The organism is Vibrio sp. ES.051, from assembly GCF_002563795.1.
Taxonomy (GTDB): Bacteria; Pseudomonadota; Gammaproteobacteria; order Enterobacterales; family Vibrionaceae; genus Vibrio.
This window is the reverse complement of the sequence record NZ_PDJL01000004.1, coordinates 461,372-519,042: the sequence shown is the minus strand read 5'-3', so window position 1 is coordinate 519,042 and position 57,671 is coordinate 461,372. Positions and strand designations below refer to the sequence as shown.

Below are 57,671 nucleotides of genomic sequence, written 5' to 3'. Positions count from 1 at the left end.
CAGTAAATCTTCTTGAGTTCCTAGCGGGAAGCCACCGAGCCCTTTATGGCGAGACAGTACTTGGTTTAGCGTGTCGTTCGTGACTTCAACGTTGATGGTTACATCAGGGTTACGCAGCTTAACGCTCGCGCTCTCAATCGCTTGGTTCAAACCACCGCCAACGTAACGCTCTAGTTCGATAGAGGTAAAGTCGTGCTTACCACGACGCTTAGCGCGCACGACGAAGGTTTTGTTCTCAAGGGAGGCACGGTTTAGCTCTAGCACTTGCTCGAAGATATCGTGCAAATCTGTAAATTCTGTCTGCTTAACTTCGAGGGCATGATGAATACCTGGCGTGTGTGTCAGGATCTCTAAAACTTCAGCGTGGTACTTATCACTCTCAGCGGTCACTTCAATGTGGTCACGACGGTTAAAGACCGCGACCGACTCGGTACGGTTTTTAACGATGTTACGAATGTTGCACTCTAAAATCTTTGTGAAGCGCTTACGCACAGATTCACTTTTAACAAAAATTTCTGGATGGGGCTTTACAATAAATTTCATAGTCTAATTCGCAGGTTAGTTTCGCAATCAACAGTGAGTGAACTCACGTACCCTTTACTCAAATAATAGTTACTCAAATCGAAAAACGCTGAAGGCATGCGCTTATTCAAGACGATGTGATGAGCTCACTTTTAGGGCGCGAGATTATACACCTAAGCGGATTGGAAAAACAAAAAAAGCGAGCAATCTTCTTAATACTGATCCGTTAAACTCAAAAGTGAACGAGTGTCTAAGACGCTATGGTACTGAACTCATCACCCGTTCCGCTTCGACGAAAACAAAAAAGGTGGGCATGTAGCCCACCCAAAAATACTATCTAAAATTCAAACTGATACACGGTCTGATGCTGATAGCAATCCCCAGAACTCAACATTCCATTGTTGCGTCCCCATTCTGGTTTGTTTGGTCCATCAGGAAAATATTGGGTTTCTAGGGCAAGGCCATCGTAAAGCTCATACGTTTTACTTGCGCCCGGTGTGCCTGCTAAAAAGTTTCCTGAATAGAATTGGATGGCGGGTTTGGTGGTTTTAACCTTCATCACCACATCTTCTTTCGGCGCAATCAGAACGGCGGCGACAGACACCCCATCGCTCACTTCCGGCTTAAACACGAAGGTGTGGTCGTAACCCCCCGCAGTTTTTTGATCCTGATCGGTAAGAAATGCTCGACCAACCCATTTTGGCTCGGTGAAATCAAAACCACTGCCACACACAGGCTGTTGTTCACCGGTAGGAATTAGCCCCGCATCCGTTGGTAAGTAATGCTCTGCGTTAAGTTGCAAGGTATGATCCAAACTTTTCGCGCTGCTCGCCTCGCCAGCCAAGTTAAAGTAAGCGTGGTTGGTTAAGTTCACCGGAGATGTCTGGTCAGTATTCGCTTTGTAGGCAATAAGCAATTCATTCTCATCGGTGAGTGTGTATGTGACTGTAACCTCAAGGTTTCCCGGATAACCTTGGTCACCGTCCGGTGAGTGAAGCGTCAACATGACTTGCTGAGCGCTTTGCTCGACAATTTTCCAGCGGCGTTTATCAAAGCCTTCCACACCACCGTGCAGCGAGTCTTCACCGTTATTGATGTCGAGCTGATAAACCTTTCCATCGACCTCGAACCGACCTTTTGCAATACGGTTAGCAAAACGACCGACAATGGCGCCAAAGTACACATCTTGCTGCATGTGCTCTGCCATGTTTGGCGAACGCAATAATACTTCGCGGTGTTCACCATTTACCGGCAGCGTGCAACTCAACCAAGTCGCACCAATATCCATAAATGATGCCGTCATGCCATTCGCGTTAATAAGATGGATGAGCTTTGCGGTTTGGCCATCAAACGACGGCGTTTGCGCCATCGCTTGATCTAACTGTTCAAAATACGCTTTCATCTCTCGCCCTTACAACGCTTCAACCAGACCCGCGCCATCATGAGCTTGGCAAACATAAATCGACTCTTTTAAGCCGGTCAGCGCATGATATTTGGCTTCTACCGCCGCCTTCACCTCGTCAACCAACGCTGGTGGAAAGAGCGCCACAATACAGCCACCAAAGCCGCCACCTGTCATACGTACGCCGCCTTGGTCACCAATCACTTCTTTGACCATTTCCACTAACACATCGATCTCTTTGACCGTGATTTCGAAATCATCACGCATGGATACATGCGACTGAGCCATTAGCTCCCCCATGCGCTTCATATCATGCGTCCGTAACGCTTGCGCTGCCTCAACCGTACGGTCGTTTTCGGTGATCACGTGACGCGCACGCTTTGCTACCATTTCATCCAGCTCAGAGACTTTTTCGTTGAACTGCTCAATGGTGACATCGCGCAGCGCTTTAACACCAAAGATACGCGCCGCTTCTTCACACTGCTGACGGCGGGTGTTGTATTCGCTGTCCACCAAGCCGCGCTTTTTGTTGGAATTGATGATCACCACGGCCATGTCTTCAGGCATCGACACCGCTTCCGTTGCTAGGCTACGGCAGTCCAATAACATCGCGTGGTTTTCTCGACCTTCCGCCGAGATCATTTGATCCATAATGCCGCAATTACAGCCAACAAATTCATTTTCAGCTTGCTGACCGTTCAACGCGATTTCAGCTTGGCTGATTTCTAGATTGAACAGCACTTTGAAGGTTTGACCGATCACCACTTCAAGTGCCGCCGACGAGCTTAAACCTGCGCCTTGAGGTACGTTGCCGCTCACCGAAATATCCGCACCAGTGAATTGGTAACCGCGTGCCAACAAGCACTTCACCACTCCACGAATGTAATTCGCCCACATTTTGTCTTGTTGGAAGGTGATCTCTTGCGTGATATCGAACTCATCAACCGCATTGCCATAATCAACCGATACCACGCGAACTAGGTTGTCTTCACGCTTGGCTGCCGCCACAACGGTTTGGTAATTAATCGCACACGGTAGGACAAAGCCGTCATTGTAATCGGTGTGCTCACCAATCAAGTTCACACGACCAGGCGCTTGGATGATATGGCTAGGCGCGTAGCCCAACACTTGCTCAAAAGACGCTTTCACGTTTTGGATTAGATCAGACATAGTAAATTCTCAAACTGTTTAATTCTTTAATAGCAGCTCGAACCTCAAGCCACGATTATTACGCCTCTTAAATAGTTGGAGTTGCAGCTAGGCGACAAACGAATTCAACCTTATGCGCATAGATTCTCTATGTGATTAGGCAGAGTTTGTGCAGTCAACAACGCTGCAGCTTCAAATATGACAGAGGTTATTGTTCTTTGTAGTGCACGTCGCTTAAATCACGCAGACGCTGCGCCGCTTGCTCTGCGGTGAGATCGCGTTGGCTTTCTGCCAGCATTTCATAACCCACCATGAACTTACGAACCGTCGCGCTCCGCAATAGTGGCGGATAAAATAAGGCGTGCAGCTGCCAATGGTCGATATCAGTCCCCTCTTCAAAGAATGGCGCATAATGCCAACCCATTGAATAAGGGAATGAACATTGGAATAGGTTGTCGTAACGACTCGTGAGTTTTTTGAGCGCGACGGCTAAATCGTCACGTTGCGCATCACTCAACTCGCTCATACGACGGATATGTGTTTTTGGCAACAGCATGGTTTCGAATGGCCACGCGGCCCAATAAGGCACAACCGCAGCCCAGTGCTCGGTTTCAACTACGATACGAGAGCCATCTTTTACTTCAGCCTGAACATAATCCACCAGCAAGTTGCTGCCGTGTTCTTGGTAGTAAGCTTTTAGATTATGCTCTTTGCGTTCAATTTCATTAGGTAAAAAACTGTTTGCCCAGATCTGACCATGTGGATGAGGCTGAGAACAGCCCATGGTTTCGCCTTTATTTTCGAAGGCTTGAACCCAAACATAGTCCTTCCCGAGCTCTTCGATTTGCTCGTTCCACGCATCAATCACGCCGCGGATTTTGTCGACGGGTAACTCCGGTAATGTTTTGCTGTGATCAGGCGAGAAGCAAATCACTCGGCTCAAACCGCGCACACCTTGCGTTTTGAATAACGGACTGTCTGATTCTGGCGCATTAGGTGAGTCCACCATTAATGCGGCAAAGTCGTTATTAAATACATACGTTCCTTGATAATCAGGGTTGACATCACCAGAAATACGTTCGTTGCTCGGGCATAGGAAACATTTTTCGTCATAGCTTGGCAGCTCGTCCACCGCAGGCTTTTCATCGGCCCCACTCCAAGGACGTTTTGCACGGTGCGGTGAAACTAAAATCCATTGACCCGTGAGTGGGTTATAACGACGGTGTGGATGATCCACTGGGTTAAATTCAACTTTCGACATCTTACTTACTCAACTCTTAAAAAATTCTTCAATCTTCAAATACGCGCCGAAAAAAACGATAGGCGTAGTGAACAACACGGCAACTTCAATTACGCAGCGGAATAACCTTTAGGGTTCTTTGACTGCCACTTCCAGGTATCCGCGGTCATTTCTGCCACACTGCGTGTTGCCTTCCAGCCTAGATCTCGCTCTGCTTTTTCCGTGCTTGCCCAACATTCGGCAATATCGCCAGGACGGCGAGGGCATAATTCGTAAGGCACAGGTTTACCGCAAGCCGCGCTAAATGCAGCTATCATTTCTAGAACACTTGAACCTTTACCTGTTCCTAGGTTGTAGATATGTAAGCCTGCTTTCTCACCCACCGTGTTTAGCGCAGCAATATGACCATCAGCTAAGTCCATTACATGTATATAATCACGTACACCGGTGCCATCTGGCGTTGGGTAGTCGCCACCAAAGACCGACAGTTTCTCGCGCTGGCCGACCGCCACTTGCGCGATGAATGGCATTAAGTTGTTAGGAATGCCTTGTGGATCTTCGCCCATGGTGCCCGATGGATGAGCACCGACTGGATTGAAGTAGCGCAACAAAGTGATGCTCCAGTCATTTTCGGCCTGGAATAGGTCACTCAAACACCCTTCCACTATATATTTACTGCGACCGTAAGGGTTCGTCGTTGCGCCTGTTGGCGACTCTTCTGTGATTGGGACAATCTCTGGATCACCGTAAACCGTTGCTGATGAGCTAAATACGATGCTCTTCACACCTGCTTTACGCATGCTGCGTGCTAACACCAATGACCCGTTGACGTTGTTGTCGTAATATTCCAACGGTTTGGCGACTGACTCGCCAACGGCTTTTAAACCCGCAAAGTGGATCACCGCTTGGATATCATGTTTGGCGAATACTGAATCCAAGAAGGCTTCATCACGAATATCGCCTTCATAGAAGGTCGGGCGCTTTCCAGTTAGCGCTTCTATTCGGCTTAGCACTTCCATTTTGGCATTACATAAGTTGTCGACGATGACTGGTTCCATGCCCGCTTCCATCATCTGAACACATGTGTGACTACCGATGTAACCCATACCGCCTGTGATAAGAACTTTCACTTTTGCTTCTCCACTATTACTGCTTCATGCTCGATATCGTGTCTCGGATTCGGTTGAGCCTGTTTAACCAATGCCAAGTCGATACGCCATTTCTTAACTGGTTAAAAGTCTAACAATGAATCCCTACCCAGTTCCGTGATCAATTTCAAAGAGTGTAAACGTTTCCACAAAATCATACAAACACACAACTTACACTAGAGTGTAGTTAAATGAAGCAATGGGAGGATTGAGCCGATCGTACTCATTTGCTTAATATCGGCTTCTCATCTGAAGGGTGCACTGTTTTACTAAAAGTTTGTCTATACCTAAGCAGCTGTTTACAATGGCAGAATGACTGAGTTCTCACTCGGACTGTGAGTAATGCCAACAGGACGTGTTACATGGCCACATTAAAAGATATCGCCACAGAAGCGAGCGTCTCACTTGCAACCGTATCACGGGTATTAAATGACGATCCGACGTTGAGCGTTAAGCAAGAGACCAAACGCCGTATTTTCGAGATTGCAGAAAAGCTAGAGTACCGCACCAGCAGCGCCAAAAAAGCCACCAAAGAAACGAAGCAAAAACATCACTTTTTGGCCTTGTATAACTACAAGCCAGAAGCAGAAGTGAATGACCCGTACTACTTGTCGATTCGTCATGGGATAGAAACCCAGTGCGACAAACTGGGCATTACTTTAACCAATTGCTACAACAGCGAACTTGATGTTGAAACGCAAAAGATCACCGGTGTTCTTTTAGTCGGAAAAGTCAACCAAACGGTGGTCAATACATTACCTAAGCGTTTAGCCGAACGCATGTGCTACATCGATTTTTCTGATCCAACCAGCCGTTGCGATTGTGTTGATATCGATCTAGTTAAGATCAGCAAACAAACCATTGATTTCTTTGTAAAGCAAGGCTATGAACGTGTCGGTTTTATTGGTGGTCAAGACGAACTAAATACTGCAGACATTCGTGAAAATGCGTTTGTGGAATACGGTAGCCTAAAAGGGGTCGTCTCTGAAGAGGACATTTACCGTGGCGATTTTTCAAGCTTATCCGGTTACGACTTAGCCAAAGAAATGTTGGCTAAAGGTGATTTTCCTAAAGCAATGTTTATCGCCTCTGACTCAATCGCAATCGGCGTGTTACGGGCGATCCATGAGTTTGGTTTAAACATCCCCGATGATATTGCTCTGATCAGTGTGAATGATATCCCCACTGCGCGTTTTACCTTCCCCCCTCTCTCCACCGTTCGCATTCATTCTGAAATGATGGGGATCCAAGCCGTTAACTTATTAGTTGAGAAGTATCGTGACGGGCGCACCCTTCCTTTACAGGTGTATGTACCAAGCAAACTCAAGCTACGCGGTACGACTCGATAATCTTCCAACTACGTCAAGGTAAAACGTTTTCACTATTTTGTATCAGTTAAATTTTTACTCGTATCTTTCTCAGATTATTCATAAGCATTTTTCACAATACATCGGCGGCAGTTCTGTGATTTATGTTACGCAAGCGGCGAAAACAGCTCGTACTCCAACATAAGTACATTGCTCCGAAAGGAAATGAAAACTTAACCATTGGGAAAACTTCCTTCACCTCCGTCTAAACTCAATCAATTCGAGCATGCTTGAGAAGCCACACCCGCTTTTCAAACAATATCATTCGCTCTCAACGACGGATACATTTGGGCACCGTACGGTGCTCTTTTTACATTTGGGAGGTGATCGTTCTGGCGACTAACTCTCGCAACCAAATACCTTTGTCTTCGTTATTTCGGCTAGTATGCCACAGCATGGCAATATCAAAATCCGCCACGGATATCGGTGGCTTAACCGTGACAAGCTCGTCAAAGAAGCCTTCTGCTAAGGCCATTTTCTCCGGCACAATGGCAATCAAGTTACGATGTTTGAGTAGATGTCGAATAGTAAGAAAGTTGCGCGAGGCAACGGTCACCTGACGACTCAAACCATGCTCTGCAAGCTTTTGGTCTACTTGTGTCTTTAAACTTCCATCAGGACTAACCAAGGCTTGTTCTATGTTGGCGAACGCTTGCAGTGATAACTGCGCTTCCCCTTTCAATACTCGTTTATCACACAAGCACACGTGCTTTTCCGTGTACAAATACAAGTTGGCAAAATTGTCATCCAATACGGACATACTACCAATGACGACATCCAGTTTTTCGTGCTCGGTTAACGCCACATAGTTACTACGATTGACGTTGATAAAACTGATTTGTGCTTCTGGGGCGTGTTTACGTATTTCGTCATAGAGTCGTGGAGCAAAAATAAACTCGGCATAATCTGTCAGCCCAATGCGACACACACCTGAGTAGTTTTCTGACTGAAAAACAGATTGGGTAAACAGATCCTTAGCCATAGAATCGAGCAAGTGATGCACAGTTGGTGCAATGTGGTGAGCGTGCTCGGTAGGAGCCATCTTGTGCCCTTTGCGCTCAAAAAGTGTGTCATCAAATAACAATCTCAAACGAGACAAGCTATGACTCATGGCTGATTGGCTGACATGGCTTTTTTCCGCTGCCAAGCTGACACTTCGATAGCGGTATAAATAGGAGAACGTCACCAATAAGTTCAAATCAATATTACGCCACTGAATGTCCTCTTTCACGGCCACCCCTTATCCCAGTTTATTCATAGATGAAATGAAAATTATCAATTTGAATCATTTTAGAGCATTAAATAAATTAGCCACAATGCTTTTAGATAAACAGGCTCAACATGTTTACCATCTTCAACACTTTTTTCTGGCTGGGTTGGTTCAGCTTTGGCGGCCCAGCAGCTCATATTGGCTATTTCCGTCAAACCTTCGTAGAAAAACTCAAATGGATTGATGACCCGTCATTCCGCAGCCAATTTCAGAATTAAAATAATGTGATCCAGTGATCGTTTACAACTGTTAGTGCGACAGACATCTTGACCGCGATCCCCAGTTTTGATCTATTACTGTTATTTAACGGTCACTTATTATGTCTGCTGCTCAACCTGTCATTAAACGCCTAGACCACTTAGGGTTAATCGCTGCTTTCTGTCATGAAGTCGGTTTACCAGGCATTATTGATCGCATCATTCCCAAATACTCGGATCACAACGTCTCACACGGCGATGCAGTCTTAGCAATGATTCTTAATGGTCTTGGCTTTCACAGTAGAACGCTGCATATGTTCTCTGACTTCTTCGAGACGAAGCCTGTTGCCAAGTTGCTCGCTAAAGACATTGAAGCGCACCATTTAACTGACGATGTACTCGGACGTACGTTAGATGCTTTATATGAAGCAGATGTGTCCGCACTTTATCAAGCGATTGCAGAGCATGTCGTTGATAAGCTTGGGCTTAAAGCAGACTCTGTCCACCTTGATATCACGAGTTTTCATGTCGACGGTGAATACATCCAAGACGAAGATCTTAATGCCATCAAACTGGTAAAAGGCTACAGCCGAGACCACCGTCCAGAGCTAAATCAAGTGGTCCTTGAGTTGATTTGTGAAAACCAAGCCGGCCTACCTGTTTACATGCAAGCGCTCAGTGGCAACACCAATGATGCTAAGGCATTTTCAGAGGTCACTAAACGGCATATTCATTGCCTAAAGGCAGCTCAAAACAGTCGCTACTTCATCGCCGATGCCGCTCTATACACCGAGGAAAGCATTCGTTCACTGGATGAGCAACAACAGAAGTTTATTACGCGTGTTCCAATGACCATTAAGTCAGCCAAAGAAGCCTTAATGAACCTTGAGCCAGAGCAGTTGAGCCGTATCGGCAATGGTTACTCGGGTTGCTGGGTTGATGCTGACTATGGCTCGGTATCTCAGAAGTGGCTATTGGTTCATAGTGAACAAGCAACCAAGCGAGAAGAAGCAACGTTCTATAAGAACTTAGACAAAAATATCACCAAAGAGCTGAAAGCACTGGGACAACTAATGAAAAAGAAGTTTGCTTGCGCAGTGGATGCCGAGCAAGCAATGAGCGACTTCGCTAGCCAGTGTTATTTGCTTGGCTTTGCACAACCAACCATTGTTAAAGAGCCAATCTATTCAGGTCGCGGTCGGCCGAAGAAAGACGCAGAGCCAACGGGATACCACTATTTGATAGATGCTACGCCTTATACCGATCTAGAAAAAGTGAAGATGGCCAAGCTTAAAGTAGGTATGTTTATTCTCGCCACCAACGATACTGACTACGCCGATCTAACAATGGCTGCGTTACTTGAGCATTACAAGTCTCAGCAAAAGGTAGAGCGCGGATTTCGCTTCTTGAAGAGCCCTGAGTTCCTAACATCATCAATTTTCCTGAAGAAACCTCAGCGAATCGAGGCATTGCTGATGATCATGACGCTTAGCCTACTCGTTTACGCAAGCTTAGAGCACAAAATCCGAGAGAGTCTCACTAAGACCGAGGAATTCTTTCCTAGCATGGTAAAGAACAAGACGACAACCAAACCGACGGCACGTTGGGTATTCTTAAAATTCGAAGGTATCGACACACTCGAATTTGGCGGTCAAAGCTTCATCACGGGTGTTCAGGAGCATCAGACTCGGCTGCTTAAGCTTCTTGGCGTACTGTATGAAGCGGTTTATTCCTAAATTGGCTGCGGAATCTCGGATGACAACGAGTACGCTCAAATTGTCGCATTGAGTCAGTTTTTGCCGGGGCCGGGGTCTAGCCAAGTCGGCTTTGCTTTGGGCTACAAACGTGGGGGGTTAGGTGGCGCATGCGCGGCTTTTATCGGCTTCACGCTTCCTTCTGTGCTGATCATGTTGACTCTAGCAATGGCGAGCAGCCAAATTACCGAGACAGATCTATTTCAAAGTATCGTTCACGGCTTAAAGCTGCTCGCCGTCGTCGTGGTGGCGGATGCCACTTGGGGAATGTACAAAAATTTTTGCCAAAGCAAACTAACCGCTGGCTTGTGTGTGGCGACGGCCACGGCTCTCTTAGTTGTCCCAAGCATCATGACGCAAATGCTGGTACTGGTCGTGGCAGGTTTCATTGGAGCGCAATACCTAAAGAAAGAATTCGTACCTGAAAAACCGTTTAAACCATTTATCGCACCATTGGCACTATTTGCATTGCTTTTGCTCGGCTTACCTTTAGTGGCTCACACTTTACCTCTGCTCGGCTTGTTCAGTGATTTCTTCCAAGCAGGCAGTTTAGTGTTTGGGGGCGGTCACGTAGTGCTGCCGCTGCTGCAAAACATCGTGGGCGACCAGCTCAGCCAAGACGCATTTTTAACTGGTTACGCTGCCGCGCAAGCAGTACCGGGCCCAATGTTTACCTTTGCCACCTTTATTGGTTATGAGCTTTCGGACACGCCGATTCTGGGCGCAATTGTGGCAACGCTTGGGGTATTTTTGCCCGGTTTTCTATTATTACTGGGGGTGCTGAAAAACTGGCAAGCGCTGGCTGGAAAACCTGCAATATCAGGTGCCATCAACGGTGTCAACGCATCGGTGGTTGGTTTGCTACTTGCGGCACTTTATCAGCCTGTATTCACTAGCGCAGTGGTTGCGCCAATCGATATAGCGGTGGTGACCGCTGGTCTTTATCTACACAAAAAGCTTAACCTTTCCGTATTATGGATGATTGTATTTTTTGTTGCTGCGGGTCTTATCACTGGCGCAATGTAAGCGCCAAAAATAAATAAACGCTTAACGGGCGTTTGAATACAAGTGCCCGTTTTCTTAGATAAGTTTAGCAATATTGGAGTATATCCCCCGACTAAGAGAGCATCACGAAGAGAAGATAGTACCACTCCATATTTGCGACGTATCCTGACATATACATAGATAGCCACACAGCCTCAATACACTTGATTCAAGAGCGTATACCATGGTTTAACTATTCAGCTTCTTCCTGTTAAACCATTGTTCATGCGCACTAACTTAACTGCATCATGACGAGAGTGTACATCGAGTTTTTTATACAATTTATATATATGGCTTTTAACTGTACTTTCAGATAAAAAAAGTCGCGAAGCAATTTGTTGATTTGAAATGCCGTACACAAGTAGCTCTAGAATCTGCTTTTCTCTGCACGTTAATTCATCATGCTGCTGCTCTTCGGATAAAATTGCATGCCTATAATTGAGAACTAACTTTTCTAGGTACATCCTTGGCAACCACAAGCCGCCTTTCAATACGTATTCCGCTCCATCACATATGTGTGTCACCGATGCGCTTCGGAGCAAGATTCCTTTTAACAACTTCCAATGCAGCAAGTCCGTTTGTACTTTTTCACATGGGACGTTATGGAGCATAAAAGACCACCCAAATAAGTCAAAATCTGGCAGCTTTCCTTGCATTTCAAGTTGACGCATAAAATCGTAATCAATAAACATCAAGTCAATCTTGAGTGAATGGCTTTTGAAAACCAATTCATTAGGTTCCATTGTCTTAACTTCAACATCATGAATAGAAGATAATTGCTTTTCTATTAAATTACTTTGTAAACTCCTCTCAGCTAGCAATAGCAAGTGCTTCTTTTCCATAATCCCACCACATTAACTTATCTGTGTTTCGCTACACCCTGTTTGTGATTGCAAGGAATAGCAAAAAGAATTTATTTTCATTTTAAGTAGAAAATATAGCACTTCAGAATGAAGTCGCATTGGTTTCTGATGCCGAAAAAGGCTTAAAAAGTACGACCACACTACAAACTTCATCCATAATTTTCAGTCATTAACCACATAAATACATGATTTATAATACTAAATAAAAGAACCGATAATTTAGCTAAAATGTCCCATAAACTGAGTGTGACTGATCAGCTCTGTTTCATAAAACTTATTACTTCTTTATATTGGCTTCATTTCATACTTGATGGGTACTTAAAATAAACTTAAAAAATAAACTTATGATTATATTTGTTTTTTCTACAACCTCTTAAAGCATTCCATTCAAATATTACCTTTCTACAGATAACATTCTCAATAATGAGAACAGCTTTTACTGATCCTTTCTTATAATTTCATCGCTTCCACCACAAAACTGAAGGAAGCAGGGATGAGAAGTTAAGTGCAGTCATTTTTAATTAAAAATAACAGGACATGGAGTAATCTTTATGACTCTAAACAAAACAGGGCTTGCTATCGCAATGTCAGCAATTTTATGCAGCGGTTCTCTTATCGCGAATGAAATCGATGATGGTGATGACAACATGCAATGGACTGACAGTGCAAATACCTCTATTGGTTTGTCTGACAGCTTAAATGACAATAGTGATAACAGCGCTTCGCTAGGTGTAGGTGATAGCTTTAACGACAACAGTGATAACAGCGCTTCACTAGGTGTAGGTGATAGCTTTAACGACAATAGTAACACTAACAGTGACAGCTCAAATTCAAGCATGAACACGGCTCAAAGCCACAACGACAACAGTACATCTAATGCTAATGACAACAGTACTAGCGCTTCACTAGGTGTAGGCGATAGCTTTAACGACAACAGTGATAACTCAAATTCGAGCATGAACACGGCTCAAAGCCACAACGACAACAGTTCATCTAATGCTAATGACAACAGTACTAGCGCTGACCTTGATGTGAGCCTAACTAGTGATAGTAGTGATTCCAGTACTAACACTAACAGAAGCCACAACGACAACAGCGACTCTAGTACTACTGTAAGACGTAGCAACAACGACAACAGTGACTCTAGCATCAACAGTAGCTTTAACGATAACAGCGATAATCGTAATCAAAGCGACAACCGTAATCAGAGTGACAACCGTAGCTACGCTGATTCAAGCACAACAAACTCGAACAGCTTTAATGACAACAGCAACTATCAAAGCGACTCGAGCTCAACAAATGTTGATAGCTTCAATCAAGTCCATATGGATACAGACATGGTTGTTGCTAGCTCAAGCCTAATGGGTGGTGTTACAGGTGCATCTGTTATTTATTCAACTAACGCAGATGATACTCGAGTTCGAGTTGAAAACATGAACAGACTTGGTGGTCTTGGTGGCGCTGCTGGTATTACTACTGTTGGTCAAAATGCCGGCTCAAATTCACTTGTGCAGCAATCTGTTACAACTAATGCAAGTGTGTTTACTGGAGGTGAATAACCGACTAGTGGGAGAAAGCGATGCGTTTGGCAATCTGTACTTTGAGTATGATAGTTGCCTGCACTGCACTCGCTGATGACATTGCATTATCTGGCGGAGAAGTTAGCTTGGATATCATGAATGAATCAAGAGGTGGACAAAATGTTGAACTCGACTTGGTTTATGCAGAATCAGATATCAATGGTATTTCGTCAGATAATGTCGCGTCAAACACTGTGAGTGGTAACAATATACTATCAAGTGGAGCGTTCGCAGACAGTTCGGGTATATCAAACGTAATCCAGAACAGCGGAAGTAACGTTTTAATCCAGAACTCTACCGTCGTTAACCTGACACTCAAGTAAATAATATGAAAATATTACGTAACTTAACTTGGCTGATGCTCGTGTTCTCAGTATCAGCCAATTCATTAGAACTGCTACCTCATCGAGCACATTACTCAGTACCTGTAAAAAGTTATAAAGAGATAGTGTTTGGAGATGTATTTCGTCAGCAATATGACTTTAGTTGTGGCTCTGCTGCACTGGCGTCACTACTAACCTTTCATTATGCAACAAAATCATCTGAACAAGATATTTTTAAAAGCATGTTTGAGAAAGGTGATAAGAAAAAAATCAAAGAAAAAGGTTTTTCTTTGTTGGATATGAAAATTTATTTGGATTCTATAGGTTTAAGTTCAGATGGGTTTCAAGTGGGATTGAAAAAAATTCGAGAAGTTGGCGTTCCTGGAATTACTCTTGTTAATTTTGATGGGTATATGCACTTTGTTGTAATCAGAGGAATAAATAACCATTCGGTGATTATCGGTGATCCTTCAAGAGGAACCATGACTATGAAACTTGATGAGTTTGAAAAATATTATCAAGGTATTGTGTTACTGGTCCGTAACGAAGCAGAAATGGGACGTTCTGGCTTTATTACTGATGACAAGTTTACGGTATATCAAAAATCACCCTTAGAAACAGGGGTATCTAGAGACTCTTTAGGTGTATTTAGTATTACATTACCTATCTCCGGCGAAAATTAGTATTTGTGATGGGAAAACATTACGTGAAAGGCCAACATTATGAACGGTAATAATTTATTGTTAGTGCTTTGTATACTAATAATTAGTTTTAATGTAAGTGCTAAAAAACTCAGTCTTCAAGAACTTTCCCCTTTACCAGATTCATCTCTGGAAGAATATCGAGGCGGTTTTCAAGTGACGGACGACTATATTATCAATATTGGGTTAAGTATTACTACCACTATAAATGGTGATGATATATTGAACACAAACATTGCCAACCTAGTCATTGAAAATGGTAATTTAAAAAATATCAGCGCAAATAATGACAGTCAAAATGGAGATGTTTTAAACCAAGGTATTGTTAACATCATACAATTCGGTGAAGGGAATATTATTGGAGATGATTCTATAGGTTCACCAAAAATGCCGTCACCTCAAAAACCAAGTATAATAAGTTCAGAGTTTATAAATTCAAGTATTATAAATATTATTCAAAATACGAAAGATAACAGTGTTATTGGCCTAAGTACACTCGTTGACATTGATGCTCAAGTAAATGGCGTAATACAGGAGATAAAAGCAAATCAACAACTAGAAGATGCCTTGTTAAATCACCTTCAATGAGCACATTTCGTTTTCTATTGGAAATAAATAAAATAGTTACAAGTAAGTAGCACAAGCAATTATCAATATCTATAAACTCCTGATAAAATAAATTTCATAATACCAATCGGTGAGTATATTCCAGAGAATAAATACCTATTTTAATGTAATCAGGTCACTTCATAATACTAATATCAGATATTTAAAGATGAATTAGGCTCAAAAATAAAGGACCTAATATCCACGTTACAAATTAAAAGGGACTCGCACCGTTAATTGAAAGTCGGGCGTATCTTCAGTAAGCCCTGCTTGAGCACTGATATTGATAGATGAGCGTTGACTAAAGGCGTAGTTTATCCCAAAAGTCATCGCATCTAATTGAAGTAACTTTGCATCATCTGCCGATCTACCATTCACTTTACTTTTTAAAATTGTTTTATGGCTAAGCCCCAAAGAAAATGAAAGATCAGGATTCACCGCGAACCCCATCCCCCCAGAAAGAGAAATAGTGTCACCAAGTTCAACATCAGCTTTTGTATCGCCAACTGTAACAGTATCCTCTAAGTTATAAATGTAACTTAAACTAGCGAACAAAACTGCAGGGTCAACAGGGTGAATAAGAGATAAATTAGGCTCAAAACTCCAAAAACCCGAGCCAGTAGGGACATCACTAAATGAGTTACTTCCGTCTTCAATAGAAACATCATAAGGCGATCGACCTGTATCTGATTTTATTCTCAGGCCACCTACCCAATATGGCGCAGACTCAAAGTTAAACTGATGCCTCAATGCGAACTCTAAATCACCAAGCCCTCCCCCATCCACTGTGGTGTTTACTACTTCACTGTCTGAACCATCTTGAATAGGGCGTGTGGAAACTTGATCATTTCGATACACGTATGGTACTCGAACCTCTAACTCTGTGGCATTTGTTAAACCATATCTTGCGGTTAAGCCAACGGTTACCGTTGTTCTATCCGAATCACTCACTTCAATTCGCCCGACAATCAAAGTTGGTAGCACGGTATAACCAACAACAGATACTTTATTCGAAGAGTTCTGCGTATAACTTAAAGATGAATCAAATGACCATTTTCCCTTAGGTGTGAGAACCCCAGGACGATCAATGACATCACCAACCGTTTGGGCGCGTTGAGGAATATCATCTCCTTCAGCACCATGTACATTTCCTGCAATAAATAAACTACAAAGATAGGTACCCAGTAAAGTCTTCCGTAACATCACATCTTTCCTTTTTCTGATGATCGTACCCAAGTAATCTCAGGCAGTAGCTTGAGGTGAAGCCCCCAACTTTTCAAAGTAACATCCGTATAGTTACTTCAACACCACTACATAAATTCAGGTTTCTCGCTTTGAAGACATTAGGAGACATTTATACTTATCTTCAACACTAAGCCACTAGTCTATAAACAATTAGAATAGATTCTAAGTTTTCGCAATATTATTAATAAAATAAATTGCTTACCTGTGCTCTTCGTATGAATTTGATATGACAGAGCAACTAAAAACCGTCTTCTCTTGTGTGTAACATCAATCACATTGTTGTTTAGATAGAAGCGCTTCGACTTCAATCATAACTAACGCTATCTTTCCCACATATTTCATCAAAATCCATTCCCGAGTCGTGATTTAACATGCTAGAGTTAACAATGCGTTAACAAGTATAAATACAACGAGAAGACATGGAGTCACATAAAATGAATCAGCCGAACCTAAATAGCGCTGCTGATTGCGCTCTCCCACCACCAAATGAAATGATTCTCAAATGGGCTAAAGAACGCCCAAATGAGGTCTATCTAAAACAAATTATTAACCGACAGTTTGTGGAATACACTTATGCAGAAGTTGCCGATCAAGCACTAAAGCTGGTCAGTGCTCTACGCAGTCTAGGGGTGCAACCTGGTGATAAAGTTGCTCTAGTCTCAAAGAATTGTGCTGAATGGTTCATCTGTGATTTGGCGATGATGCTCGGTGATTACGTCAGCGTGCCGATCTTTCCAACTGCCGTTGCGGAGACCATTGAATACTGTGTTACCCACAGTGAAAGCAAAGCGATGATTGCGGGTAAGTTAGATGACCCAACCGCAACTCAGCAGGTTATTAATGCCATGCCAGAGCTGATTAGTATCGCTTTACCTTACGATACCGCCCCACAATGCCAGTACAACTTCAAAGCCCTACTCGAAGATGCAGTGCCAAGTAAAGAGCGTCCACAACACCACGATGATAAGTTAATGTCTTTGGTATACACCTCGGGAACATCCGGACTGCCTAAAGGTGCCATGCTCACTTATGGTGCATTCAGTTGGTCCGTTCAACAGCTCATTAACCATATTGGTATTCAAGAGAATGATCGCCTGTTTTCTTACCTGCCTCTGGCCCACATTACCGAGCGGGTTTACATTTTCGGCTCGTCGATCATGGCCGGCGTAACCACCGCATTTCCTGAATCTCTCGATACTTTTATTGAAGATGTCAAAATGCATCGGCCAACGCTGTTTGTCTCTGTGCCACGGTTATGGACATTATTCCAACAACGCATTCAAGATAAGCTGCCACAGAAAAAACTCAACTTCTTGCTGAAAATACCGTTCGTAAATTCATTAATTAAGAAAAAGCTAGCCGATGGATTAGGCTTGGATCAGGCTCGCGTATTAGGCTGTGGCTCTGCGCCCGTCTCACCAGCTCTATTGCAATGGTATCACTCGATCGGTCTGAATATCACTGAGGCGTGGGGGATGACAGAGTCCTTCGCGTATAGCACGCTCAACTACCCATTTAGAGCGGACAAAATTGGGAGCGTAGGTAATGCAGGCCCTGGCATTGAGCTAAAAATCGCGGAGGATGATGAAATCATGGTTCGCGGAAAAGGGCTATTTTCTGGTTACTATAAAAATGACATTGCGACCCAAGAATCTTTTGACTCAGACGGTTGGTTACATACTGGTGATATCGGCGCCATTGATACAGAAGGTTATCTAACCATTCAAGGCCGTAAAAAAGATACCTTTAAAACCGCCAAAGGCAAGTTTGTTGCTCCAGTACCTATCGAGAACAAACTGTTTGAGTACAGTCGTGTAGAAATGATGTGCTTAATAGGATTAGGGTTGCCAGCACCAATTCTTTTGGTTGTGCCACATGATTTCCCAAACTTCAATAGAGAACGTTACGCTCGCACGACACGAAAAGTCATCGCGAGAATGAATCAAGAACTGGCTTCTCACGAGCAAATCAAAGGCGTATTGATGATTAAGGACCCTTGGAGTATCGAGAATGGTGTGCTTACTCCAACCTTAAAAATTAAACGTCATGTACTGGAACAAAAGTATCATGAAATTGGCCATAATTGGCCGAAGGGTGAATTAGTCGTGTGGGAAGAAGATTTATAATTTTAGTTGCACTTCTCAACTGGCATTGAGGAGTGCTAATTTCCTATATTCAGGCCAATTCTCCAAAATGTTTTCGTATTTCTTCGCTACTAATATATGCGCGATTAGAGCCGTTGAATTCAAGTTATCGATAATAAAAAGCCCCGCTCTAGGCGGGGCTTTAAAGTCATAGAGTTAACGTAAAGAATTACTTCTTAGCGTTACGCTCTTTAACGTCAGCAATTACTTGCTCAGCAACGTTTGCTGGACATGGTGCGTAGTGTGAGAACTCCATAGAGAACTGACCACGACCAGAAGTCATTGTACGTAGAGTACCGATGTAACCAAACATTTCTGATAGAGGTACATCACCCTTGATACGTACACCAGTAGATGCAGCTTGTTGGTCTTTGATCATACCACGACGACGGTTAAGGTCACCGATTACGTCACCAACGTGATCTTCTGGCGTGAACACGTCAACTTTCATGATTGGCTCAAGAAGTTGCGCACCAGCTTTAGGCATCGATTGACGGAATGCGCCTTTCGCCGCGATTTCGTATGCGATTGCTGAAGAGTCAACTGCGTGGAAACCACCGTCGAATAGTTCAACTTCTACGTCTAGAGTAGGGAAACCAGCTAGAACACCAGTATCCATCATGCTAGCGAAGCCTTTTTCTACTGCAGGCCAGAATTCTTTCGGTACGTTACCACCAACAACAGATGACTTGAACGAGAAGCCTGAGTTTGGCTCACCTGGTTTGATACGGTAGTCGATTTTCGCGAACTGACCTGAACCACCAGACTGCTTCTTGTGCGTGTAGCTGTCTTCGATTGCTTGAGTGATTGTTTCACGGTAAGCAACCTGAGGAGCACCCACTTCTAGCTCAACGCCGTAAGTACGTTTTAGGATATCAACTTTGATATCTAGGTGAAGTTCGCCCATACCTTTAAGGATGGTTTCACCTGAATCTTCGTCAGTCTCAACTTGGAAAGATGGATCTTCTGCAACCATTTTACCGATCGCGATACCCATTTTCTCGCTGCCGCCTTTGTCTTTAGGCTTCACTGCGATAGAGATTACTGGATCTGGGAAGATCATTGGCTCAAGAGTACATTCATGTTTAGGATCACATAGCGTGTGACCAGTTTGAACGTTCTTCATACCAACAACAGCGATGATATCACCAGCTTGTGCTGAATCAATCTCGTTACGCTCGTCTGCGTGCATCTCAACCATACGGCCGATACGCTCTGTTTTACGAGTTGCAGCGTTAAGTATTGTGTCACCTTTCTTCATCTTACCTGAGTAAACACGGATAAAGGTTAGCGCACCAAAACGGTCGTCCATGATCTTAAATGCAAGCGCACGTAATGGCTCGTCTGCAGATACTGTTGCAACTTCACCAGTCTGCTCACCAGTATCTGGGTCAGTTAGAGGCTGTGGATCAACTTCTGTTGGTGATGGTAGGTAATCAATTACCGCGTCAAGAATAAGCTGCATACCTTTGTTCTTGTACGCAGAACCACAGTAAGTTGGGAAGAATGCTAGGTCACGTGTACCTTTACGGATACAACGCTTGATGTCTTCTAGAGACGGCTCTGCGCCTTCTTCTAGGTAAGCCATCATTAGATCTTCGTCTTGCTCTAGAGCAGTTTCGATCAGCATTTCACGGTATTCAGCAGCTTTGTCTGCCATGTCTGCTGGAACGTCTTGAACTTCGTAGTTTTCTGGAAGACCTGTGTCATCCCATACGTATGCTTTTTGGCTTAATACGTCTACAACACCGACGAAATCTTCTTCGATACCGATAGGTAGAGTCATAACGAGAGGAGTTGCACCTAGAACGTTTTGTACTTGATCTACAACTTTGTAGAAATCTGCGCCCATACGGTCTAGTTTGTTAACGAAGATCAGACGAGATACTTTTGATTCGTCAGCGTAACGCCAGTTGGTTTCTGACTGAGGCTCAACACCACCAGAACCACAGAACACACCGATACCACCGTCAAGTACTTTTAGAGAACGGTAAACTTCGATTGTGAAGTCAACGTGTCCTGGAGTATCGATGATGTTTAGACGGTGATCTTTCCAGAAACAAGTTGTTGCTGCAGACTGGATCGTGATACCACGCTCAGCTTCCTGCTCCATGAAGTCGGTAGTAGTTGTACCATCGTGGCTGTCGCCCATTTTATGGATTTTACCAGTTAGCTTTAGGATACGCTCTGTAGAGGTAGTTTTACCCGCGTCTACGTGAGCAAAAATACCAATGTTTCTGTATTTTGATAAATCAGTCATTGTCTTACTCTGTTAATAAGGTATAAAGTGCGCGCAGAGTATATCATATTCTGTCAATACTGATACCCTTGCGTGCGGATGGAAGAAAAAAAATTTAACGTGAAATTTCCGTCCTCAAAGCATAGCCAAACATCATGATTAATGTGTTTTATTCGCGAACGTTTGAAGACAAATTCAACATTTTGTGGGACTTTTATTTAAGGGCGTTACAGCTCATCAAATGCTTCAATTGCTTCTGATAATTTCTTAACACCGTGGATCTGCATTCCAGGAATACCTCCTTTCGGCATATTCGCTGCAGGAACAATAGCTTTCTTAAAGCCATGTTTAAACGCTTCATTCAAACGCTCTTGCCCACTTGGCACTGGACGGATTTCACCAGCAAGCCCCACTTCCCCAAATACGACCACATCTTTTGGTAATGGGCGGTCACGAAAGCTCGATAATAGTGCCATCACGAGCGCAAGATCTGCGCTCGTTTCCGTTACCTTAACACCACCAACAACGTTAACAAAAACATCTTGGTCTGCCATTTGTAGGCCACCATGCTTGTGTAACACGGCAAGTAGTAAAGAAAGACGGTTCTGCTCCAAACCTACCGCTACGCGGCGAGGATTAGCCAGTTGCGAGTAATCCACCAGCGCTTGGATCTCTACTAATAGAGGACGTGTACCTTCCCAAACAACCATTACTGAAGAGCCCGATGTTGCTTCTTCACCACGAGAAAGGAATATAGCGGATGGATTACTGACCTCTTTTAACCCTTGCCCTGTCATGGCAAATACGCCAAGTTCATTCACCGCACCAAAGCGGTTTTTATGACTGCGTAAAGTGCGGAATCGACTGTCCGTACCACCATCAAGCAGTACTGAACAATCAATGATATGTTCAAGCACTTTGGGGCCCGCAAGAGTACCATCTTTTGTTACGTGACCAACAATAAATACCGCAACATTATTCTGTTTTGCGTAACGAGTCAGCGCCGTCGCCGATTCACGTACCTGTGCAACACTGCCAGGTGAAGATTGAACATCGGAGACGTGCATTACCTGGATTGAGTCAATCACCATAATACGAGGCTGCTCTTTTTCAGCAACTTGACAGACCTTGTCAACATTAGTTTCAGACAGCATTTTCAAATGCTCTTTTGGCAACCCCAAACGAGAAGCACGCATTGCTACCTGCTGTAAAGATTCCTCGCCTGTAACGTACAACGTTGGCATTTTCGCTGACAAACTGCACATCGTTTGTAAAAGCAGTGTTGACTTACCAGCTCCCGGGCTGCCACCAATCAAAATCGCCGCCCCAGGCACTACACCACCACCTAATACACGATCAAGCTCTTTATAGCCACTGGTGAAACGCGGGACTTCTTGCAAGTCAATTTCTGATAGGGTTTGCACTGCCACTTCGGTTGCAGAGCCTGCATAACCTGTCAAACGTTCGTTGCGAGCAACGGTTGGCGATGCAGCGATACGAACTTCCGTAATCGTATTCCACGCGCCACACGCATTACATTGCCCTTGCCAACGTGGAAAGTCTGCCCCGCAATCATTACAAACATAAGCTCGTTTTGCTTTCGCCATGATGCCTCGATTTTTTCAACAAATGTGACTAAGCACAGTCAAGTCAGACTTAATCTGAAGTGAACTATTGATATACTTAAGTTTTACTTCGCTTAGTCGATATAATTTAAAATAACGCCATACTCTAACAGAAATAATGCAGCAATCTGAAATTCTCTCGCTCGCAGAACGACTCATTCCCGTTTATGGATCGAACGACGTTGATTTTGTCCTTGGTCAATTAACCGAGGAAGAGCCGCCTTCGACCAAAATCTTAGTCAAAATGGAACTAAACCGTTTAATGGCACCGTGCAAAAAAAGCATCGACTTGCGTGGCCGCGTTCAAGGCGAATGCCGAGAGTATATTTTGGATAGTATTCCGCACTGGTTGGACGATGTAGCTTTCAACGCTTACCACAAAAACATCAAAAAGTTTGGTCGCTATACCGAAGGCATGTGGGAAGCCTTAGTTAATACACGGAACAATTTCCGAGTAATGAATATACGCCCCACTCAAGAAAAAGCGCAATCGTTAACGGATCCCAAAAGCCCTTTTTTGGCAGAGCCTGTTCACCTAGGGAATGACTTGAAGCGCCAAGAAAAACGGCTAAAAGTACAATCTCAGGTAAAAATATGCCGTTCGAAAGGTCAACTCCTCCATGGACTGAGTATCGACCTATCCTGCTCTGGGGCAAAATTCAAAGTGCCGAGTGCGTTTAAGTACAACCTTGGCGAAATCATCCAAGTCACCTTTACAGAATTCGCTAATCAATCTCAAGTCGCCGGAATCGAAAAGCCGCTAAGCTACCGTGTACTTGCCGTCGATGACTGTTACGAGAATGACGCGATTCGATACCTTAGGGCTATCCGCTTAACCGAGACCGACGTCATCACCCACGTTATCGATGAAGCTCTTAACAGCGCCGCCAAGCGTACGCGCCACGACAATCAAGATAAAATCATTCGAGCTCGAACTCGTGGTTATGAACACATCGCCTTAAAGCACACTAGCAGCTTGCCTTTGTTCTTTGATGGTCGCGAGCTTAAGTTAGCCATGCTGACCCCGAATAATCAAAAACTATGGCAGTATTGGCACGATGAAAGAAACCAACAAGTGTTCGGCTCTTTATTTAATGAACAACGGGTCACCTCGCTCATCAAGCCCGGTGTAAAGGGAACAACGAATATTCTGTATTCATTTACCCACGAGCACGAAAACCGAACGTACTTTTATTCAATGCTCCGGCCGGAAGCGAGTCGAGAGCAGCGCCAGCTGTTTTGGCATCTAGGAGCTAAACGAGAAAGCTGGCGTGTCTTTAGGATCTCTATATTTCAACTCTCAGAAGAGGAAAAAAGAGACCTAACCACTTTCTCTCCTGAATTGGCCGATACCTCTCGGTCACTGACTCATATTGGTTTTTTGCAGGAAGTCGCGGATGAGAAATCAGCTCAAGACTACCTCTTAACGGAAAAACCTCGCATACCTTCAAATACGTTAAATTCATTCCGCCACACAAGAAAAATTACAGGGCACACGAAAGGCATTTATTTTGATGCAAAATCTCGTCGTAAAGAGCTACGGTATCGTTTTAAAACGCCATTAGAGTTGCATACAGGACAATTCAACACGGTCGGATGTACCGTCGATCTTTCGAAACGCGGACTCGGGATCTGGCTTGATGAGCCAATACGGTTACATTCAGGCCAAGAAGTTCAGATCAACTTTCGTGAGTTACAACTCTACGATAAAAACCTGCCTCTCACTTCAGTACCGTATCGAGTAATTCGAGTCAGCCCTGACGGTTATAGTGTTCAGTTGATGATAGATGAGAACAGTCAAACGATGAAAGTGATTGCATTTTTCAACAGTATTATCGAACACAACCAAAACAAACTCATCCCGCAAAAAGAAAGGTTGCCTAGCAATGCTCTACTTGAAAGACTGCACAGCATGTTGCTTTCAAGAACCGTAAGCACGCCTGTTTTTATTAGCAAGAATGCTTCCTCTTCAATCAAAACTCCCGTTATTGGTGTTAACGTGCCTTTACCGAAACACATTGAGTTGTTTGCCCGCCTTGGTCATGACCAATTGTTGTCTCTTGAACCGATTTTCAAAGGCCGGACAAGTACATTAATAGCAGAGCCGATAAAGCGTGTTGAAGGGGCACAAATGGGACATCAAGATCTCTATATCAGCGCACCCAAAGTAGGTAACCAGATTACAGCGATTGAGTCCAAGCTACATCAAGAGTTCAATAACGTAACAGAGCGCATTCAATTTATAAAGAAAGCGCGCATGATGGGAGAGTTCTACGTAATTCGCTTATCAACCGCGCCAATTTTCGACCCGATGACATCCTTATTACAGCAAGACTTAAGTGACTTAACAAAATTTGGAGTACATCAAGCCAGCAAGCTAGAAAAAGAGCTGACCGCATTAGTTGGCTATAGTGAGTTTGAAGACATTACCGACGAAGTGGTTACTCGGCTAGAGTTGACAGAGTAATCTCAACCAGAGTTGAACCTAAAAAAATACCGTCAATCTTGGCGGTATTTTTATGATGAAAGATTATGGTTTTGCCTTCCAACTGACTTTGTGTTGTTTCACTAGTGCGCCAGACAAAATACAAAGCACCCCCCCTAAGCCAGCAAAACGAATGGCTGCTTGCGCTTGTGCTTCGACTTTCGGTTTGGCATGGTAAGCGATACCCAATCCGGCGACAGACATCATCAGGAGGTCGTTTGCACCATCACCTACCGAGACCGTGTTATGTTGTTCGATTTCGTATTCATCCGCTAATTCCACCAGAATATCAGACTTCATCTGAGCCGTAACAACATCACCGATCACTTTTCCGGTTAGTTTTCCATTGATAACTTCTAACTGGTTTGATTGAGCAAAATCCAAATCGACCTTGTTTTTGATGTGATCGGAGAAGTAAGTAAACCCACCAGAAGCGATCGCTGTTTTCCAACCTAACGCTTTAAGAGTCGCGATTAATGCTTCAAAATCCGGCATAAATGATAACCGGGACCGCACTTGTTCAAGGATAGCTTCATCGGCACCTTTCAATTTACCAACGCGTTGGCGCAGGCTCTGCTCAAAATCTAACTCCCCTAGCATCGCACGCTCAGTCACTTCTGCCACCTCTTGCCCTACTCCAGCCAGTTTTGCAATTTCATCAATGCATTCGATTTGAATCGCGGTTGAGTCCATATCAAACACAATCAAACCAGTGGTTGATAAGTCGGGTACTTCATTGAGGGAGGCATAATCCAAATTCAGGCTTTGTAAAATGGTTTCATGCTGAGGGGTAAGGTCTCCCGCCATTAAAGCCACTTCGTATTGACCCACTTTCCATGTTTCTAAAATCGGGTTATAAAAACCAGTGAAAAAATCGATGTCTTCAAAGTGACGTGGAGAAAGGTACTCAGCAAAAACAACCCAGTTGGCTTTCGCTTTATCCAGCTGAGAGGCGAATAAAGTCTCGGGTAGTCGTTTTAAAAGTGTCGTATGTTTTCTGATAGGCAAGCTTTTTGACGCGTCCATGTATATAATCCCTTATGACTTTGCTAAAACGTTACCTCAACAAACTAAAAAGGCAAGTCTTTGTTTTGTTTTAAATGGATGAGTAAAGAGCATGAGTGAATCTTTGTTCTCAGTAAGGAATGCCCTAAGAACTCTGGCACTAATCCTACTGTGTGTGATGTTGTTTATCACGATAAAAAACAGTGTTGTGATCAGTAAGGGCAACGAAAAAATCCAAGCACAACAGCTTGAAACACTCACCAAGGTTCTGATTTCACAGGCGTCTCTTTCTGCCAGTGAAATGATTCTGACCAAAGACCAAGAACGATTGCTAAAACTGACCAATCAATTGGCTCAAGATCGCTTGGTGTTTGATGCAACGATATATGATGCGCAAGGTGTGCGTTTGGCGTCCAGTGAAGGTGCATTATCAGTACGGGAAGTTTTGGGGTTAGACACTCCACTGGCTACCGCTTCAATTGGTCGCCAGCAATTGGTTGAGCCTGTGTTTGCTGATGATGCCATTATTGGCTTCGTACGTGTCACGTTTGAGACAGGGCGTGTTACCGCGATTTCTGATCATCATTATCGTAAGAGTGACCGTTACATGTATATGATGGTGCTAATAAGCTTTGTGTGTGGCATGCTATTTATTATGATTTTACACCGACAACCTATTCGCCGTAAGAAAGGTGAAAACCTACTGCTTACCAAATGATTCGGTCTCGAACTGAATACCTAAAAAAACAGCCCGCTGGTGCGGGCTGTTTTTATGTGTGTTAACCAACCATTATGCTTCGTCACCCAGTATTACCGAATCTAACGCAATCAGCATCATGTCATTAAATGTGGTTTGACGCTCATCCGAAGTCGTTTGTTCACCGGTCTTAATGTGGTCTGATACAGTACAGATCGTCAGTGCTTTTGCGCCATATTCTGCACATACGCCGTAGATACCCGCCGCTTCCATCTCAACACCAACGATGCCGTACTTGTCCATCACGTCGAACATTTCTGGATCTGGCGTGTAGAAAAGCTCCGCTGAGAATAAGTTACCGACTTTCACATCAATGCCACGTGCTTTTGCTGCGTCTTCTGCCGCGCGAACCATTTTGTAGTCTGCGATAGCTGCAAAGTCATGACCTTTAAAACGGATACGGTTAACTTTAGAATCCGTACACGCGCCCATGCCGATCACAACATCACGTACTTTGATGTCTTCGTTTACTGCGCCACAACTACCTACACGGATGATTTTCTTCACGCCGAAGTCTTTAATTAGCTCCGTCGCGTAAATCGAGCACGATGGGATACCCATGCCGTGCCCCATCACAGAGATTTTTCGTCCTTTGTACGTACCGGTGTAACCGAACATATTACGCACGTCACACACTTGAACAACGTCTTCAAGGAAGGTTTCTGCGATGTATTTTGCACGTAGTGGGTCACCTGGCATCAGTACTACGTCTGCGAATGCACCCATTTCAGCATTGATATGTGGAGTTGCCATTTTCTTTTCCTTAACCTTTCTCTAGCGCTCCGCGCTTAAGGCGATGTAAGCCAGAGTATTCTCATTTCCGACAAGCAGTACTTGCATACTGCAAACATAAAACTAGGAGCATTCAGCTCCCAGTTTTTGAATTTCCTATGAATTATAGAAAGTTCTTACCGTAACCCATTGGAGAAGTACCGAAGTAGCTCGCCAATGTTTGTCCGATATCTGCGAATGTTTCGCGGCGGCCAAGCGAGCCTGCTGGCACTTTTTGACCGTAAACCAATACTGGGATGTGCTCACGAGTATGGTCGGTTCCTGGCCATGTAGGGTCACAGCCGTGGTCAGCCGTTAGGATAAGCACATCATCTTCCTCCATTAGCTCTAATACTTCGTTAATTCGACCATCAAAGTACTCAAGCGCCGCTGCGTAACCTGCCACATCGCGGCGGTGGCCGTAAGCTGAGTCGAAGTCGACAAAGTTAGTGAATACGATGGTGTTGTCACCCGCTTCTTTAATCGCTTCTTTCGTTGCTTCAAATAGTGCTGGAATGCCTGTTGCTTTGGTTTTCTTAGTGATCCCGCAACCTGCATAAATATCTGAGATCTTACCGATGGAATGAACCTGACCGCCCTTCTCATCAACCAGCTTTTGTAAGATAGTCGCTGATGGTGGTTCAACAGACAAATCGCGACGGTTACCCGTACGCTCAAATTGACCTTTACCCGGGCCAATGAATGGGCGCGCGATTACACGACCGATGTTGTAATCTTCTAGTTCTTCACGCGCAATTTGGCAAAGCTCTAGTAGACGATCTAGACCGAAGGTCTCTTCGTGACAGGCGATTTGGAATACAGAGTCCGCAGAGGTGTAGAAGATTGGCTGCCCAGTCTTCATGTGCTCCTCACCAAGATCGTCAAGAACGTGAGTGCCAGACGCGTGACAGTTACCTAGGAAACCATCTAGATCTGCGCGCGCTAAGATACGGTCGGTTAACTCTTTAGGGAAGCTGTTTGCTTGGTCTGTAAAATAGCCCCACTCAAACAGTACCGGTACACCTGCAATTTCCCAGTGACCCGACGGCGTGTCTTTACCAGAAGATAACTCAGCCGCGTGGCCATAAGCACCGATGATTTCTGCGTCTGCGTCTAGGCCAGGTGCAAAGCGTCCTGTTGATTCTTTGTGCGCCATCGCCAGACCTAATTTAGATAGGTTTGGAAGGCGAAGGGCACCTTGACGTTGTTCGTTGTCGGCTAAGCCCTTTTCGCACTGGTCCGCGATGTGACCTAGTGTGTCAGAACCGACATCACCAAATTTATCAGCGTCAGCGCTTGCACCAATACCGAATGAGTCTAGTACTAAAATAAATGCTCTTTTCATTGCTCGTTCCTTAGGCCCACTCGGCGAATTATTATTGTTGAGTAGGTCTTAATATAATTACTTAATCTATTAAATGTCTTCTGCACGAATTTGACGGTAAACCTCTGGCGTTGGTGTGTACTCACCACCCACTTGGATTGCACTGCGCAGGGCTTTTGCCGCTTCTTCCCATTGCTCTTCAGTGCGAGCATGGATAACCGCCAGAGGTTTATCGCTATCTGCAACTTCACCCAAGCGGATGAACTCGTCGAAACCTACGCCATAGTCGATTTCATCAGTAGCAACACGGCGACCGCCACCCATAGCAACGACCGCCATACCAATAGCACGCGTATCCATCGCAGAAACAATGCCTGTTTGTGTCGCGTATACTGGCTTAATGATGTCCGCTTTCTCTAGGTAGTTATCGTAGTTTTCGACGAAGTCTGTTGGGCCGCCAAGACCAGCAACCATCTTGCCAAAGCATGCTGCTGCTTTGCCGTTGTCTAATGCTTCCATCAATTTCGCACGTGCGTCTTCTGTATTCTCAGCCAGTTTGCCAAGTACCAGCATTTCTGCACAAGAAGCCATGGTGACTTCAAGTAGGCGTGGGTTACGGTATTCACCAGTTAGGAAACGAACCGCTTCACGAACTTCCACCGCATTACCTGCCGAAGAAGCCAATACTTGGTTCATGTCTGTCAGGATTGCGGTTGTCTTAGTACCCGCACCGTTTGCTACTGCAACGATGGATTTCGCTAGCTCTTCAGACGCTTCGTAAGTTGGCATGAATGCACCAGAGCCGACTTTTACATCCATCACTAGAGATTCCAGACCCGCCGCCAATTTTTTGGAAAGAATCGATGCCGTAATAAGCGAGATGTTGTCTACTGTTGCGGTAATATCGCGAGTCGCGTACACACGCTTATCGGCTGGCGCTAGATCACCCGTTTGACCGATGATCGCCACACCGGCATCTTTGGTTACTTGACCAAAAATGTCGTTAGTTGGTGTGATGTTATAGCCTGGAATAGACTCCAACTTGTCGAGCGTGCCACCGGTGTGACCAAGGCCACGGCCAGAGATCATAGGTACGAAACCGCCACATGCTGCCACCATAGGGCCAAGCATCAAAGACGTTACGTCACCCACACCGCCTGTAGAGTGTTTATCGACAATTGGGCCACCAAAGTTCATGTGACTCCAGTCGATAACCATGCCAGAGTCGCGCATTGCACACGTCAGCGCGATACGCTCATCCATGGTCATTTCATTAAAGAAAATAGTCATAGCAAACGCCGCGATCTGACCTTCAGATACCGTGTTATTTGCTACGCCTTGAATAAAGAAGTTGATTTCGTCTGCGGTAAGTTCTTCGCCGTCACGTTTTTTACGAATGATTTCTTGTGGTAAATACATTAGTGCCTCCCACGCCTTAGCAAGCGATGGTTTAAGTAGGATAGAAAAGGTGGGTAGCACCCACTTAGGTGCTACCGCTCAGACGTATAGTTGGAATTAGTACGCTGCTGGATCAGCAGTTTCGTCTGTCACTTCTAATGTATTTAGCAGGTTTGTTAGCAGGCTAGACGCACCAAAGCGGTAATGACGAGCATCAACCCAGTTGTCACCGAGAATTTCGTCAGCCATGGCAAGGTATGCTGCCGCATCTTCAGCAGTACGCACACCACCAGCAGGTTTGAAACCAACCGTTTCAGCAACACCCATGTCACGAATCACTTCAAGCATCATGCGTGCGTATTCTGGCGTGGCGTTGACTGGCACTTTACCAGTTGAAGTTTTGATGAAGTCAGCACCTGCTTCAATACAGATTTGAGATGCTTTCTTAATTAGTGCTTCTTCTTTTAGCTCACCAGTTTCAATGATGACTTTCAGAAGAATATCACCACAAGCCTCTTTACATTGCTTAACCAGTTCGAAGCCGACTTTCTCATCACCCGCCATTAGCGCGCGGTATGGGAACACGACGTCAACTTCGTCCGCACCGTAAGCAATCGCCGCTTTTGTTTCAGCAACAGCGATTTCGATGTCGTCGTTACCGTGTGGGAAGTTGGTAACGGTTGCAATGCGAACCTCTGGCGTTCCTTGCTCACGAAGTGTCTTCTTAGCAATAGGAATAAAGCGAGGGTAAATACAGATTGCAGCGGTGTTGCCTACTGCGGTTTTCGCGTCATGACAGAGTGAGATCACTTTTGCGTCAGTGTCGTCATCATTCAGCGTGGTTAGATCCATAAGTTTAAGTGCACGTAGTGCTGCTGCTTTTAAATCGCTCATTTCTATCTCCGATCAATATTCAAAAAATTCACTATTCAGCCTTACATCACGTCTCTAACTATAATCCACCAGTCGAGACAATGTGAGTAAAGGGCTAAACAGTCTATTAATGAACGGACTTGGTTCCCTGAAGACTCGGCATATACAGCGAAAATATCATATGCCAATTGCTATCCTTGTCACCGCACAGTACCTGTTTGGCTTATGGCACTACAATCTATGATTGCGGTGTCTTACATATCACATCACACAGCAAAACGCTTACTAGATCTGATATTGATGGGCAATTCATTCGCCCATCGATTATGTAATATTCATTGCGTGATTAAGCATCAGCCTTAACCACTATTCTGTGATTACTACATTATAGAGTTTCACCGCAAAACTGCAGCACTATATGGAGCGCAAACGGTTTGTATCTCAAAATTTCCAAGCCTCTTTTATATCGACTGATTGAACCCCATTTATCGGGCTCAATTACCGAAAAAATTTAGCTTTAAAAACAAAAAATGCCCCGCAGCAATTTCTTGCTACAGGGCATGATGTAAACGGCGTCTATATATTAAGAACCGATTCTAATTAAAATGCTGCAAGGCTTAGGCAGAAGCCTGCAATTGTCGCTGCCATTAAGTTAGACAACGTACCTGCAAGAACGGCTTTAATGCCCATACGAGCAATGTCACTACGACGGTTAGGTGCAAGGCTACCTAGACCACCAAGTAGGATCGCGATAGAAGAAAGGTTCGCGAAGCCACATAGTGCAAATGAGATGATAGCGGTCGTCTTCTCAGACATTACTTCACCAGTTGCCGCAACGACTTGAGCATTCTCACCTAAGTATGGTACGAAGTTCAGGTAAGCAACGAACTCGTTTACTACGATTTTCTGACCGATAAATGAACCCGCGGTTACCGCTTCAGCCCATGGAACACCGATTAGGAATGCGAGTGGAGAGAATGCGTAACCTAGGATGAGTTCTAGTGTTAGTTCTGGCATACCGAACCAACCACCGATGCCACCTAGCATACCGTTGATCAATGCGATTAGACCAACGAACGCGATTAGCATTGCACCAACGTTTAGCGCAAGTTGCAGACCAGAAGCCGCTCCTCCCGCTGCTGCGTCAATGACGTTAACCGGTTTGTCGTCGCCACCGTCCATCGCTTCTTCGATGTTTTCATGAGGCTGATCAGTCTCAGGATGAAGAATTTTAGCGAACAGTAGACCACCAGGTGCTGCCATGAATGACGCGGCAACTAGGTACTCGAGAGGTACCCCCATTGATGCGTAACCAGCCAATACACCACCAGCAACAGAAGCCAGACCACCACACATTACCGCAAACAGCTCTGATTGAGTCATTTTTGGAACGAACGGACGAACCACCAGAGGTGCTTCAGTTTGACCGACGAAAATGTTAGCGGCAGCTGACATTGATTCTGCACGAGAAGTGCCCAACGCTTTTTGTAGTGCACCACCAAGAATCTTGATAACCCACTGCATCGCGCCGATATAGTACAGAACTGAAATCAGTGCAGAGAAGAAGATCAGTGTAGGAAGAACACGGAATGCGAAGATGAAGCCACCGCCACCGAATACTTCGAACATCTTGTCAGAAACAAGACCACCGAACAGGAATGATGAACCATCGTTACCATAGTTGATAACGTTAGAAACACCAGAAGAGAAACCGTTTAGTAGATCACGGCCCCAAGGTACATAAAGAACAAATGCACCTAATGCGAATTGGATAGCGAATGCGCCAGCCACGGTTCTTAGATTGATAGCTTTTCGGTTATTAGAAAATGCAAATGCAATAGCAATAAGCACTACCATACCGACTAGGCTCATAAACAGGCTCATAGTTTATGACTTCCTTATAAGTTATTTATTGGCGTGTTACAAAATGGAGCTATAAAGCAGGAGCAATTATACTCATGCGGAATCAATTAAAATAATGCTAGCCTCACATTTTCCTATAAGATCTATCATTGATTCAATCGTCTTTGTGAGTCACATCACAACAAGCAAGTAAACGTTTTTAATTTCAAACAGGATTTTTAGATTTTATTAACATATAGAGAATGCAACGTTACTATTTTCCCACAGCTGGCAAGCAATCGACTGTCTTTCTCCACTATGCAACTCTACGAGCTCATTAAAAACGTGAACGAGTTGTGCCGGGTGATTCGCCTCCCCTTGATGCCCAAGTATAGGCATATCTGGTGCATCGGTTTCGATTACCATGTGTTCGAGTGGTAATTTTTGAATTGCGTCGCGTGTTTTCTTCGCTCTCGGGTAGGTGATGGTTCCTCCTACACCGATAAAAAAACCTAATTTGACCCACTCCATTGCTTGCTGATAACTCCCAGAGAAAGCATGTAGCACACCGCCTCGAGGGAGCTTCGCCGCTTTAACCATTTGGATAAGGCGATTGTGCGCTTTTCGGCTATGTAAAATAACAGGGAGTTCGAAGCGTCTAGCCAACTCAAATTGAACTTCAAGTGCCTTTTCTTGCAACTGTGGGTCAACATCAATGCCAAAGTCTAGTCCACACTCTCCTATTGCCACGCACTGGGAAGCATTTTGTTTTAGATAATGTTCCAATTCAGCAAAGTGCTGTTCAACGTTATCTTCAAGAAAATACGGATGAAACCCAAGAGCGTAATACAAATTGGCGTGTTGCTCTGCCAAGGTTTGAATGCGAGCCCAGTTTTGAGGTCCCACTGAAGGAATCAGAATTCTTACCACGCCTTGCGTTTGAGCTATCTGAAGCTGATGCGTAAAGTCACCTTGGAACACATCAAAGTCAAAGTGACAATGGGTATCAAAGAGCTTCATCTTGAGGCTTTTTATCTGTACTGGCAGGCTGAGAATCAGAAGATGGCAGGGCTTCACTGTTCTCTTCATTTTGATGGGCAGGGTCTTTTCGATACGGAACGCAGCTGCGTTTTTGATCGGGGGTTAGCCCCATCTCCTTGCACCAGTCGTCGTAACGCTTCAATCCTCGTTTAAACCAGTTCATATCTCATCCTCATATAAAAACGCCCTTGGCTAAGTTTATAGCCAAGGGCGTTTTAAAATCTAGTTTGCGTTAAAGCTTACCCAAACCACTTTTTGATTAGTGCTCACGCGTCGCACGGAAATCAATATCAGGGAAACGCTCTTTCGCCAAGTTTAAGTTAACCATTGTTGGTGCAATATACGTTAGGTTATCGCCCCCATCTAACGCTAGGTTAGCTTGATTTTTACGCTGGAAATCATCCAATTTCTTCGCATCATCACATTCTACCCAGCGAGCAGTAGCCACGTTTACACTTTCGTAAACGCCTTCTACATTGTATTCAGACTTCAGACGCGCAACAACGACATCAAACTGAAGCACACCAACCGCACCAACGATCAGCTCGTTGTTTTGTAGTGGACGGAATACTTGTACCGCACCTTCTTCAGATAGCTGAACCAGACCTTTCAGTAGCTGCTTCTGCTTCAATGGATCTTTCAGACGAATACGACGGAACAATTCCGGTGCGAAATTGGGAATGCCAGAGAACTTCAGTGACTCACCTTGCGTGAAGGTATCACCAATCTGGATAGTGCCGTGGTTATGTAAACCGATGATGTCACCTGCATAAGCATGTTCTGCACGTGAACGGTCACCCGCCATAAAGGTGACTGCATCAGAAATACTCACTTGCTTGCCAAGACGAACGTGGTTCATCTTCATGCCTTGCGTGTAGGTCCCCGAGACAATCCGCATGAATGCGATACGGTCACGGTGTTTCGGATCCATATTCGCTTGGATCTTGAAAACAAAACCAGAGAACTTTTCTTCTGTCGCTTCGACTTCACGCTCAACCGCTTGACGCGTTTTCGGCGCTGGCGCCCACTCCGTCAAGCCATCCAGCATGTGGTCCACACCAAAGTTACCTAATGCAGTACCGAAGTAAACCGGCGTTAAGTCACCCGTTAAAAACATTTCCAAATCAAATTCAGGACATGCCCCCATGACGAGTTCTATTTCTTCGCGAACGCTTGCCGCCAGATCCGTACCAACCTGCTCACCCAACTCTGGGTTGTCTAGACCTTTAATGATGCGAACTTCTTGGATCTCATGACCGTGACCAGACTCGTATAGGATCGTTTCATCACGGTGAATGTGATAAACCCCTTTAAATTCCTTACCACAGCCGATTGGCCATGTGATAGGCGCACACATCATGCCCAGTTCGTTTTCGACTTCGTCCAGTACTTCCATTGGATCACGAACGTCACGGTCAAGTTTGTTCATGAAGGTAACAATTGGCGTGTCACGCAGACGGGTCACTTCCATCAGCTTACGGGTACGATCCTCGACACCTTTCGCTGCATCGATAACCATCAAACACGAGTCGACTGCCGTTAGAGTCCGGTATGTATCTTCCGAGAAGTCTTCGTGTCCAGGAGTATCCAATAAGTTTACCAAGCAATCATTGTAAGGGAACTGCATCACAGACGTGGTTACCGAGATACCCCGTTCCTTTTCCATTTCCATCCAGTCTGATTTTGCATGCTGTGCATTACCACGGCCTTTAACCGTACCTGCTTTTTGAATCGCATTTCCGAATAAAAGGACTTTTTCAGTAATGGTGGTTTTACCCGCATCCGGGTGAGAAATAATAGCGAACGTTCTACGTTTAGACACTTCGCTTAGAAAAGGTGTATTTGACATGAGACTGGTCTTCTTTGATGTCTGAATGCTTGCTCGAAATGCAAACACGCTTTTTAGATTCAATATTGCGCGGTATTCTCGCTTATTATTGTCTCAGGGGCAACTTCCCGAGTCATGCGCCTAGTAAAAGAAAAAATAACTCATAATGATCGCATCTTCTGTTCCATTTCCCGTTTTCGTTGGGTAGTAATTATAGCGTCGGTCCACTTCATTAAATCCGGCTTGCTCATAGATATAGATGGCAGCTTGGTTACTTTCTCTCACTTCCAGCCATATGCTCTCAGCTTTCGCCTGTTCGCATTGGTTTAGAAACGCATCCAGCAGCTTTTGACCATAGCCTTTGCCTTGGTGTTGAGGCGCTATCGAGATGTTCAGTAATGTTACTTCACCAACGATATTCTGAGCATAGAAATAGCCTAACACCTCGTCCTTAGCAATCATGACATGATGGCACGCACCACGGCTTGATAAGTCACGAATTAAAGACTCGGCCCACGGGTGAGAATGCGCTTGCTGCTCGATTAGCCAAACTTGATCTAAGTGCTCCGCACGCATTGGCATTATTTCAATTGTCATTATTTACCTAAATATTTATGTGTAACACCAATTGCAGTAAAACGGGGAGCGATGGTTATTTGCTCGGATTATTATAAGAACAAATCTGTTGCCAAAGTGCGCGCTTTTGTTGGTTGTTGCCATCTATCTCTTTCAGTAATGGTGACGTTAGTCGTTTGGTATTGAGAAGAGTGGTTGCTTCGCACCCAGCAAACCACACCCACTCCAACTCATGTTTATCAAGGAGCGAAAGGCGTTCTGGTTCAAGATGCATTGCTTGGTCAAGCGTTAACTTCATACTCTTGAGGATTTTTTCAAACAAGATGACTGTCTCATTCTCAGGGCATACCGGAGAAACCAGCAGAAGCTTGCAAGAACTTGGCAAATCGACATTAGGCGCTTGATAACCAATCAGTCTATCAGGGTGAACCAACTCCCACGTGCTGATCCCCATTTCGTGTAAATATTGTTTCTCGTTAATTGACATTTTCCGTCACCTTTTTGAACAAGGCATCCTATCAAATAATCGCGATTATACCTAAAGGACTATCAAGATAGGGATAAATAGCATTATGACGTTAATGGGCTTGCTCACCAACGCCCTCCCTTAAAAACTTGGCAACCTCTGGGTTTATAACAGGCAAAACTAAAACGTATTGAGATAACTTACCGTTACGAGGAAAACAAAAAGATCAACATGATAGGAATAAACAAAGAAGTAAAAATAGGAAGGTAAAAACGACAAATTAGGCTAATTTTTGTATAAACTAAATCAAATAACAGCTCAATAGCCCGCTAAAAAGGCGGGCTATATTATTTACAATTCAGAAAATTCAGGGGCGTATTCAATACGACCAGAACGTCCTGCACATTGACCTTCGACCAACTCAGCGATACGAAATGCACCTTTAGGTGCGTCCCAAGCACATTCGAACCCCATTTCTTCACAAGGTTTAAACCCTTGGCGCGCATAATAGCTCGGACTTCCCAACACCACACACACTGGGTAACCAAAATCACGCAGTGATTCGAAACCTTCTTTGATCAATTCAGCGGCAATACCTTGTCGACGGTAATCTTGATGTACTGCCAATGGTGCTAGTCCTTGCCATGACAAATCTTCACCATTTAAAGTCACGGGGCTGAATAAAGCATGACCGATCACCTCTCCCTCATCGGTACATGCCACCAAAGAAAGTGTGAATTTGCTATTTTCACGCAAACGCATAACTAGATCGGCTTCAGCTTGCGTAGGAAAGGTGTGTTTCAATAAGCGGTCAATGGTAAGAATGTCCGCAGGGGCTTCAGTTCGAATAAGCATTCGCTACTCCGGTTGGTTGTGCAGGCGCTTGAGTCCCTTTGTGAACAAGGTCAGCCAGTTGGTTTAAAGCTACTTGCATTGCTTTTGGTAACTGCTCTAAGTCGACACTGTCCATTAAGTTCTTCACTTCTAAGCCAAGCTCAGTATCACCTTCGATAGAAAGGCGACGCTGGAAGAACAGTGTATCAGGGTCTTCTTTACGACCAGCAATCAGTACTAGGTCGTTTAGGTTACCACTAAAACTCACATCTTCCTGAACTGGTTTTGCAGCCACTACCAATTTTTCACCTTGATGGCTGATGTACCATGCTAAGTTCAAGTCTTTAATCGCAACTTTTAACCACTTATCTTCAAGAAACTCAAAGTCACCATCTTCTAAGGCTTCTTTGAACACCATTTTGAGCCCTTCTAATAAGGCCTTTTGTTGAATAGGTCGTGGTAATAACTGGACAGGAGAGCGCAAAATGGTAGCTGCGTTCTTTACTAGTTGACTGCGAATCTTGTTTAACACGTGCATTATCCGTTACTTTATCATCAAATAATCCATAATACGCAATCACGCAATATGGGTTCCTGTTATGTATCAATAAACGGTTCATTTTAATGATGATGGATTATTGCCCACTAATGCTGCTTTTTTTGAACTTACGTGTATTATTGATGTGAACAGATAGATAAATACTTTTATAACCGTATTTTCAAAGTTATAGTTATCAAAGCGCATCCAAGTGATAGTCAACTGCCAAGTTCAATTAACTAGCCATTAAAAGCAAGAACTGCACAGTCTTGATAATAGGCTAAGGCTAGCTTGACGGGGTGTCGCTTTTTAGTACACGGACGAGTAATCTGGCTCATTGGAGATCGGTCATACCCTAATGCCTTCCCTGCAATTACAATATTGGTTTGCCACGCTAACCTCAAATAGCCCTTTCTTCTTTGCTATTCTTGATAAAAATCACAATTATCGGATGGTGAGTGATCGTTACTGCGATATTGCAGGGTTAAGTAACGAAGAAATGGTGGGGTTAAACGATTGCGAAGTGATGGGAGAGCAGTTTTATAAAAAGCTTGCGCCTTATTATCAACGCGCGTTTAAAGGGACCCATGTCGAAGCAGAAATCACGCTCGATGAAACCGTTCTTGAGACCAGCCTTCACTTTAGCCTATCGCCCGTCTTTGAGGGTAATGATATTCGGTTTGTGGTTTTCCATGCCGTTGATACTTCCGAAAAACAAATCTTAGTCCGTTCTTTAGAAGAAGCCGAAAGCAAGTTTGCTAAATTAACTCAACTATTGCCAGACGGCCTGTTACTGATCGAAGATGACGTCATCATATCAGCAAACCCTGCATCGGCACGCTTGCTAGGATTTCACTCTCCGCACGAATTATTAGGCGAAGAATTGAACCGTCTATTCATCGATCAAAACACCAAGCAAGCGTTTAGCCATCGGTTAAGCACTCTAATTACAGATAAAACCTTTACCTGCTTAACTGGCGCAAGGTGCGGTTTTGAGCGTAAAGTGCAATTACATGCTGACTCGACAGCGATATTGGGGCGTGCATCCAAAATCATTCTGATCCAAGATGCCGATGAAACACCAAAGCATTTATCTTCCGCGTCCAATGAAGACGCGCACCTTGATTCGCTGACTAAGCTATATAACCGTTTTGGCTTTAGTAAACGTCTTGAACTGCTTATTAAAAGTCAAACTCCGCTGCTGGTATTTTATTTAGATATCGATAACTTCAAAAACATCAACGACTCCTTAGGCCACCACATCGGTGACAAAGTGATTCAAGAAGTCTCGGCCCGTCTCAAACGATCGTTACCAAACCAAGCCATTATTGGTCACTTGGGGGGGGATGAGTTTGGCATTATCCTGCCAGAGCCAGAAAATACACGCATGGCCGAGATTCTATCAGAACGTATTATCGCTTTAATCAATCAGCCTTTTGATTTGCATCACTTCAGCAAACGCCTCGCGTGTTCGATTGGTAGCGTACGGTATCCCGAAGATGGACAAGACGCGCGAATATTGCTGCAAAATGCCGATACCGCCATGTATGAAGCAAAAGACCGTGGACGCAACCGTCTGATAAAGTTTAACGATCAGATGAACAAAGAAGCGCGTATGCGTTTGTGGCTCGAGATTGAATTGCAAAAGGCCTTACAGCAAAATGGCTTAGAAGTGTGGTATCAACCAAAAGTCAACGCTCGTGATTTTAGCATCAATGGCGCCGAGGCCCTGGTGCGTTGGAAACACCCAGTTGAAGGCTATATCAGCCCTGGCTCATTCATCCCCGTTGCCGAGCGAGCTGGGCTCATAGAGCATCTCGGGCGAGTGGTGATGCGTGAAGTGTTCAACACCGTTAAACGTTGGAAGCAGCAAGGCATTTTACCCGGTCGCATTGCCATCAACCTATCTCCAGAACAGTTTGGTAACCCTCAATTGATCGACTTTATGGAGAAGCTACTGCGTACAACCGAACTGGATCCAAGCTGTATCACCTTTGAACTAACGGAAAGTGCGGTAATGAGTGACAGCGAACACACGCTGCAAATGCTCAATGCAATAAAAAAGCTCGGCTTTGCCCTATCCATCGATGATTTTGGTACCGGTTATTCGTCTCTGTCTTATTTGGCTCGTTTCCCGATTGATGAGCTGAAAATCGATCGCGCCTTTATCAATGACATCGACACCTTAGCCAAACAAGTAACGGTAATTGAAAATATCATTAACTTAGGAAAATCTCTTGATTTAACAGTTGTTGCTGAAGGGGTTGAAACCCACCTGCAAGCCACATTGCTTTCCAATCTTCAGTGCAATTCGATTCAGGGCTTCCATTTTTACCGACCACAACCAAAACACGAAATTGAAGAATTGTTTGTCCAAAACCGTCGCCACAAAAACTAACTCCAGCCAAGTCCCCTTACTCTCAAGAGGTAAATCTCTAATTTATTGAACTAAACCTAACTTAGGTCAATTTAGCTATTAATAATTCTTCATAAAATGCGGACACCTTTTTATTCTCAATGATTGTGAGCATATGGAACTCTTGTGTCCCGCGGGTAACCTGCCTGCGTTAAAAACCGCAATAGATTGCGGTGCAGATGCCGTTTACATTGGCTTCAAAGACGATACCAACGCTCGTCACTTTGCTGGTCTAAACTTTAACGGTAAAAAGTTAGAAAAAGCGGTCCAGTACGTTCACGACCGCAACAAGAAAATTCACGTCGCGTTGAACACCTTTGCCCATCCTAATGGCTTTGAACGCTGGACTAACGCGGTAGATAATGCGGCTGCACTCGGTGTTGATGCGTTGATTGTCGCTGACATTGCAGTACTTGAATACGCCGCTCGAAAATACCCTCAGATTGAACTGCACCTTTCTGTACAAGCTTCCGTAACCAACGTTGCAGCGATCAATTTTTACCAACAAAACTTCAACGTGAAACGCGTGGTTCTGCCCCGCGTACTGTCGATCCAACAGGTAAAACAACTCTCACGCAACGTCACCAGCGGTGTTGAACTTGAAGTTTTTGCGTTTGGTAGTTTATGCATCATGTCGGAAGGTCGTTGCTATCTTTCATCATACATGACTGGTGAGTCACCAAACACTGTGGGCGCATGCTCTCCTGCCAAGTATGTTCGTTGGCAAGAAACCGAACAAGGGCTTGAATCACGCTTAAACAATATCCTTATAGATCGTTACTGCGCAGGTGAAAACGCTGGTTACCCTACACTGTGTAAAGGACGCTTCGAGGTCGAAATTGAAGGTGAGAAAAAACGCTACCACGCATTAGAAGAACCAACCAGTTTGAACACCCTTTCCATGTTGCCTGAATTATTCGCGGCAAACGTCGCGTCAGTGAAAATTGAAGGCCGTCAGCGCAGCCCAGCTTATGTAGAGCAAGTGACCCGAACATGGCGTGCGGCAATTGACCGCTACCAAACCAATCCAGCGGCTTACCAAGTTGAAGCCGCATGGGATGCGACACTCGCAAATGTGTCGGAAGGAACGCAAACCACCTTAGGTGCTTACCACCGTAAATGGCAGTAGAGGTTAAGATGGATAACTCAATGAAATACGCACTTGGCCCACTACTCTATTTTTGGCCAAAACAAGATGTAGAAGCCTTCTACCAACAAGCAAAACACAGTTCTGCGGACATTATTTACTTAGGTGAGTCAGTGTGCTCTAAACGCAGAGAGATGAAACCAGCCCACTGGTTGGAAATCGCAAAAGACTTATCAGCATCAGGTAAGCAAGTCGTGATCTCTACGATGGCGCTACTAGAAGCACCGAGTGAAGTAAACATCATGAAGAAGTACATCGATAACGGTGACTTCGCCATAGAGGCCAATGACGTATCGGCGGTTCAATTGGCATCAGAGCATAAAGTGCCTTTCGTCGTTGGCCCTGCAATCAATACTTATAATGCACACACGCTAAAATTATTTTTGAAGCAAGGTATGATTCGCTGGTGCATGCCTGTCGAGCTCTCTCGCGAATGGTTAAGCGATACTTTAGTTCAGTGTGATGAGCTTGGTATTCGCAACAAATTTGAAGTTGAGGTATTTAGCCACGGTTATTTACCTTTAGCTTATTCCGCTCGCTGTTTTACAGCCCGAGCTGAAAACCGAGCTAAAGATGATTGCGAAACCTGTTGTATCAAATACCCTACGGGTATCCAGGTCAGTAGCCAAGAAGGACAGGAAGTCTTTAATCTTAACGGTATTCAGACACAGTCAGGATATTGTTACAATCTGATCAATGACTTACCAAGTATGAAAGGGCTGGTTGATGTGGTCCGCTTAAGTCCTCTCGGTGTGAGCACGCTTTCTGAGTTAGAGCATTTCCGTTCCAACGAAAATAACGAACATCCAGAAAAACTTGAAAGCCGTCAATGCAACGGTTACTGGCATCAATTGGCTGGGCTGGAAGTGAAAATTATTTAACGGAAAACAAAAAGCGAGGCTATATCCTCGCTTTCCTACCTCTATACCCATTTAACAAATTGGTGCACTTGGTTCAGCCGAGCTTTCATGCAGTAGTTTCTTCACATCTCGCCATAACATACTGACCACCACCAAACTCAATGCAATATTGGATAACGGGAAGGCAAGCCAAATACCTGTCACTCCGAATATTTTTGGCATAATGAATAAGAATGGTAGCTGGACTAACATATTACCAAGTGTCACAAACATCGCTTTACTGCCTTTGTTAACCGACTGGTAGTAAGCCGCTGCCACGACTAAGAATCCATCTAAAAACAGCGCAAACATATGTAAGCGAATCCCCATGACAGTACTTTTAATCAGTTGCTGATCGGCATTGTTAAATACTGAAACCAATTCATACGGGAAGATATTCATGAAAATAACAAATACCACGCCACCAAGTACGGAAGTGCCCATCGCAATTTGCAGTAACTTTCTAATATTTTCTTGATTACGTGCTCCGTGGTTAAAACTCACCAACGGCTGCATACCATTGGCAATACCTTCTGCAATCAGGTAATAAACCGTCACAATATAACCCAATATCGCGTAAGCCCCGATTAACACTGTACTTCCATACTGAGCAAATAACGCGTTATGAAGTGCCACCATAACGGAGCCATAAGCGTACATAAAGAAACTTGAGGTACCAATCGCCAATATCTTTGGAACCACAGCAAGTTTTATTGTTAAGTCCTTGATGCTCAAACGCAACTTAGCTTTTGAAGTAAAGAAATACCCCACACCAAGCACGGTAACCACCAATTGTGCCAGCGCCGTAGCAATGGCCGCTCCGGTTAACTCCCAACCAAGCCAAGCAATAAAGACGAAATCTAGCACAATATTGAGCACAGCCCCGATCACCATCAAAATAGTAGCCAAATTAGGGTTATCATCATTGCGAAGTAAAAACGGTACTGCAATAGACCCAAGTGTAAACACACACGCTACGATCAGAATGTGCAAGTACTGAAGAGCAAGCTCATAAACGTGTCCTTCGGCCCCCTGCCAGCGTATAAACTCATCAGAAAAGCAAAACAGTATCGTGGCAACAATGGGCATCAAAGCAGTTAATAACAACAAACCTGTCGCTAGCACTCGCTTAGCCCCTACTTTGTCTTGCTCTCCCTGTTTAATAGCAGCCAACGCTCCGGTACCCACACCAACCATCATACCAATACCAAGTATCGACCCTATGATTGGCCACGCGACATTAATGCCAGCTAACCCATCAGCACCGACATAACGCCCGATAAAAATACCATCGACCACTTGATACAAACCGTTTACCAGCATTGCAGCCACGGTTGGTATCGTATACCGCCAAAACTGCCTATAAATTAAGTTTTGCATGACTACCACCAATAGTTAGCAAGCCTAACTATTTAATTAGTCAGGCTAACTAAATAGTTATACAAATTACGGTTAAACCAAAACATCAGCCCCATCGCTGTAGAAAGTGTTCCTCAACGACGTACTATTATTATGGGTTAGTACTCGGGGGATTATTCAACGATTTATTCAGTAACATTTGCAATTGCTCAGCTTCTTGCTGAGTCAGATGTTGCATCATTTGCGCAGAAATATCTTTATACACCACTTGTTCTAAAGACATTTTCTCTGCAACGTCTTCTGTAAGCAAAACACGCTTTGATCGAGCATCTTCATTACATGCGATACGTTTGACCAAACCTTTTTTTTCCAAACGGACAACCATCGTCGATGCAGATGGTTTAGTGACTTGTAACTCGTCTGCAAGATCCGTGATTCGCACGCCTTCAGGGTACACTTGAATCACACGTAAATAATCGAACTCATTAAAGCTTAAGTGTGATAATGGATCTTCTTTGGCATACACACGCCAAGCTTTAGCGCAAAAACGCTCTAGATCTATCAAGCTTTCTTCTAATGCCATAAAAGCCCCTTAGTTAGCAAGGCTAACCATTTTAATCGTGACCGCTCCTAAGTTCAATCATAAAAAAAACCGCTCTCATGAAGCGGCTCTATATCATTCGATTTCTTGCTGACCAGCAGCTTTTAACTGAGCAAGTTTATCTTGCTGTAATTGATCGTAGATTTGCGCCAGTTCCAAGAAGGAATATCGGTGTTCTACGTAGTCGTAGACATTGAAAGAAATCGCGAGCTTATACAGAGAGATTGCGCTTGCGATGTCACCTTCAAGCTGATTACGTTTTCCAAGGTAAAAGTAAGTTTCTGTCAATCTTTCAGCAAGGCGATAGTTCTCCCTCGTTCCATCCATGATGGCTTTCAATGCGTCTTCATCTGAGACATCACGCAACATTATAGCCACGAGAACCCATCCCCACTCTTCACTACGATCGCGCAGGTAACGCTGCTGAAGATTGGCTTTTGCTTGTTCAGGATTTAGCTCGGCCTCGATAATATATAACCATAAAGAACGAAATGGGTCTGTCGGCATTTCTTGGTAATGCTTGGTCATATCTTCCAAAGCAAGGTCAATTCTGCCGCCGTAATATAATGCGACCGCACGATTACGCTCAGCATAAGTATTATCAGGCGCTAACTCTATCGTCGAGTCAAAGGCTTCATAAGCGGCATCAAACTCACCAACTTGGGTGAAATATATTCCCAATAAATTGAAAATATCCGGCTGAGCCGGGTTCAACTGTAAAGACTGGTTAAAGTCCAAACGAGCAAGATCACGCAAACCAACACTATCGTAGTAACTTCCACGCTCATAATGCATTTTGGCACGCACTTCATCATTGAGATCAGGGCGCTGTAAAAGCTGTGATAAACGCGCAATTTGTACTTCTTGTTGAACGCTAGGTTGCAGTGGTACCGCCATTGGTGGGTAAAGCCACTTTTGTGCTAATGGCTGAGAAGTATTTACACAACCGGTCAGCGCGATAGCAACACATAAACTTGCGGTTTGAAACCATTTCACTAATTGATACTCCTGTTTGGACCGCTCAAGGTTAGTTTCTTTTAATGCCCTATAGGATTTAACCTCGTGTGAGGTTAAGCACGGCGAAGCAAACTAAAAAAAGGGGAGCGAAAATGCTCCCCTTTTATAACATGCTTTCAGGCCCTTAATCTAATAAAAGGCCGAAAGTCTCGCTTTGGATTACTCGTCTTTTGCTGCAGGAGCTTCTGCTACTGCTTCTTCAACAGGCTTCTCTACCGCTTCTTTCATGCTTAGACGAACACGGCCTTGACGGTCAATCTCAAGAACTTTAACTTGAACTTCTTGACCTTCAGCGAGGTAGTCCGACACTTTCTCAACGCGTTTTTCAGCAATTTGAGAGATATGAACGAGACCATCTTTACCAGGAAGAACCGTTACGAATGCACCAAAATCAGCAAGACGTGCCACTTTACCTGTGTAGATACGACCAACTTCAACTTCAGCAGTGATCTCTTCAATACGACGAATCGCTTCTTTCGCAGCAGTGCCTTCAGTCGCCGCAATCTTGATCGTACCGTCGTCTTCAATTTCGATAGTTGTCCCTGTCTCTTCTGTTAGAGCTCGGATAACTGCACCACCTTTACCGATAACGTCTTTGATCTTCTCAGAGCTGATCTTCATTGTGTGAATGCGTGGAGCGAACTCAGAGATATCGTCACGAGCACCAGAAATCGCTTCATCCATTACAGATAAGATATGTTTACGTGCACCTTGTGCTTGGTTCAGCGCAATTTGCATGATTTCTTTAGTGATACCTTCGATCTTGATGTCCATTTGAAGTGCAGTGATACCAGTGTTAGTACCTGCTACTTTAAAGTCCATATCACCTAGGTGGTCTTCGTCACCGAGGATGTCAGAAAGAACAACAAAATCGTCGCCTTCTTTAACAAGACCCATTGCAATACCTGCAACAGATGCTTTGATTGGCACACCTGCGTCCATAAGCGCAAGAGAAGTACCACATACAGAAGCCATTGAAGATGAACCGTTAGATTCTGTGATTTCCGATACAACACGTATTGTGTATGGGAATTCATCAACCGATGGCATTACTGCCGCAATACCGCGTTTCGCGAGTTTACCGTGGCCGATTTCACGACGCTTAGGTGAACCTACAAAACCTGTTTCACCTACACAGTATGGAGGGAAGTTGTAGTGTAGTAGGAAATGAGATTTCTTCTCGCCGGTTAGCTCATCAATAATTTGAGCATCACGTTGAGTACCTAAAGTTGCTGTCACTAGAGCCTGTGTTTCACCACGAGTGAACAGAGCGCTGCCGTGGGTACGTGGAAGAACGCCAGTGCGTACGTCTAGCGCACGAACCATGTCTTTCTCACGACCGTCGATACGTGGGTTACCAGCAATGATGCGACCACGTACAACGTTTTTCTCAAGAGAACCAAGCATCTTCTTGATTTCCATCTCGTCTTGCTCTTCGTCTTCAGCAAGAATTGCTGCAATAACGTCAGACTTGATAGCACCTACTTGCTCGTAACGAGCCATTTTTTCAGTGATTTGATACGCTTCTGTCAGACGTGTTTCTGCAAGCTCAGTGATTTTCGCTTTAAGTCCAGTGTTGACTGCTGGCGCCTCCCACTCCCAAGCTGGAGCGGCAACTTCAGCTTTGAACTCGTTGATAGCGTTGATAACAACTTGCTGTTGGTCGTGACCGTAAACCACAGCGGCTAGCATTTGTTCTTCAGTTAAATTATCCGCTTCAGATTCAACCATTAGTACTGCTGATTCTGTACCCGCAACAACTAAGTCAAGAAGAGAGGTTTCTAACTCAGTTTGGCTTGGGTTTAGAACAAGTTGACCGTCAATGTGACCAACACGTGCCGAACCGATAGGACCGTTGAACGGAATACCAGAGATAGCAAGCGCAGCAGATGTACCAATCATTGTTGGGATGTCTGGCTGAACATCTGGATTAACCGATACTACCGTTGCAATTACTTGTACTTCATTCTTGAAACCCTCTGGGAATAGAGGGCGAATTGGACGGTCGATTAAACGAGCCGTTAGCGTTTCACCTTCAGAAGGTCGACCTTCGCGTTTAAAGAAGCCACCAGGAATTTTACCCGCAGCGTAAGTACGCTCTTGGTAATTGACCGTTAGTGGGAAAAAGTCTTGACCTGGAGAAGCTTCTTTCTTGCCTACAACTGAAACGAATACGGCTGTATCGTCCATTGTAACCATTACTGCGGCCGTAGCTTGACGTGCGATAACGCCAGTCTCTAGAGTAACTGTGTGATTACCGTACTGGAACGTTTTAACAACTGGTTTTTCGAACATTATTATTCCTTGTTTCTAATCTTCCCTTAATAAATAAGGAAATCTTAGAGTGTGTTAATTGACACTCAAACATTACGAATCGCGACTAGTAAAAAGAAACTCGAAAATTCCTTTTGAATAGTCGCGACCTTTTGGTCGACGTGGTTGACTGTAATGCAATGAGCTTTTTGTGGAAATCTCTTACGAGATTTAGCCGCCAGTATTATAACGGCATTAGTCGGATTTGGCTAAATTTAGGCAACAAAAAAGGGGCACAAAGCCCCTTTTTAGACAAACTGCTATGCGGTCGCTATTAGCGACGTAGGCCTAGACGTTTGATTAGGTCTTGGTAGCGAGCTAGATTTTTACCTTTTAGGTAGTCTAGAAGCTTACGACGACGAGAAACCATGCGTAGAAGACCACGACGGCTGTGGTGATCGCCTTTATGCGCTTTGAAGTGACCTTGTAGATGGTTGATAGAAGCGGTAAGTAGAGCTACTTGAACTTCTGGTGAACCAGTGTCGCCTTCGCCTTGTGCGTAATCTGCAACGATTGCTGCTTTAGTTTCTGCATTCAGAGACATCATTCTCTCCTAATAAGAGTAAGTTAGTATTTGTGCCAGCCAATCTCTGATTCAGCCGACACGAGAAGCGCGAATTATAGGGAAGTTTCCTATCTCGTGCAATATAAAAATACCGGCAATTAGGTCGATATTTCCTATCATTTAGTCGGGTGTCACCTCATCACGAAAAACGACCAGTCGCTTAGGCGCAATCTTACCGTCTTCGCTCATCTCACCAACACCAATAAACAAACGCTCTTCTCCCATCGTCAGGCGAAGAGGGCCTTCTGTAGGAGCACCAAAAACTTGAACTGGTTGACCATGCTGAACCATATCAGCAAGATCGGGGACCAAATTCACTTCAGGTAAGTCTTCGACTGCAGTATCCATTGGTAAAAGCAACGGATCTAGCAATTCTCGAGGCGTTTTTTCTTCACGGTGCGCCTGCTCTAGCAACTCATTCAGTTGTTCAAGCGTCACCATGTTATCGTAAGGGTATTTGGCCACTCCAGTACGTCGAAGCATGGTGACATGCGCACCACAACCTAGCATTTCACCAAGGTCGTCAATAATGGTGCGGATGTAGGTGCCTTTTGAGCAATGCACTTCCATCTCAACTTCATCCCCCTCAAAACGATGGAGGACGATTTCGTACACCGTAATTTTACGAGCTTCCCTTGGTACTTCAATACCTTGACGCGCATACTCATAAAGAGGTTTGCCTTGATATTTCAACGCCGAAAACATAGAGGGCACTTGATCAGACTCACCACGAAACTTCTCAATGCACACTTTAAGCTTTTCTTGATTGACGTCAACAGGGCGAGTTTCAACAACTTCGCCGTCAGAGTCTGAGGTATTTGTGCGCTCACCAAGTTTCGCTATCACACGATAACGCTTGTCAGAATCCAAAAGGAATTGAGAAAACTTCGTCGCTTCCCCCAAGCAGATTGGCAACATGCCCGTCGCTAATGGGTCCAATGCTCCTGTATGACCTGCTTTCTCAGCAAAGTAGATTCGCTTTACTTTCTGCAGAGCATCATTGGAAGAGATACCGGTTGGTTTATCCAACAGGATAACGCCATTAATTGGACGACCTTTACGACGACGAGCCATTAGTTATCTTCTCCATCCTGCTTTTGATCGTCTTCACGACCAGAATCTTCCTTTCTGCGCTTATCTTCACTGACGACCTCAGAAACAAGATTAGACATACGCATACCTTCAACAAGGGTATTGTCGTAGTAGAAACGGATTTCTGGTGTTAGACGTAAACGGATGCGTTTACCTAGCATCATACGAATATGGACTTCATGCTCACGAAGCGCTGCGAGACATGATTCTGGCGTTTGCTCGCCCACACAGAGGAAAGTAACAAATACTTTTGCGTAAGCGAGATCGCGAGAAACTTCTACGTCCGAGATCGTAACCATGCCTAGGCGTGAATCACGAACTTCACGTTGAAGGATCATCGCTAATTCTTTTTGCAGCTGCTGTGCAACGCGCTGCGTGCGGCTAAATTCTTTTGACATACCTTTACTCTTATATAGAAAGAATGGGGGGTTGGTCAAAGCCAGCCCCCCATGGTGTATTCAGCAACCAATTACTATTTATCTAAGGCGATATTAGTAATTTTAGTCCATTAGTCTAGAGTACGTTTAATCTCAATGATTTCAAACACTTCGATTTGGTCACCAACGCGAACGTCATTGTAGTTCTTAACGCCAATACCACACTCGTAGCCACTCTTAACTTCTTGAACGTCATCTTTAAAGCGACGAAGTGACTCTAGTTCACCTTCATAAATAACAACGTTATCACGTAGTACACGGATTGGGCTGTTACGCTTGATCACGCCTTCAGTAACCATACAACCGGCAATTGCACCCAATTTCGGTGACTTAAATACGTCACGTACTTGAGCAAGACCAATGATCTCTTGCTTGAATTCAGGAGCAAGCATACCGCCCATCGCCTGTTTCACTTCGTCAATCAATTGGTAAATGATTGAGTAGTAACGCAGGTCAACCGCTGCCGTTTCAACTGCACGGCGAGCTGATGCGTCAGCACGTACGTTAAAGCCAAGAATAATCGCATTAGATGCTTCTGCAAGCACTACATCTGTCTCAGTAATACCGCCAACACCAGAACCAACAATGTTCACTTTAACTTCGTCAGTTGATAGTTTCACCAACGAGTCTGCAATCGCTTCTACAGAGCCTTGAACGTCTGCTTTCAATACCACGTTAAGCTCAGCAACTTCCCCAGCCGCCATGTTAGAGAACATGTTCTCTAGTTTCGACTTCTGTTGACGAGCAAGTTTCACGTCACGGAACTTACCAGCACGGTAGTTTGCAACTTCACGCGCTTTACGTTCATCACGTACAACCGTCACTTCATCACCTGAAGAAGGCACACCTGAAAGACCCAGGATCTCTACCGGTATTGAAGGGCCAGCTTGTGTGATTTCTTGACCTAATTCATCACGCATTGCACGAACACGACCGTATTCTTGTCCACAAAGAACGATATCGCCTTTGTTCAGCGTGCCTGATTGAACAAGGACGGTTGCAACGGGACCACGACCTTTATCTAGGCGAGACTCAACCACAACACCAGTTGCCATGCCTTCTTCCACAGCTTTAAGTTCAAGAACTTCAGACTGAAGAAGGATTGCTTCTAGAAGACCATCGATGTTTGTGCCCTGCTTCGCAGAGATGTGAACGAATATGTTCTCACCGCCCCACTCTTCAGGGATGACGTTGTATTGAGCAAGCTCATTCTTAACGTTATCTGGGTTCGCACCTTCTTTATCAATTTTGTTTACAGCAACAATCAAAGGAACACCTGCTGCTTTTGCGTGCTGGATGGCTTCAACTGTTTGTGGCATTACACCATCATCTGCTGCAACAACAAGAACAACGATATCTGTCGCTTGAGCACCACGAGCACGCATCGCGGTAAACGCCGCGTGTCCAGGAGTATCAAGGAAAGTAATCATGCCGTTACCAGTTTCAACGTGGTATGCACCTATGTGCTGTGTAATACCACCGGCTTCGCCTGATGCAACGTGTGTACGACGGATATAGTCGAGTGTTGACGTTTTACCATGATCAACGTGACCCATAATAGTCACGACTGGAGCACGAGGAACAGCTTCCGCGTTAACGTCACGATCAGACAACACCGCTTCTTCCAGTTCATTCTCTTTACGAAGAACGGCTTTGTGACCCATTTCTTCAGCCACGAGTTGCGCGGTTTCTTGGTCGATAACTTGGTTGATAGTCGCCATTGCGCCCATCTTCATCATTACTTTGATAACTTCAGTCGCTTTAACCGACATCTTGTTAGCAAGTTCTGATAATACAATTGTCTCGCCAATCACAACGTCTTGTTTAGCAACCGTTGCTGACTTATCAAAGCCATGCTGCATTGAGCTCGGTTTAGCAAGTTTGCCTTTACGACCTCTTCCACCGCGTTGGTTACGACCACCGCGTGTTTTATCATCTCTACCTGAAGGTTTTTTCTTCTTACGACGACCAGCTTCTACTTTGCGATCTGCTTCATCTTCGGCTTCACGTGCGTATTGTGAAGTCGTTACATGGTAATCTGTATTTTCCATATCACCCTTTTTCTCTTCTGCAGCAGACCAACGCTCTTTATTCTTTTCAGCCAATTCGCGAGCTTCTTCAAGCTTGCGCTGACTTTCCTCTTCAGCCTTACGCTTAGCTTCTTCTTCCTGACGACGTTTAAGCTCGTCGGCCTCTTTTCGCGCTGCTTCTTGCTTAATTTTCTCTTCAGCATTACGTTGTGCTTTTTTACCAGCATCACGTTGTGCATTCGTATCTACGTCTCGTTTCGCTTTTTCTGCAGCTTCACGTTTCGCTTTTTCTTCAGCGTCACGTTTTGCTGATTCTTCAGCCGCACGTTTTACAGCTTCTTCAGCTTCACGTTTTGCTGCTTCTTCAGCTGCACGTTTTGCTGCTTCTTCTGCTTCACGTTGTGCTGCTTCTTCAGCTTCACGTTTCGCTTCATCCTCAATTGTGCTGCGCTTTACGTATGTACGTTTTTTGCGCACCTCAACTTGAACATCCTTACTCTTCCCGCCACCCGCATTTACACTGAGTGTGCTGCGAGTTTTACGCTGTAGCGTAAGGCGAGTCGGCTCTGAATCACCAGATTTATCACCGTGTTCTTTCTTGAGATGAGAGAGAAGCTTTTGCTTCTCTTCATCTGTAACATTGTCAGAGCTCGCCTTTTTAATGCCAGCGTCAGCAAGTTGTTCAATCAAGCGGTCGACTGGCGTACCAATCTCATCACTCAGTGCTTTAACTGTTAATTGTGTCATGCCCGCTTCCTCCTTGCCGAAATTATGCTTCTTCGCCGAACCAACAGATGTTACGTGCGGCCATAATTAGCTCACCTGCACGTTCTTCGGTCAGGCCTTCGATACCTTCTAAATCGTCAATACCTTGCTCAGCAAGATCTTCCAGTGTTGCTACACCTTTCGCTGCCAATTTAAATGCCATTTCACGCTCTAGACTTTCAAGAGCAAGTAAGTCTTCAGCAGGCTCTAAACCTTCAAAAGACTCTTCTTGTACTAGGGCGATTGTTGTTAGTGCATTTTTCGCACGACCACGTAGCTCTTCGATAAGTTCTTCAGTCAAACCATCGATCTCTAGCAACTCGTTAACCGGTACGTATGCAATCTCTTCTAGTGTTGAGAAACCTTCTTCAACAAGTAGTTGAGCAAAGTCTTCTTCAATATCTAGGTACTTCATGAAGTTTTCAATAGATGCTTGTGATTCTTCAGCGTGTTTTTTCTGAAGATCTGCAACTGTCATAACATTCAGCTCCCAGCCTGTTAATTGCGAAGCAAGGCGAACGTTTTGACCATTACGGCCAATTGCTTGAGCTAGGTTGTCAGCTTCTACCGCGATGTCCATGGAGTGCGCATCTTCATCAACGATGATAGAGGCAACATCTGCAGGGGCCATTGCATTGATAACAAATTGTGCTGGGTTATCGTCCCAAAGCACGATATCAATACGCTCACCACCCAGTTCACTAGAAACTGCTTGTACACGAGCCCCACGCATACCAACACATGCACCAACAGGATCAATACGCTTGTCGTTAGTCTTTACAGCGATCTTTGCACGAGAACCAGGATCTCGGGCCGCCCCTTTAAGCTCGATGATATCTTCTGCAATTTCAGGCACTTCAACACGGAACAATTCAGCCAGCATTTCAGGCTTTGAACGAGTGATGAATAGTTGAAAACCACGCGCTTCAGGAGCAACTTTGTATAGAAGACCACGTACACGGTCACCTGGACGGAAGTTTTCACGAGGAAGCTGGTCATCACGTAGGATGACGGCTTCCGCATTATTACCAAGATCAAGAACGACAGTGTCACGGTTCACTTTTTTAACAACACCAGTGATAAGGTCACCTTCGTTATCAATGAACTGTTCAACGATCTGTGCACGCTCAGCTTCACGAACTTTTTGTACGATAACCTGTTTCGCAGTTTGAGTCGTAATACGGTCAAACGTCACTGAATCGATTTCGTCTTCTAAGTAATCACCAAGCTCAATTGAGTCATCGTCATATTGCGCCGCTTCTAGCGAGATTTCTTTCGTTGGGTTTTCAACTTCGTCTACTACTAACCAACGACGGTAGGTTACGAACTCACCTGTTTTACGGTCAATAGCAACACGTACGTCGATTTCGATTTCGTATTTTTTCTTTGTAGAAGTTGCTAAAGCAATCTCAAGAGCCTCAAAAATACGCTCACGAGGTACCGCTTTTTCGTTCGATACCGCTTCTGCTACCGCTAAAATTTCTTTACTCATTATATTTAGCCTCTAAGCTTAAACTTTTTTAGGGAACTAAAATTTAGGGATCAGGTTAGCTTTTGAAATGTTACTTAAAGCAAACTCTTCTTGTTGACCTTCAACAGTAATAGTTACTGCTTCACCATCAACACTGTGGATAATACCGCTCCACTTACGACGGTTTGCTACAGCCATTTTCAATACGATGCTGACCTCGTGACCAATAAATTGCTCGTAATGTGCTGCTTTAAAAAGTGGTCTTTCTAAACCTGGAGAAGACACTTCTAGGCTGTAAGCAACAGAAATTGGATCTTCAACATCTAAAACCGCACTTACTTGGTGGCTAACTTCTGCACAGTCGTCCACATTGATGCCATTTTCATGGTCGATATAGATACGTAACGTTGAATGCGCGCCTGCACGAATGAATTCTAATCCAACCAACTCATAACCTGATGCCGCAACCGGCGCTTCAAGCATTTCAGTAAGTTGTTTTTCTAAACCAGTCATTTAAACCACTCCAGAAACAAAAAAAGGGCTCAGAGCCCAATCAAAAAACCAAGCAGTACCTGAGTATTTTCAAAACTCAGATAACAAAAAACCCCGATAGTCGGGGTTTATGCTGCTGGACCCTGATACGTTAAGAATAGTAGAAATACTTTTCTTAACTCGTAGCGTGGTTAGCACTACGCAAACTTGCCAATCTGCAATTTCTTATTTAAAGAAAGAGATTGGTTGCGGGGGCCGGATTTGAACCGACGACCTTCGGGTTATGAGCCCGACGAGCTACCAAACTGCTCCACCCCGCGTCCGACTTGCTGAGCATTATACTCTCAAACAAGTGATTTACAAGTTTGTAAATAAATGGTGCCGAGAGAGGGACTCGAACCCTCACACCTAAGGCACTAGCACCTCATGCTAGCGTGTCTACCAATTTCACCATCTCGGCATCAAAACCTTACAGCTTATTGAGGAATTTCATCACCCGCCGGGGCTGGAACTTCGCTCGCTGCATCCTTAACTTCTTCTACAACTGGTTGACCTAATGTTGGGTCTACCCATTGTGACTCGATCTTGTGTGTTGACATTCGACCAAGTAGTAAGCTAACGATAAAAAATACGGTTGCTAAAATAGCAGTTGTTCGGGTTAAAAAGTTACTTGAGCCACCAGCACCAAACACTGTGTTTGAGGCACCTGCACCGAACGAGGCTCCCATATCTGCGCCTTTACCTTGTTGAATCAACACAAGGCCAATTACACCAAGCGCTGCCAACAGGTAAACCACAAGTAGAACTGAAAACATTTTTTCCACCTATGTTCCAAATTGTTGAGCCAGCGCCGTTCTAAACTGTAATAGCGTTCACGAACAAAGCTAGCGACCTCCTAACGGGAGGCGGGGCAATATTAGCGAAAGCCAGTTACGCTGACAAGGAAAAATTAATAAAAAATCAGCACCAATCCGTTAAGCGCTCAAAAAAAGGGCAAAGGGTGCCCTTTCTTTCACTAAACACATTGAAGCAATGATTAGCAACTTGCTTTTACCGCTTCGGCGATTTTCAGTGCAGAGCTTTGAACTAACTCGCCATCTTCACCTTCCACCATAACGCGAATCAAAGGCTCTGTGCCAGATTTACGCAGCAATACACGTCCTTTATCGCCCAGCGTAGCTTCTACTTCGGCGACGGCATTGAGTACCGCTTGAGCTTCAAGAGGATTGCTTTCCCCTGCAAAGCGGACATTTTCTAGAATCTGAGGATACAACGTCATGCCTTGCGATAGTTCATGCAAAGACATATCACTGCCAACCACAGAAGCAAGCACTTGCAGTGCTGCAACGATCGCATCACCCGTGGTGACTTTATCTAATAAGATCACATGGCCTGAGTTTTCAGCGCCAATTTTCCAGCCTTTTTCTAACAGTTGTTCCATGACATAACGGTCACCAACAGCGGCACGTACAAACGGAATGCCTAGCTGCTTTAAACCATTTTCCATGCCCAAGTTAGTCATCAACGTACCAACTACACCACCCTTTAGCTCGCCACGACGAAGAGCATCACGAGCAATAATGTAAGCAATTTGGTCACCATCGACTTTGTTGCCAAGGTGGTCGACCATAATAATACGGTCACCATCACCATCAAATGCTAAACCAAGGTGCGCTTGCTCTTCAACAACACGCTTTTGAAGTGCACGAACATCTGTTGCGCCCACTTCTTCATTAATGTTGATGCCGTTAGGCTCTACGCCCATTGCAATAACTTCTGCGCCAAGCTCTTTGAAGACATTTGGAGCAATGTGGTACGTTGCACCATGCGCACAATCTACCACGATTTTAAAGTTAGCAAGACTCAATTCAGATGGAAAAGTACTTTTACAAAATTCGATGTAACGGCCTGCAGCGTCATTTAGACGAGTTGCTTTACCAAGCTCTGCAGACTCAACACATTCAATTTCTTTATCTAGTTCTGCTTCGATCGCCAACTCGATATCATCAGGTAATTTCGTGCCTTCAGAAGAGAAGAACTTGATACCATTATCGTAATACGGGTTGTGTGATGCTGAAATAACAATCCCAGCTTCTGCACGGAAAGTCTGAGTTAAATAGGCCACTGCAGGCGTTGGCATTGGTCCGGTAAAAGTGGCTTTAAGGCCAGCAGCAGCCAAGCCAGCTTCTAGTGCAGATTCAAGCATGTAGCCGGAAATACGCGTATCTTTACCGATAATAACTTTTTTTGTGCCTTGTTTTGCTAGTACACGACCAGCCGCCCAGCCAAGTTTAAGTACAAAGTCTGGCGTGATTGGATATTGTCCAACTTTACCACGCACACCATCAGTACCAAAGTAACGTCTTTTATTCGACATAAACTTTCCTTTGTTATTTTTAAATATTGCTTTTCGTCATTTCAACAATTTTCATCGCTTCAATGGTTTCTTCAAAGTCGTGAACTCGGATAATTTGCGCGCCTTTCATTGCTGCGATAGTGGCACAAACAACACTGGCGTTGATGCACTCCGCTGCAGGTTTATCTAATAGCTTGAAAAGCATGGATTTGCGAGACATCCCAGCCAAGATTGGCAAGCCAAACTCATGAAATTTATCAAGGTGAGCAAGCATGTGATAGTTGTGCTCTATTGTTTTGCCAAAACCAAAGCCTGGGTCGAGAATAAGTTGCGCTTTATCAATACCAACAGCTTCACACGCTGCAATACGCTCTTCTAGGAATGTCGATACATCTTCCATGAAATCATCGTAATGTGGGTTAGTCTGCATGGTTCTTGGCTGACCTTTCATATGCATTAGGCAAATTGGAAGTTTTGCTTTTGCTGCGACTTCGAGAGCACCAGGCTCTTGCAAAGCTCGAATGTCGTTGATTAAATCCGCACCAGCATCAATT

The 57,671-nt window shown here is 44.4% G+C and carries 48 protein-coding genes, 2 tRNA genes and 2 pseudogenes (2 of these 52 running past the window's edge); 14 read left to right on the top strand and 38 right to left on the bottom strand.

Going from position 1 to position 57,671, the window contains the following annotated elements; genetic code table 11:
- The 5 genes from thiI to galE form a co-directional block, all read right to left on the bottom strand.
- On the bottom strand, positions 1–543 hold the 5' end (the start) of the coding sequence (gene thiI / locus ATG66_RS08785; RefSeq protein WP_098414935.1) for a tRNA uracil 4-sulfurtransferase ThiI. 906 nt of this gene lie to the left of the window's left edge; the window shows 543 of its 1,449 coding nt (coding positions 1–543); its start codon is at positions 541–543; its stop codon lies off the left edge, out of view.
- A 316-nt stretch (positions 544–859) separates the two neighbouring features.
- On the bottom strand, positions 860–1,924 hold the full coding sequence (gene galM, locus ATG66_RS08780; RefSeq protein WP_179885628.1) for a galactose-1-epimerase: 1,065 nt from the start codon (positions 1,922–1,924) through the stop codon (positions 860–862).
- A gap of 9 nt (positions 1,925–1,933) precedes the next feature.
- Positions 1,934–3,094 carry a galactokinase gene (gene galK / locus ATG66_RS08775; protein WP_098414934.1) on the bottom strand — a complete coding sequence of 387 codons (1,161 nt, stop codon included), beginning with the start codon at positions 3,092–3,094 and terminating at the stop codon, positions 1,934–1,936.
- Between the two features lie 187 nt (positions 3,095–3,281).
- The gene (locus ATG66_RS08770) at positions 3,282–4,334 is read right to left on the bottom strand and encodes a UDP-glucose--hexose-1-phosphate uridylyltransferase (protein ID WP_098414933.1); all 1,053 of its coding nucleotides are present in this window, start codon (positions 4,332–4,334) and stop codon (positions 3,282–3,284) included.
- Positions 4,335–4,423: 89 nt separating this feature from the next.
- On the bottom strand, positions 4,424–5,443 hold the full coding sequence (gene galE, locus ATG66_RS08765) for a UDP-glucose 4-epimerase GalE (protein ID WP_098414932.1): 1,020 nt from the start codon (positions 5,441–5,443) through the stop codon (positions 4,424–4,426).
- Positions 5,444–5,823: 380 nt separating this feature from the next.
- Here galE and ebgR point away from each other — a divergent pair, with 380 nt between their 5' ends.
- Positions 5,824–6,810, top strand: coding sequence for a transcriptional regulator EbgR (ebgR, locus tag ATG66_RS08760; RefSeq protein WP_098414931.1), 987 nt, complete (start codon positions 5,824–5,826; stop codon positions 6,808–6,810).
- 328 nt (positions 6,811–7,138) lie between these two features.
- On the opposite strand, the gene ATG66_RS08755 is transcribed toward ebgR, so the two are convergent.
- Entirely contained in the window at positions 7,139–8,059 is a 921-nt protein-coding gene (locus ATG66_RS08755) for a LysR family transcriptional regulator (protein ID WP_098414930.1), read from the bottom strand.
- A gap of 110 nt (positions 8,060–8,169) precedes the next feature.
- On the opposite strand from ATG66_RS08755, the pseudogene ATG66_RS08750 reads away from it, so the two are divergent.
- The 3 genes and pseudogenes from ATG66_RS08750 to chrA all read left to right on the top strand — a co-directional run.
- A pseudogene (locus ATG66_RS08750) lies at positions 8,170–8,295 on the top strand (chromate transporter); the annotation flags it as partial.
- 122 nt (positions 8,296–8,417) lie between these two features.
- A complete protein-coding gene (locus ATG66_RS08745) occupies positions 8,418–10,031 on the top strand; it encodes an IS1634 family transposase (RefSeq protein WP_098414114.1) in 1,614 nt (537 codons plus the stop codon).
- Between the two features lie 18 nt (positions 10,032–10,049).
- A pseudogene (chrA, locus tag ATG66_RS08740) lies at positions 10,050–11,075 on the top strand (chromate efflux transporter); the annotation flags it as partial.
- Between the two features lie 215 nt (positions 11,076–11,290).
- Here the strand turns inward: chrA and ATG66_RS08735 are convergent.
- Positions 11,291–11,935, bottom strand: coding sequence for a helix-turn-helix transcriptional regulator (locus ATG66_RS08735; RefSeq protein WP_098414927.1), 645 nt, complete (start codon positions 11,933–11,935; stop codon positions 11,291–11,293).
- A 572-nt stretch (positions 11,936–12,507) separates the two neighbouring features.
- Between ATG66_RS08735 and ATG66_RS08730 the strand changes: the two genes are divergently transcribed.
- From ATG66_RS08730 to ATG66_RS08715, 4 genes are read left to right on the top strand one after another with little or no spacing between them, the layout of a single operon-like run.
- Positions 12,508–13,515, top strand: a complete 1,008-nt coding sequence (locus ATG66_RS08730) for a dentin sialophosphoprotein (protein ID WP_098414926.1) — start codon at positions 12,508–12,510, stop codon at positions 13,513–13,515.
- A gap of 20 nt (positions 13,516–13,535) precedes the next feature.
- Positions 13,536–13,859 (top strand): carbon storage regulator, encoded by a 324-nt coding sequence (locus ATG66_RS08725; protein WP_098414925.1) that lies wholly within the window; start codon positions 13,536–13,538, stop codon positions 13,857–13,859.
- 5 nt (positions 13,860–13,864) lie between these two features.
- The gene (locus tag ATG66_RS08720) at positions 13,865–14,542 is read left to right on the top strand and encodes a C39 family peptidase (RefSeq protein ID WP_098414924.1); all 678 of its coding nucleotides are present in this window, start codon (positions 13,865–13,867) and stop codon (positions 14,540–14,542) included.
- A gap of 39 nt (positions 14,543–14,581) precedes the next feature.
- Positions 14,582–15,148, top strand: a complete 567-nt coding sequence (locus ATG66_RS08715; protein WP_098414923.1) for a hypothetical protein — start codon at positions 14,582–14,584, stop codon at positions 15,146–15,148.
- A gap of 225 nt (positions 15,149–15,373) precedes the next feature.
- Here the strand turns inward: ATG66_RS08715 and ATG66_RS08710 are convergent, their stop codons facing one another.
- Positions 15,374–16,369 carry a transporter gene (locus ATG66_RS08710; RefSeq protein ID WP_098414922.1) on the bottom strand — a complete coding sequence of 332 codons (996 nt, stop codon included), beginning with the start codon at positions 16,367–16,369 and terminating at the stop codon, positions 15,374–15,376.
- Between the two features lie 476 nt (positions 16,370–16,845).
- Between ATG66_RS08710 and ATG66_RS08705 the strand changes: the two genes are divergently transcribed.
- Positions 16,846–18,537, top strand: coding sequence for an AMP-binding protein (locus ATG66_RS08705; RefSeq protein WP_179885627.1), 1,692 nt, complete (start codon positions 16,846–16,848; stop codon positions 18,535–18,537).
- Between the two features lie 187 nt (positions 18,538–18,724).
- Here ATG66_RS08705 and fusA read toward each other — a convergent pair whose 3' ends face one another.
- Both fusA and radA read right to left on the bottom strand, forming a co-directional pair.
- Positions 18,725–20,815, bottom strand: coding sequence for an elongation factor G (gene fusA / locus ATG66_RS08700; RefSeq protein ID WP_098414920.1), 2,091 nt, complete (start codon positions 20,813–20,815; stop codon positions 18,725–18,727).
- A 206-nt stretch (positions 20,816–21,021) separates the two neighbouring features.
- Positions 21,022–22,401 (bottom strand): DNA repair protein RadA, encoded by a 1,380-nt coding sequence (gene radA, locus ATG66_RS08695; protein WP_098414919.1) that lies wholly within the window; start codon positions 22,399–22,401, stop codon positions 21,022–21,024.
- 136 nt (positions 22,402–22,537) lie between these two features.
- Between radA and ATG66_RS08690 the strand changes: the two genes are divergently transcribed.
- On the top strand, positions 22,538–24,886 hold the full coding sequence (locus tag ATG66_RS08690) for a PilZ domain-containing protein (protein ID WP_098414918.1): 2,349 nt from the start codon (positions 22,538–22,540) through the stop codon (positions 24,884–24,886).
- A gap of 63 nt (positions 24,887–24,949) precedes the next feature.
- On the opposite strand, the gene serB is transcribed toward ATG66_RS08690, so the two are convergent.
- Positions 24,950–25,930 carry a phosphoserine phosphatase gene (gene serB, locus ATG66_RS08685; RefSeq protein WP_098414917.1) on the bottom strand — a complete coding sequence of 327 codons (981 nt, stop codon included), beginning with the start codon at positions 25,928–25,930 and terminating at the stop codon, positions 24,950–24,952.
- Between the two features lie 91 nt (positions 25,931–26,021).
- On the opposite strand from serB, the gene ATG66_RS08680 reads away from it, so the two are divergent.
- Entirely contained in the window at positions 26,022–26,627 is a 606-nt protein-coding gene (locus ATG66_RS08680; protein WP_098414916.1) for a YtjB family periplasmic protein, read from the top strand.
- A gap of 72 nt (positions 26,628–26,699) precedes the next feature.
- On the opposite strand, the gene deoD is transcribed toward ATG66_RS08680, so the two are convergent.
- The 12 genes from deoD to ubiT form a co-directional block, all read right to left on the bottom strand.
- A complete protein-coding gene (deoD, locus tag ATG66_RS08675; RefSeq protein WP_098414915.1) occupies positions 26,700–27,419 on the bottom strand; it encodes a purine-nucleoside phosphorylase in 720 nt (239 codons plus the stop codon).
- Positions 27,420–27,561: 142 nt separating this feature from the next.
- Entirely contained in the window at positions 27,562–28,782 is a 1,221-nt protein-coding gene (locus ATG66_RS08670) for a phosphopentomutase (protein WP_098414914.1), read from the bottom strand.
- A gap of 69 nt (positions 28,783–28,851) precedes the next feature.
- Entirely contained in the window at positions 28,852–30,180 is a 1,329-nt protein-coding gene (deoA, locus tag ATG66_RS08665; protein WP_098414913.1) for a thymidine phosphorylase, read from the bottom strand.
- Between the two features lie 96 nt (positions 30,181–30,276).
- Positions 30,277–31,053: a deoxyribose-phosphate aldolase gene (deoC, locus tag ATG66_RS08660; protein ID WP_053809241.1), complete on the bottom strand. Its 777-nt coding sequence runs from the start codon at positions 31,051–31,053 to the stop codon at positions 30,277–30,279.
- 579 nt (positions 31,054–31,632) lie between these two features.
- A complete protein-coding gene (locus tag ATG66_RS08655; protein ID WP_098414912.1) occupies positions 31,633–32,916 on the bottom strand; it encodes a NupC/NupG family nucleoside CNT transporter in 1,284 nt (427 codons plus the stop codon).
- A 207-nt stretch (positions 32,917–33,123) separates the two neighbouring features.
- Positions 33,124–33,894: a TatD family hydrolase gene (locus ATG66_RS08650; protein ID WP_098414911.1), complete on the bottom strand. Its 771-nt coding sequence runs from the start codon at positions 33,892–33,894 to the stop codon at positions 33,124–33,126.
- A complete protein-coding gene (locus ATG66_RS08645; RefSeq protein WP_098414910.1) occupies positions 33,881–34,078 on the bottom strand; it encodes a DUF5363 family protein in 198 nt (65 codons plus the stop codon). Before ATG66_RS08645 ends, ATG66_RS08650 begins: the two co-directional genes overlap by 14 nt.
- 96 nt (positions 34,079–34,174) lie before the next feature.
- The gene (gene prfC, locus ATG66_RS08640; protein WP_098414909.1) at positions 34,175–35,764 is read right to left on the bottom strand and encodes a peptide chain release factor 3; all 1,590 of its coding nucleotides are present in this window, start codon (positions 35,762–35,764) and stop codon (positions 34,175–34,177) included.
- Positions 35,765–35,884: 120 nt separating this feature from the next.
- Positions 35,885–36,340, bottom strand: coding sequence for a ribosomal protein S18-alanine N-acetyltransferase (gene rimI, locus ATG66_RS08635; RefSeq protein ID WP_098414908.1), 456 nt, complete (start codon positions 36,338–36,340; stop codon positions 35,885–35,887).
- Positions 36,341–36,395: 55 nt separating this feature from the next.
- Complete coding sequence (locus tag ATG66_RS08630; RefSeq protein ID WP_098414907.1) at positions 36,396–36,806, bottom strand: DNA polymerase III subunit psi; 411 nt, start codon at positions 36,804–36,806, stop codon at positions 36,396–36,398.
- A 330-nt stretch (positions 36,807–37,136) separates the two neighbouring features.
- Entirely contained in the window at positions 37,137–37,640 is a 504-nt protein-coding gene (locus ATG66_RS08625; protein ID WP_098414906.1) for a GNAT family N-acetyltransferase, read from the bottom strand.
- The gene (gene ubiT / locus ATG66_RS08620) at positions 37,624–38,151 is read right to left on the bottom strand and encodes a ubiquinone anaerobic biosynthesis accessory factor UbiT (RefSeq protein ID WP_179885626.1); all 528 of its coding nucleotides are present in this window, start codon (positions 38,149–38,151) and stop codon (positions 37,624–37,626) included. Before ubiT ends, ATG66_RS08625 begins: the two co-directional genes overlap by 17 nt.
- Before the next feature lie 364 nt (positions 38,152–38,515).
- On the opposite strand from ubiT, the gene ATG66_RS08610 reads away from it, so the two are divergent.
- The 3 genes from ATG66_RS08610 to ATG66_RS08600 all read left to right on the top strand — a co-directional run bounded on the left by ATG66_RS08610 (position 38,516) and on the right by ATG66_RS08600 (position 42,601).
- A complete protein-coding gene (locus ATG66_RS08610; protein WP_098414904.1) occupies positions 38,516–40,555 on the top strand; it encodes an EAL domain-containing protein in 2,040 nt (679 codons plus the stop codon).
- 133 nt (positions 40,556–40,688) lie between these two features.
- Positions 40,689–41,702: a ubiquinone anaerobic biosynthesis protein UbiU gene (gene ubiU, locus ATG66_RS08605; RefSeq protein WP_098414903.1), complete on the top strand. Its 1,014-nt coding sequence runs from the start codon at positions 40,689–40,691 to the stop codon at positions 41,700–41,702.
- A 20-nt stretch (positions 41,703–41,722) separates the two neighbouring features.
- Positions 41,723–42,601 (top strand): U32 family peptidase, encoded by an 879-nt coding sequence (locus ATG66_RS08600; protein WP_179885675.1) that lies wholly within the window; start codon positions 41,723–41,725, stop codon positions 42,599–42,601.
- Positions 42,602–42,652: 51 nt separating this feature from the next.
- Here the strand turns inward: ATG66_RS08600 and ATG66_RS08595 are convergent, their stop codons facing one another.
- The 15 genes from ATG66_RS08595 to folP form a co-directional block, all read right to left on the bottom strand.
- On the bottom strand, positions 42,653–43,999 hold the full coding sequence (locus tag ATG66_RS08595; RefSeq protein ID WP_098414902.1) for an MATE family efflux transporter: 1,347 nt from the start codon (positions 43,997–43,999) through the stop codon (positions 42,653–42,655).
- A 130-nt stretch (positions 44,000–44,129) separates the two neighbouring features.
- A complete protein-coding gene (locus tag ATG66_RS08590; protein ID WP_098414901.1) occupies positions 44,130–44,561 on the bottom strand; it encodes a MarR family winged helix-turn-helix transcriptional regulator in 432 nt (143 codons plus the stop codon).
- 93 nt (positions 44,562–44,654) lie between these two features.
- The gene (nlpI, locus tag ATG66_RS08585) at positions 44,655–45,575 is read right to left on the bottom strand and encodes a lipoprotein NlpI (RefSeq protein ID WP_098414900.1); all 921 of its coding nucleotides are present in this window, start codon (positions 45,573–45,575) and stop codon (positions 44,655–44,657) included.
- Between the two features lie 180 nt (positions 45,576–45,755).
- Positions 45,756–47,891 carry a polyribonucleotide nucleotidyltransferase gene (gene pnp / locus ATG66_RS08580; RefSeq protein ID WP_098414899.1) on the bottom strand — a complete coding sequence of 712 codons (2,136 nt, stop codon included), beginning with the start codon at positions 47,889–47,891 and terminating at the stop codon, positions 45,756–45,758.
- Between the two features lie 292 nt (positions 47,892–48,183).
- Positions 48,184–48,453 carry a 30S ribosomal protein S15 gene (rpsO, locus tag ATG66_RS08575; protein ID WP_098414898.1) on the bottom strand — a complete coding sequence of 90 codons (270 nt, stop codon included), beginning with the start codon at positions 48,451–48,453 and terminating at the stop codon, positions 48,184–48,186.
- A gap of 141 nt (positions 48,454–48,594) precedes the next feature.
- Positions 48,595–49,548 (bottom strand): tRNA pseudouridine(55) synthase TruB, encoded by a 954-nt coding sequence (gene truB, locus ATG66_RS08570; protein WP_098414897.1) that lies wholly within the window; start codon positions 49,546–49,548, stop codon positions 48,595–48,597.
- A complete protein-coding gene (gene rbfA / locus ATG66_RS08565) occupies positions 49,548–49,964 on the bottom strand; it encodes a 30S ribosome-binding factor RbfA (protein WP_098414896.1) in 417 nt (138 codons plus the stop codon). The genes truB and rbfA overlap by 1 nt, the downstream gene beginning before the upstream one ends.
- A gap of 110 nt (positions 49,965–50,074) precedes the next feature.
- Positions 50,075–52,780: a translation initiation factor IF-2 gene (infB, locus tag ATG66_RS08560; RefSeq protein WP_098414895.1), complete on the bottom strand. Its 2,706-nt coding sequence runs from the start codon at positions 52,778–52,780 to the stop codon at positions 50,075–50,077.
- 22 nt (positions 52,781–52,802) lie between these two features.
- Positions 52,803–54,290, bottom strand: a complete 1,488-nt coding sequence (gene nusA, locus ATG66_RS08555) for a transcription termination factor NusA (protein WP_098414894.1) — start codon at positions 54,288–54,290, stop codon at positions 52,803–52,805.
- Between the two features lie 36 nt (positions 54,291–54,326).
- On the bottom strand, positions 54,327–54,782 hold the full coding sequence (gene rimP / locus ATG66_RS08550; RefSeq protein ID WP_098414893.1) for a ribosome maturation factor RimP: 456 nt from the start codon (positions 54,780–54,782) through the stop codon (positions 54,327–54,329).
- A 222-nt stretch (positions 54,783–55,004) separates the two neighbouring features.
- Positions 55,005–55,081 (bottom strand) — tRNA-Met (locus ATG66_RS08545).
- Positions 55,082–55,137: 56 nt separating this feature from the next.
- Positions 55,138–55,221 (bottom strand) — tRNA-Leu (locus ATG66_RS08540).
- A 16-nt stretch (positions 55,222–55,237) separates the two neighbouring features.
- Positions 55,238–55,576, bottom strand: a complete 339-nt coding sequence (gene secG, locus ATG66_RS08535) for a preprotein translocase subunit SecG (protein WP_098415877.1) — start codon at positions 55,574–55,576, stop codon at positions 55,238–55,240.
- Positions 55,577–55,797: 221 nt separating this feature from the next.
- A complete protein-coding gene (gene glmM, locus ATG66_RS08525; protein ID WP_098414892.1) occupies positions 55,798–57,138 on the bottom strand; it encodes a phosphoglucosamine mutase in 1,341 nt (446 codons plus the stop codon).
- A 19-nt stretch (positions 57,139–57,157) separates the two neighbouring features.
- Positions 57,158–57,671 carry the 3' portion of a dihydropteroate synthase gene (folP, locus tag ATG66_RS08520; RefSeq protein WP_098414891.1) on the bottom strand. The gene runs 317 nt beyond the window's last position, so only the last 514 of its 831 coding nucleotides appear in the window; its start codon lies beyond the right edge, outside the window; it ends in the stop codon at positions 57,158–57,160.

Bases quoted from the DNA above. Each gene is read 5' to 3' on its own strand.
- galM (WP_179885628.1), bottom strand. From the start codon at position 1,924: ATGAAAGCGTATTTTGAACAGTTAGATCAAGCGATGGCGCAAACGCCG.
- galK (WP_098414934.1), bottom strand. From the start codon at position 3,094: ATGTCTGATCTAATCCAAAACGTGAAAGCGTCTTTTGAGCAAGTGTTG.
- ATG66_RS08770 (WP_098414933.1), bottom strand. From the start codon at position 4,334: ATGTCGAAAGTTGAATTTAACCCAGTGGATCATCCACACCGTCGTTAT.
- ebgR (WP_098414931.1), top strand. From the start codon at position 5,824: ATGGCCACATTAAAAGATATCGCCACAGAAGCGAGCGTCTCACTTGCA.
- ATG66_RS08745 (WP_098414114.1), top strand. From the start codon at position 8,418: ATGTCTGCTGCTCAACCTGTCATTAAACGCCTAGACCACTTAGGGTTA.
- ATG66_RS08735 (WP_098414927.1), bottom strand. From the start codon at position 11,935: ATGGAAAAGAAGCACTTGCTATTGCTAGCTGAGAGGAGTTTACAAAGT.
- ATG66_RS08730 (WP_098414926.1), top strand. From the start codon at position 12,508: ATGACTCTAAACAAAACAGGGCTTGCTATCGCAATGTCAGCAATTTTA.
- ATG66_RS08725 (WP_098414925.1), top strand. From the start codon at position 13,536: ATGCGTTTGGCAATCTGTACTTTGAGTATGATAGTTGCCTGCACTGCA.
- ATG66_RS08720 (WP_098414924.1), top strand. From the start codon at position 13,865: ATGAAAATATTACGTAACTTAACTTGGCTGATGCTCGTGTTCTCAGTA.
- ATG66_RS08715 (WP_098414923.1), top strand. From the start codon at position 14,582: ATGAACGGTAATAATTTATTGTTAGTGCTTTGTATACTAATAATTAGT.
- ATG66_RS08710 (WP_098414922.1), bottom strand. From the start codon at position 16,369: ATGTTACGGAAGACTTTACTGGGTACCTATCTTTGTAGTTTATTTATT.
- ATG66_RS08705 (WP_179885627.1), top strand. From the start codon at position 16,846: ATGAATCAGCCGAACCTAAATAGCGCTGCTGATTGCGCTCTCCCACCA.
- fusA (WP_098414920.1), bottom strand. From the start codon at position 20,815: ATGACTGATTTATCAAAATACAGAAACATTGGTATTTTTGCTCACGTA.
- radA (WP_098414919.1), bottom strand. From the start codon at position 22,401: ATGGCGAAAGCAAAACGAGCTTATGTTTGTAATGATTGCGGGGCAGAC.
- ATG66_RS08690 (WP_098414918.1), top strand. From the start codon at position 22,538: ATGCAGCAATCTGAAATTCTCTCGCTCGCAGAACGACTCATTCCCGTT.
- serB (WP_098414917.1), bottom strand. From the start codon at position 25,930: ATGGACGCGTCAAAAAGCTTGCCTATCAGAAAACATACGACACTTTTA.
- ATG66_RS08680 (WP_098414916.1), top strand. From the start codon at position 26,022: ATGAGTGAATCTTTGTTCTCAGTAAGGAATGCCCTAAGAACTCTGGCA.
- deoD (WP_098414915.1), bottom strand. From the start codon at position 27,419: ATGGCAACTCCACATATCAATGCTGAAATGGGTGCATTCGCAGACGTA.
- ATG66_RS08670 (WP_098414914.1), bottom strand. From the start codon at position 28,782: ATGAAAAGAGCATTTATTTTAGTACTAGACTCATTCGGTATTGGTGCA.
- deoA (WP_098414913.1), bottom strand. From the start codon at position 30,180: ATGTATTTACCACAAGAAATCATTCGTAAAAAACGTGACGGCGAAGAA.
- deoC (WP_053809241.1), bottom strand. From the start codon at position 31,053: ATGAGCGATTTAAAAGCAGCAGCACTACGTGCACTTAAACTTATGGAT.
- ATG66_RS08655 (WP_098414912.1), bottom strand. From the start codon at position 32,916: ATGAGCCTGTTTATGAGCCTAGTCGGTATGGTAGTGCTTATTGCTATT.
- ATG66_RS08650 (WP_098414911.1), bottom strand. From the start codon at position 33,894: ATGAAGCTCTTTGATACCCATTGTCACTTTGACTTTGATGTGTTCCAA.
- ATG66_RS08645 (WP_098414910.1), bottom strand. From the start codon at position 34,078: ATGAACTGGTTTAAACGAGGATTGAAGCGTTACGACGACTGGTGCAAG.
- prfC (WP_098414909.1), bottom strand. From the start codon at position 35,764: ATGTCAAATACACCTTTTCTAAGCGAAGTGTCTAAACGTAGAACGTTC.
- rimI (WP_098414908.1), bottom strand. From the start codon at position 36,340: ATGACAATTGAAATAATGCCAATGCGTGCGGAGCACTTAGATCAAGTT.
- ATG66_RS08630 (WP_098414907.1), bottom strand. From the start codon at position 36,806: ATGTCAATTAACGAGAAACAATATTTACACGAAATGGGGATCAGCACG.
- ATG66_RS08625 (WP_098414906.1), bottom strand. From the start codon at position 37,640: ATGCTTATTCGAACTGAAGCCCCTGCGGACATTCTTACCATTGACCGC.
- ATG66_RS08610 (WP_098414904.1), top strand. From the start codon at position 38,516: ATGCCTTCCCTGCAATTACAATATTGGTTTGCCACGCTAACCTCAAAT.
- ubiU (WP_098414903.1), top strand. From the start codon at position 40,689: ATGGAACTCTTGTGTCCCGCGGGTAACCTGCCTGCGTTAAAAACCGCA.
- ATG66_RS08600 (WP_179885675.1), top strand. From the start codon at position 41,723: ATGAAATACGCACTTGGCCCACTACTCTATTTTTGGCCAAAACAAGAT.
- ATG66_RS08595 (WP_098414902.1), bottom strand. From the start codon at position 43,999: ATGCAAAACTTAATTTATAGGCAGTTTTGGCGGTATACGATACCAACC.
- ATG66_RS08590 (WP_098414901.1), bottom strand. From the start codon at position 44,561: ATGGCATTAGAAGAAAGCTTGATAGATCTAGAGCGTTTTTGCGCTAAA.
- pnp (WP_098414899.1), bottom strand. From the start codon at position 47,891: ATGTTCGAAAAACCAGTTGTTAAAACGTTCCAGTACGGTAATCACACA.
- rpsO (WP_098414898.1), bottom strand. From the start codon at position 48,453: ATGTCTCTGAATGCAGAAACTAAAGCAGCAATCGTTGCAGATTACGCA.
- truB (WP_098414897.1), bottom strand. From the start codon at position 49,548: ATGGCTCGTCGTCGTAAAGGTCGTCCAATTAATGGCGTTATCCTGTTG.
- rbfA (WP_098414896.1), bottom strand. From the start codon at position 49,964: ATGTCAAAAGAATTTAGCCGCACGCAGCGCGTTGCACAGCAGCTGCAA.
- infB (WP_098414895.1), bottom strand. From the start codon at position 52,780: ATGACACAATTAACAGTTAAAGCACTGAGTGATGAGATTGGTACGCCA.
- nusA (WP_098414894.1), bottom strand. From the start codon at position 54,290: ATGAGTAAAGAAATTTTAGCGGTAGCAGAAGCGGTATCGAACGAAAAA.
- rimP (WP_098414893.1), bottom strand. From the start codon at position 54,782: ATGACTGGTTTAGAAAAACAACTTACTGAAATGCTTGAAGCGCCGGTT.
- secG (WP_098415877.1), bottom strand. From the start codon at position 55,576: ATGTTTTCAGTTCTACTTGTGGTTTACCTGTTGGCAGCGCTTGGTGTA.
- glmM (WP_098414892.1), bottom strand. From the start codon at position 57,138: ATGTCGAATAAAAGACGTTACTTTGGTACTGATGGTGTGCGTGGTAAA.